51 protein-coding genes and 1 tRNA gene (1 of these 52 running past the window's edge) are annotated in these 57368 nt (G+C 64.8%); 15 read left to right on the forward strand and 37 right to left on the reverse strand.

The genetic code is table 11. The annotated features are described in order from the left end of the window. Window positions 1-47 precede the first annotated feature (47 nt). A complete protein-coding gene (locus SPR01S_RS03000) occupies window positions 48-260 on the reverse strand; it encodes a tautomerase family protein (protein WP_066584729.1) in 213 nt (70 codons plus the stop codon). A gap of 5 nt (window positions 261-265) precedes the next feature. Beyond that, window positions 266-1042, reverse strand: a complete 777-nt coding sequence (locus tag SPR01S_RS03005) for an SDR family oxidoreductase (protein ID WP_066584732.1) — start codon at window positions 1040-1042, stop codon at window positions 266-268. Window positions 1043-1146: 104 nt separating this feature from the next. Between SPR01S_RS03005 and SPR01S_RS03010 the strand changes: the two genes are divergently transcribed. The 3 genes from SPR01S_RS03010 to SPR01S_RS03020 all read left to right on the forward strand — a co-directional run bounded on the left by SPR01S_RS03010 (window position 1147) and on the right by SPR01S_RS03020 (window position 2229). Further along, window positions 1147-1545, forward strand: a complete 399-nt coding sequence (locus tag SPR01S_RS03010; RefSeq protein ID WP_066584736.1) for a winged helix-turn-helix transcriptional regulator — start codon at window positions 1147-1149, stop codon at window positions 1543-1545. An 80-nt stretch (window positions 1546-1625) separates the two neighbouring features. Next, window positions 1626-2057, forward strand: a complete 432-nt coding sequence (locus SPR01S_RS03015) for an MAPEG family protein (RefSeq protein ID WP_066584738.1) — start codon at window positions 1626-1628, stop codon at window positions 2055-2057. Continuing rightward, window positions 2050-2229, forward strand: a complete 180-nt coding sequence (locus SPR01S_RS03020; protein ID WP_066584739.1) for a hypothetical protein — start codon at window positions 2050-2052, stop codon at window positions 2227-2229. The genes SPR01S_RS03015 and SPR01S_RS03020 overlap by 8 nt, the downstream gene beginning before the upstream one ends. A 109-nt stretch (window positions 2230-2338) precedes the next feature. Here the strand turns inward: SPR01S_RS03020 and SPR01S_RS03025 are convergent, their stop codons facing one another. The 13 genes from SPR01S_RS03025 to SPR01S_RS03085 form a co-directional block, all read right to left on the reverse strand. After that, window positions 2339-4219 (reverse strand): XrtA/PEP-CTERM system amidotransferase, encoded by a 1881-nt coding sequence (locus SPR01S_RS03025; RefSeq protein WP_066584740.1) that lies wholly within the window; start codon window positions 4217-4219, stop codon window positions 2339-2341. 111 nt (window positions 4220-4330) lie between these two features. Continuing rightward, the gene (gene xrtA, locus SPR01S_RS03030) at window positions 4331-5866 is read right to left on the reverse strand and encodes an exosortase A (protein ID WP_066584744.1); all 1536 of its coding nucleotides are present in this window, start codon (window positions 5864-5866) and stop codon (window positions 4331-4333) included. Beyond that, the gene (locus SPR01S_RS03035) at window positions 5863-7086 is read right to left on the reverse strand and encodes a TIGR03087 family PEP-CTERM/XrtA system glycosyltransferase (RefSeq protein ID WP_066584746.1); all 1224 of its coding nucleotides are present in this window, start codon (window positions 7084-7086) and stop codon (window positions 5863-5865) included. The genes xrtA and SPR01S_RS03035 overlap by 4 nt, the downstream gene beginning before the upstream one ends. Next, window positions 7086-8153: a FemAB family XrtA/PEP-CTERM system-associated protein gene (locus tag SPR01S_RS03040; RefSeq protein WP_066584748.1), complete on the reverse strand. Its 1068-nt coding sequence runs from the start codon at window positions 8151-8153 to the stop codon at window positions 7086-7088. The genes SPR01S_RS03035 and SPR01S_RS03040 overlap by 1 nt, the downstream gene beginning before the upstream one ends. Window positions 8154-8155: 2 nt before the next feature. Further along, on the reverse strand, window positions 8156-8998 hold the full coding sequence (locus tag SPR01S_RS03045) for an XrtA system polysaccharide deacetylase (RefSeq protein WP_066584750.1): 843 nt from the start codon (window positions 8996-8998) through the stop codon (window positions 8156-8158). A 20-nt stretch (window positions 8999-9018) separates the two neighbouring features. Continuing rightward, the gene (locus SPR01S_RS03050; protein WP_066584996.1) at window positions 9019-10149 is read right to left on the reverse strand and encodes an AAA family ATPase; all 1131 of its coding nucleotides are present in this window, start codon (window positions 10147-10149) and stop codon (window positions 9019-9021) included. 37 nt (window positions 10150-10186) lie between these two features. Further along, the gene (locus SPR01S_RS03055; RefSeq protein ID WP_066584752.1) at window positions 10187-11809 is read right to left on the reverse strand and encodes a hypothetical protein; all 1623 of its coding nucleotides are present in this window, start codon (window positions 11807-11809) and stop codon (window positions 10187-10189) included. Continuing rightward, complete coding sequence (locus SPR01S_RS03060; RefSeq protein ID WP_066584755.1) at window positions 11806-12810, reverse strand: AAA family ATPase; 1005 nt, start codon at window positions 12808-12810, stop codon at window positions 11806-11808. Before SPR01S_RS03060 ends, SPR01S_RS03055 begins: the two co-directional genes overlap by 4 nt. Beyond that, window positions 12807-14327 carry an XrtA system polysaccharide chain length determinant gene (locus tag SPR01S_RS03065; RefSeq protein WP_066584758.1) on the reverse strand — a complete coding sequence of 507 codons (1521 nt, stop codon included), beginning with the start codon at window positions 14325-14327 and terminating at the stop codon, window positions 12807-12809. Before SPR01S_RS03065 ends, SPR01S_RS03060 begins: the two co-directional genes overlap by 4 nt. A gap of 15 nt (window positions 14328-14342) precedes the next feature. Next, window positions 14343-14984: an XrtA/PEP-CTERM system exopolysaccharide export protein gene (locus SPR01S_RS03070; protein WP_066584760.1), complete on the reverse strand. Its 642-nt coding sequence runs from the start codon at window positions 14982-14984 to the stop codon at window positions 14343-14345. Window positions 14985-15095: 111 nt separating this feature from the next. Beyond that, window positions 15096-16283 (reverse strand): pyridoxal-dependent decarboxylase, exosortase A system-associated, encoded by a 1188-nt coding sequence (locus SPR01S_RS03075; RefSeq protein WP_066584762.1) that lies wholly within the window; start codon window positions 16281-16283, stop codon window positions 15096-15098. Then, on the reverse strand, window positions 16280-17764 hold the full coding sequence (locus SPR01S_RS03080; RefSeq protein ID WP_066584764.1) for an AMP-binding protein: 1485 nt from the start codon (window positions 17762-17764) through the stop codon (window positions 16280-16282). Before SPR01S_RS03080 ends, SPR01S_RS03075 begins: the two co-directional genes overlap by 4 nt. A 150-nt stretch (window positions 17765-17914) precedes the next feature. Further along, window positions 17915-18538: an imm11 family protein gene (locus SPR01S_RS03085; RefSeq protein ID WP_066584766.1), complete on the reverse strand. Its 624-nt coding sequence runs from the start codon at window positions 18536-18538 to the stop codon at window positions 17915-17917. Window positions 18539-18702: 164 nt separating this feature from the next. On the opposite strand from SPR01S_RS03085, the gene SPR01S_RS03090 reads away from it, so the two are divergent. From SPR01S_RS03090 to SPR01S_RS03105, 4 genes are read left to right on the forward strand one after another with little or no spacing between them, the layout of a single operon-like run. Then, entirely contained in the window at window positions 18703-18990 is a 288-nt protein-coding gene (locus SPR01S_RS03090) for an acyl carrier protein (RefSeq protein ID WP_066584768.1), read from the forward strand. Beyond that, window positions 18987-19685: a hypothetical protein gene (locus tag SPR01S_RS03095; RefSeq protein ID WP_066584771.1), complete on the forward strand. Its 699-nt coding sequence runs from the start codon at window positions 18987-18989 to the stop codon at window positions 19683-19685. Before SPR01S_RS03090 ends, SPR01S_RS03095 begins: the two co-directional genes overlap by 4 nt. Then, window positions 19673-20443 carry a hydrolase 1, exosortase A system-associated gene (locus SPR01S_RS03100; RefSeq protein ID WP_066584778.1) on the forward strand — a complete coding sequence of 257 codons (771 nt, stop codon included), beginning with the start codon at window positions 19673-19675 and terminating at the stop codon, window positions 20441-20443. The genes SPR01S_RS03095 and SPR01S_RS03100 overlap by 13 nt, the downstream gene beginning before the upstream one ends. 56 nt (window positions 20444-20499) lie before the next feature. Then, window positions 20500-20886, forward strand: a complete 387-nt coding sequence (locus tag SPR01S_RS03105; RefSeq protein ID WP_066584780.1) for a nuclear transport factor 2 family protein — start codon at window positions 20500-20502, stop codon at window positions 20884-20886. A gap of 2 nt (window positions 20887-20888) precedes the next feature. On the opposite strand, the gene trxB is transcribed toward SPR01S_RS03105, so the two are convergent. Continuing rightward, entirely contained in the window at window positions 20889-21857 is a 969-nt protein-coding gene (gene trxB / locus SPR01S_RS03110) for a thioredoxin-disulfide reductase (protein ID WP_066584783.1), read from the reverse strand. Between the two features lie 267 nt (window positions 21858-22124). Between trxB and SPR01S_RS03115 the strand changes: the two genes are divergently transcribed. Beyond that, window positions 22125-23009 carry an alpha/beta hydrolase gene (locus SPR01S_RS03115; protein ID WP_218016693.1) on the forward strand — a complete coding sequence of 295 codons (885 nt, stop codon included), beginning with the start codon at window positions 22125-22127 and terminating at the stop codon, window positions 23007-23009. 150 nt (window positions 23010-23159) lie between these two features. On the opposite strand, the gene SPR01S_RS03120 is transcribed toward SPR01S_RS03115, so the two are convergent. Beyond that, window positions 23160-24359, reverse strand: a complete 1200-nt coding sequence (locus SPR01S_RS03120; protein WP_066584792.1) for an acetyl-CoA C-acyltransferase — start codon at window positions 24357-24359, stop codon at window positions 23160-23162. Window positions 24360-24464: 105 nt separating this feature from the next. Here SPR01S_RS03120 and SPR01S_RS03125 point away from each other — a divergent pair, with 105 nt between their 5' ends. Next, complete coding sequence (locus SPR01S_RS03125) at window positions 24465-25337, forward strand: HpcH/HpaI aldolase/citrate lyase family protein (RefSeq protein ID WP_066584795.1); 873 nt, start codon at window positions 24465-24467, stop codon at window positions 25335-25337. Between the two features lie 43 nt (window positions 25338-25380). Here the strand turns inward: SPR01S_RS03125 and SPR01S_RS03130 are convergent, their stop codons facing one another. The 4 genes from SPR01S_RS03130 to SPR01S_RS03145 form a co-directional block, all read right to left on the reverse strand. Further along, the gene (locus SPR01S_RS03130) at window positions 25381-27429 is read right to left on the reverse strand and encodes an alpha/beta hydrolase family protein (protein WP_066584797.1); all 2049 of its coding nucleotides are present in this window, start codon (window positions 27427-27429) and stop codon (window positions 25381-25383) included. 70 nt (window positions 27430-27499) lie between these two features. After that, complete coding sequence (locus SPR01S_RS03135) at window positions 27500-27964, reverse strand: DUF2497 domain-containing protein (RefSeq protein WP_174531862.1); 465 nt, start codon at window positions 27962-27964, stop codon at window positions 27500-27502. A 46-nt stretch (window positions 27965-28010) separates the two neighbouring features. Then, window positions 28011-29516: a TolC family outer membrane protein gene (locus tag SPR01S_RS03140; RefSeq protein WP_066584798.1), complete on the reverse strand. Its 1506-nt coding sequence runs from the start codon at window positions 29514-29516 to the stop codon at window positions 28011-28013. A gap of 33 nt (window positions 29517-29549) precedes the next feature. Next, entirely contained in the window at window positions 29550-30230 is a 681-nt protein-coding gene (locus SPR01S_RS03145) for a protein-L-isoaspartate O-methyltransferase family protein (RefSeq protein ID WP_066584807.1), read from the reverse strand. A 183-nt stretch (window positions 30231-30413) separates the two neighbouring features. Between SPR01S_RS03145 and SPR01S_RS03150 the strand changes: the two genes are divergently transcribed. Continuing rightward, window positions 30414-30487: transfer RNA gene (locus SPR01S_RS03150), tRNA-Cys, on the forward strand. A gap of 25 nt (window positions 30488-30512) precedes the next feature. Here SPR01S_RS03150 and SPR01S_RS03155 read toward each other — a convergent pair. The 12 genes from SPR01S_RS03155 to SPR01S_RS03210 form a co-directional block, all read right to left on the reverse strand. Further along, entirely contained in the window at window positions 30513-31403 is an 891-nt protein-coding gene (locus tag SPR01S_RS03155; RefSeq protein ID WP_066584809.1) for an aldo/keto reductase, read from the reverse strand. Window positions 31404-31442: 39 nt separating this feature from the next. Next, window positions 31443-31829 (reverse strand): response regulator, encoded by a 387-nt coding sequence (locus tag SPR01S_RS03160; protein WP_066584812.1) that lies wholly within the window; start codon window positions 31827-31829, stop codon window positions 31443-31445. Between the two features lie 65 nt (window positions 31830-31894). Continuing rightward, the gene (locus SPR01S_RS03165) at window positions 31895-34309 is read right to left on the reverse strand and encodes a sensor histidine kinase (protein WP_066584816.1); all 2415 of its coding nucleotides are present in this window, start codon (window positions 34307-34309) and stop codon (window positions 31895-31897) included. 56 nt (window positions 34310-34365) lie between these two features. Beyond that, window positions 34366-35643, reverse strand: coding sequence for a putative bifunctional diguanylate cyclase/phosphodiesterase (locus SPR01S_RS03170; RefSeq protein WP_245661847.1), 1278 nt, complete (start codon window positions 35641-35643; stop codon window positions 34366-34368). 523 nt (window positions 35644-36166) lie between these two features. After that, window positions 36167-37642 carry an efflux transporter outer membrane subunit gene (locus tag SPR01S_RS03175; protein WP_157081896.1) on the reverse strand — a complete coding sequence of 492 codons (1476 nt, stop codon included), beginning with the start codon at window positions 37640-37642 and terminating at the stop codon, window positions 36167-36169. Beyond that, on the reverse strand, window positions 37642-39267 hold the full coding sequence (locus tag SPR01S_RS03180; RefSeq protein WP_066584822.1) for a DHA2 family efflux MFS transporter permease subunit: 1626 nt from the start codon (window positions 39265-39267) through the stop codon (window positions 37642-37644). Before SPR01S_RS03180 ends, SPR01S_RS03175 begins: the two co-directional genes overlap by 1 nt. A gap of 1 nt (window position 39268) precedes the next feature. Then, window positions 39269-40396 carry an HlyD family secretion protein gene (locus SPR01S_RS03185; RefSeq protein ID WP_066584832.1) on the reverse strand — a complete coding sequence of 376 codons (1128 nt, stop codon included), beginning with the start codon at window positions 40394-40396 and terminating at the stop codon, window positions 39269-39271. Beyond that, window positions 40393-41025: a CerR family C-terminal domain-containing protein gene (locus tag SPR01S_RS03190; protein ID WP_066584835.1), complete on the reverse strand. Its 633-nt coding sequence runs from the start codon at window positions 41023-41025 to the stop codon at window positions 40393-40395. Before SPR01S_RS03190 ends, SPR01S_RS03185 begins: the two co-directional genes overlap by 4 nt. A 94-nt stretch (window positions 41026-41119) precedes the next feature. Next, window positions 41120-42775, reverse strand: a complete 1656-nt coding sequence (locus SPR01S_RS03195) for an inorganic phosphate transporter (protein WP_066584838.1) — start codon at window positions 42773-42775, stop codon at window positions 41120-41122. Between the two features lie 98 nt (window positions 42776-42873). Then, the gene (locus SPR01S_RS03200) at window positions 42874-44121 is read right to left on the reverse strand and encodes an MFS transporter (RefSeq protein ID WP_066584841.1); all 1248 of its coding nucleotides are present in this window, start codon (window positions 44119-44121) and stop codon (window positions 42874-42876) included. Between the two features lie 237 nt (window positions 44122-44358). Continuing rightward, the gene (locus SPR01S_RS03205; protein WP_169803364.1) at window positions 44359-45516 is read right to left on the reverse strand and encodes an aspartyl protease family protein; all 1158 of its coding nucleotides are present in this window, start codon (window positions 45514-45516) and stop codon (window positions 44359-44361) included. A gap of 242 nt (window positions 45517-45758) precedes the next feature. Continuing rightward, a complete protein-coding gene (locus SPR01S_RS03210; RefSeq protein WP_245661848.1) occupies window positions 45759-47249 on the reverse strand; it encodes an amidohydrolase family protein in 1491 nt (496 codons plus the stop codon). A gap of 6 nt (window positions 47250-47255) precedes the next feature. Between SPR01S_RS03210 and SPR01S_RS03215 the strand changes: the two genes are divergently transcribed. Genes SPR01S_RS03215 through SPR01S_RS21430 form a run of 3 tightly spaced genes read left to right on the forward strand, consistent with a single transcriptional unit; the run spans window position 47256 to window position 51970 of the window. Further along, a complete protein-coding gene (locus tag SPR01S_RS03215) occupies window positions 47256-48764 on the forward strand; it encodes a class I SAM-dependent methyltransferase (RefSeq protein WP_084250896.1) in 1509 nt (502 codons plus the stop codon). A gap of 39 nt (window positions 48765-48803) precedes the next feature. Then, window positions 48804-51185 (forward strand): ATP-dependent helicase, encoded by a 2382-nt coding sequence (locus tag SPR01S_RS03220; protein WP_066584846.1) that lies wholly within the window; start codon window positions 48804-48806, stop codon window positions 51183-51185. 2 nt (window positions 51186-51187) lie between these two features. Further along, window positions 51188-51970, forward strand: a complete 783-nt coding sequence (locus tag SPR01S_RS21430) for a hypothetical protein (RefSeq protein ID WP_169803365.1) — start codon at window positions 51188-51190, stop codon at window positions 51968-51970. A 7-nt stretch (window positions 51971-51977) separates the two neighbouring features. Here the strand turns inward: SPR01S_RS21430 and SPR01S_RS03230 are convergent, their stop codons facing one another. Next, the gene (locus SPR01S_RS03230) at window positions 51978-52694 is read right to left on the reverse strand and encodes a phosphatase PAP2 family protein (RefSeq protein ID WP_066584849.1); all 717 of its coding nucleotides are present in this window, start codon (window positions 52692-52694) and stop codon (window positions 51978-51980) included. Between the two features lie 253 nt (window positions 52695-52947). On the opposite strand from SPR01S_RS03230, the gene SPR01S_RS03235 reads away from it, so the two are divergent. Beyond that, window positions 52948-53304 (forward strand): hypothetical protein, encoded by a 357-nt coding sequence (locus SPR01S_RS03235; RefSeq protein WP_066584851.1) that lies wholly within the window; start codon window positions 52948-52950, stop codon window positions 53302-53304. Window positions 53305-53424: 120 nt separating this feature from the next. On the opposite strand, the gene SPR01S_RS03240 is transcribed toward SPR01S_RS03235, so the two are convergent. Further along, window positions 53425-53778: a WYL domain-containing protein gene (locus SPR01S_RS03240; protein WP_245661849.1), complete on the reverse strand. Its 354-nt coding sequence runs from the start codon at window positions 53776-53778 to the stop codon at window positions 53425-53427. Between the two features lie 201 nt (window positions 53779-53979). Between SPR01S_RS03240 and SPR01S_RS03245 the strand changes: the two genes are divergently transcribed. Then, a complete protein-coding gene (locus SPR01S_RS03245; RefSeq protein ID WP_066584853.1) occupies window positions 53980-55224 on the forward strand; it encodes a hypothetical protein in 1245 nt (414 codons plus the stop codon). Between the two features lie 20 nt (window positions 55225-55244). On the opposite strand, the gene SPR01S_RS03250 is transcribed toward SPR01S_RS03245, so the two are convergent. Then, window positions 55245-55631: a DUF427 domain-containing protein gene (locus SPR01S_RS03250; RefSeq protein WP_066584855.1), complete on the reverse strand. Its 387-nt coding sequence runs from the start codon at window positions 55629-55631 to the stop codon at window positions 55245-55247. A 50-nt stretch (window positions 55632-55681) separates the two neighbouring features. After that, on the reverse strand, window positions 55682-57368 hold the 3' portion of the coding sequence (locus SPR01S_RS03255; protein ID WP_066585020.1) for a GH92 family glycosyl hydrolase. 605 nt of this gene lie beyond the right edge of the window; the window shows 1687 of its 2292 coding nt (coding positions 606-2292); its start codon lies beyond the right edge, outside the window; the stop codon is at window positions 55682-55684.

The raw sequence follows: 57368 nt of genomic DNA on the forward strand, positions 1-57368 counted from the left end.
ACTTACGTCGGCTCCCTCCCTCTCCCAAAGGGAGAGGGAATCTGGGCCTAATCCTTCGCGCGGTACGCATCGGGCACGACGAACACCTCATCGGCGCGAGTGTAGCTGCCATCGCGTACCTCCTCGATCAAGACCATCGTGTGCGCCCGGGCATGTTCACCGAAATGTCCGACCAAGAGCTCGGTCGTGCGATGCGCGAGGTCAGCCTTTTGCGCGGTGGAGAGCGCGGCTTCGGGTAGTTTGAAATTCGCAAACGGCATGGAATCTATCCTTGTTGCTGGCCGGCGCGTGCCTGACGGACGAGGTGGTTCATTTGCTGGAACGCCGCGTCGAACCGCCCTTCGCGCTCGGCGTTGCGCAGGAAATTGACGCGCTGGACCAGAATTTCCGCGGGCGTCGGCTGCTGCCCGAACAGCGTCATCACTTCGTCGGCGAATTCGTCGAGGGGCTGATAGCCTTCGCGCGTTTCCTGGCCCGGTGTTAGGCCCGTCTGCACCGCCGGCGGCGCCAGTTCGATCACTTCCACCTTGCCCGCCAGCGCGTCGCGCATCGCGATGGTGTAAGAATGGATCGCCGCCTTGGTCGCATTGTAGGTCGGCGTTTCGACCAACGGTACGAACGCCAAACCGGAGGTGACGTTGACGATCGCGGCATCCGGCTGAGCCGTAAGGTGATCGATCAACGCATTGGTCAATCGGATCGGCCCGAGCAGGTTGGTGGTGACCGTCGCTTCGGCATCGGCGAGGTCGCGCGACCGATCGAGCGGTTCGAGCCGCATGATTCCTGCATTGTTGATCAGCACGTTGAGCGCCGGGAAAGCTGCGAGCAGCCGTGCCGCGAAATCGGTGACGCCCTGCCCGCTTTCGATGTCGAGCGTCATCGTATGGATATCGGGCCGGCCCGCCGCCGCGGCGTCGAGCGCGTCCTGGCGTCGCCCAGCAATGATCACGATATTGCCGGCGTCATGGAACCGGTGGGCAAGCGCCTCGCCGATGCCGGAACCGCCGCCGGTGATGAGTATGGTGTTGCCGCTGCTTTTCATCGGATCGCTCCTTCCTTGGGGTTGATGGGAGCGATGTACGCCGATACTCTCCCGGTGAAAGAAGGCACCAGAAAGATTTATACTTACCCGAAAGAGAGTGATCGATGAGCGCACCGCCCGTTCGAGACCTGCCCTGGCCTGCGCATATCGACCCGCGCGTCGAGGCGTTGGTGACCGAAGTGATCGGCCGCGTCGCGGACAAGTGGACGATGCTGATCCTCGATGTGCTCGCCGAGCAGGGCGAATTGCGCTTCACCCGGATCGGTCGCGAAGTTCCGGGTATCAGCCAGAAGATGCTGACCCAGACGCTGCGCCAGATGGAGCGCGACGGGCTAGTCGTGCGCACCGTCCACCCGGTGATCCCGCCACGCGTCGAGTATCGCCTGACCGATCTCGGCCTGACGCTGGGCGAGGCGTTTTGCGGCGTGTGGATCTGGGCGAAGGATAATCTCGATCGGATCGAAGCGGCTCGCGCCGAATTCGACTCACGGTCCGCGGCCTGACTATCGCCAGCCGCGATCCGTTGCATTTGCGAACCGATTGATGCAGCCTGCCCGGACATAAAAATCCGGGGAGCCTGTTCATGCACTACGAAATCCTGAAGCCGGTCGTCGTCCTGATCGCATGGACGCTCGTCATGTGCGTCTGGATGATGGCAGTGCGGATGCCCGCGCTCAAGAAAGCCGGGATCGACATGTCCAAGGCGCGCGGCGGCCGCCCCGGCATCCTCGACGGTATGGTGCCCGAACAGGCGCAATGGCCCGCGCATAATTACAATCACCTGATGGAACAGCCGACCCTGTTCTACGCAGTCGCGCTGACGATCGCGCTCGCCGGAACCGGCAATGGCTTCAACGCCTATCTCGCCTGGGCCTATGTCGGCCTCAGGATCGTCCACTCGATCGTCCAGGCGACCGCCAACAAGATCGCGATCCGATTTTCGATCTTCGTGCTGTCGACTTTGGTCCTGGCCGCCCTGACGCTGCATGCCGCGATGGCGGTGTTCCATGGCTGAGAAGTTCGAGCGCCATCGTCAGCCCTGGCGGCAGGACGAAGTGCAGAAGCTCCATACGCTGGCCAAGAAAGGCATGGCGCTGAAGGCGATCGCCAAAGCGCTGACGCGGAGCGAGGAATCGGTCAAACAGCGGGCGAAAGAGGACGGGCTGTCGATCGCGAAATTGCGGTGAGATTCTCCCCTCCCGTTTACGGGAGGGGTCGGGGGAGGGCCTGTTGAGCAACGCGCGCCGTCCAGACATGCCCTCCCCTAGCCCCTCCCGTAAACGGGAGGGGGACTGCTCAGCCGAACAACCGCGCCAGACTTCGATCCAGGGTGACCAGCTGCCACAAGGTCCGCCCATGCTCGGCGCGGCCGGCCTTGTGCTCCGCCGCGATCCGTTCGATCGCCGGCCCGTCGAACCATTGCAGCAGCCGCGGCGAGCGCGCTAAACCAGCGGCCTCGTTGGCCAGCGCGCCGCGGAACCAGGTGCTGATCGGCGTCACGAAGCCCATCTTCGGCCGATAGAGGATGTCATCGGGCAGATAACGCTCCATCGCCTTCTTCATCAGCCATTTGCCCTGCCCCCGCCGCAACCGCATCGACACCGGCAAGGTGGCGGCGAATTCCATCAACCGATAGTCGAGCAATGGCTCGCGCGCTTCCAGGCTGACCGCCATGCTGGTGCGGTCGACCTTGGTCAGGATGTCGCCGGTCAGCCAATGCTGGATGTCGGCATATTGCGCGCGGTCGAGCGCGTCGCGCGCCGGCGCGTCGCGCATCGTGGCGATATAGCGGTTCTCGGCGCGATGGCCGCCGAGCTGGCGCCAAGCCTCGGCGGTGAACAATTTCTCGCGCAGCGCCGGCGTCGTCACCCCGACCGAACGGGCATAAGCGGTCGCGCCGTCCTCGGCCAGGGCGAGCAAGGTCGTCTTGGCGCGCAGCGGACGCGGCGCCCAGTCGGCCTTGGGATAGAATCGCCCGAGCGTGCCGAACACGTTGGCCGACATCTCTCGCGGCAAGAGCGACCGGATGCGCTCCTCGGCCGCCTGGAACTTGTATCGGCGATAGCCGGCGAACGCCTCGTCGGCGCCGTCGCCCGACAGCGCCACCGTCACCTGCTCGCGGGCCAGCTCGCAGACGCGGAAGGTGGCGAGCGCCGAGGCATCGGCGAACGGCTCGTCGAACGCGCTGGTCAGCCGGTCGATCAGTCCGAAATCGTCGGCGGCGACGACACGCTCGCGGTGATCGGTATGATAGCGCGCCGCGATCGCCTCGGCATAGTCGCGCTCGTCATGCCCGGCCGCGTGGAAGCCGATCGTGCAGGTCTTGACCGCGCCTTTCGACAATTCGGCCATCAGTGCGACCACCGCCGAGCTGTCGACGCCGCCGGACAGGAAGGCTCCCACCGGCACGTCGGACACCATGCGCAGCTTCACCGCCGCGCGCATCCGGTCGACCAATTCGGTCTCGAGGTCCTTGAGCGACCCGCTCGCGCGACCGGTAAAGTCGAGATCCCACCAGCGGCGCGGCGCCGGCACGGGCCGACCGCGTTCGAGCAACAGATAATGCGCGGCGGGCAGTTTCTTCACGCCAGCGACCACGCTGGCATCGTCGGGCACGTAGCCCAGCCCCATGAAATCCTCGATCGCGGAGAGATCGGGCGCGCGGCGAAGCAGCGGATGCGCGAGCAGTCCCTTCAATTCCGACGCGAAGGCGACCGATCCGTCCGACAGCACGACATAATGGAGCGGCTTCACCCCCACCCGATCGCGTGCCAGGAACAGGCATTGCCGCCCGGCATCGTGCAACGCGAAGGCGAACATGCCGTTGAGCCGGTCGAGCATCGCCGGGCCCCATTGCCGCCAGCCATGGAGCAAAACCTCGGTATCGCCATTGGTGACGAATTTCGCGCCCATCGCCTGCAATTCGGCGCGGACCTCGGCGAAATTGTAGATCTCGCCATTATAGGTGACGGTCAGGTCGCCGTCGCGCATCGGCTGCGGACTGCCAGCGACATCGATGATCGCCAGGCGGCGGTGCGACAGGCCGACGCCCGACCCGGTCCACACGCCGGCGCCGTCGGGACCGCGATGCGCCTGGGCATCGGCCATCGCCAATACGCGCGCACGGTCGACAGGCTTGGGGGTTCCGGGGTGATAGATCCCGGCGATGCCGCACATTTTGTTAGCTGCTCCCGAATTCCACTGCCGTCACCGCAGCGAAAGCTGGGATCTCGCGCCTATTCGCTATACGGCTTGAGATCCCAGCTTTCGCTGGGATGACGGAAGATGTCACTGCACCATTCCCGCCGAACGATCCGCCAACCGGTCGAGCGGCCCCAAAGCTGCGAGGAATTTCGCCATTGCCGCGCGCGGGTCGTGTCCCGGCAGCGTTTCGGCCGAAACATGAATCGCGACCGCGCGCTGCGGCCCGCCCAGCAGCTTGGCCTTGAGCGTTTGGAGTTTCACGATTTTGGGGTCGGACGTGAGGACATCGCCGATCCGGTACCACGTCGCGACCTGTCGCTCCACCGGTCCCGGCGCGGTGATGCGCATGACCGTGCCGCCGTCGAGATCGTCGAGATCCTCGACCCGCACCCAGCGGTCATCCTGCTGCATGACGCCGATGCCGAAGCCGACCATCTCCTTACCCTGATGCTGGCTGCCATAGACGGCGATGGCGAGGTCCACAGCATTGCCTTCACCGTCGACATAGCGGCCGAACAGTTGATGATCGGCGCCCGGATAGGTCGGCGCCCAGGGCGCGCGCGTGCTGACCGGGGCGCGGGTCCAGCCGGCGACTTGCGGCAGATCGATATGCTGCGGCAGCGTCTGCGCGCGGCCGGCGATCGCCGCCGACCAGCCGGGAAACACTGCCGCGACCGCGAGCACCAGCAAGGCGGCGATAATCGTGTCGAGCGGCCAGCGGACCGGCCCTTGCAGGCGCGCGGGATCGAACGCCGGCGCGTCGGGCGCGCGGTCGAACCATTTCCAGCCAATCGCCAGCACCGCCGCCATGACCAACCCGAAGAACACCCAGCCGAACACGATATGATCGTATCCGGTCGCCTGTTCGACACTGGTCAGCACCGCGGCATAGATCGTCCCGAACGCGCGAACGCCATTGGCCAGCACCGGCACGATGATCGCCATCGTCATGAAGGCGATCCGCCGCGGCCAGGTGCGGTAACAGAGGTTGGCGACCAGCACGCCATAAGCGATCATCGCGATCACGAACTTGGAGCCCGAGCACGCCTCCGCCACTTCGAAATATTTGTCGCCCGCGGTGATCAGCACGCCGTCGACCGTCGCCGCGACGCCGACCAGGTGCAGCAGGTGCATCGTAATCCATACAGTGATCGTCTGGAGCGGCGGTTCGAGGAATTCGCCGAACGGCACCAGGAACAGCGCATAGCCGATCGGGAAGAGCAGCCCGCGCGCGACATTGGGGCCGAGGATCGTCACCACCGCGCCCTGCAGCATCATCACGACGCCGAGGTGCCGCGCAAACGACACGCCCCCGGCGTCGCCGAGCAGCCAGCCAAATCCTCCGGCCGCGACCAGTGCGAGTCCGGGCGCCCAAGCCTGGGGCGTCAGTTGCGCGAGCTCGCCGCGCCGGATCCACACCAGCCAGCCGACGACCGGTGCGATGAACAGGCAATGCCCGAACGTCGTGTTGGTCCAATAGAGCTCGGCCAGCGCCGCTACATCGTGCCGGAACATCAACAGGATGATCGCCATCGCCGCGGCAAGCGCGGCCAACGGCCGGCGCCATGCGGGTAAGATCATGACGCCGGCATGCGGCGGCGCACTGGCGACATTGGTCATGCAGCCACTCGCCCCTTTGCTACCGGACTGGCGTCCTTAGCGTCTGACCGGATCAGCGCGTCGAGCGGGGCGAGCCGCGCGCTCCAGCCATAACGCGCCTTGACCCGCTCACGCGCGTTGCGCCCCATCGCAGCCGCGCCCGTTGCGTCCGACAGCAGGCCGTTCACAGCATCCGTTACCTCGGCGACCGTGTCGCCGCTCAGGATCGTCCCGTCATGATCGATCCCCTCAGCGGCGGGGCCACTCGCCACCACCGGACGCGCCATCGCCATGGCTTCGAGCACCTTGTTCTGGATACCGCGCGCGATCTTGAGTGGCGCGACCACGCACGCCGCGGCGTCGAGCCACGGGCGGACGTCGGCCACTTCGCCGGTCACCTGTACGCCGTCCCGCCTCGCCAGCGCGGTGACCGCGTCGGTCGGGTTGCGGCCGACGATGACGAAATCGGCGTCGGGATGCGTGGCACGGATGTGCGGCAGCACGGCGTCGGCAAACCAGCTCACCGCCTCGACATTGGGACGATAATCCATCTGGCCGGTGAAGACGATCAACTTGCCGGGCGTGTCGATCCGTTCGAACGCAGCGGCCGGATCGAAAAAGTCGGTGTCGATGCCGTTCTCGACCGCCTCGACGTTGGCGGCGCCGGTGCGCGTCCGGAACTGATCGGCCTCGGCCTCACTCACGAACAGGCTGGCATCGACGCGCTGCGCAACCCGGCGTTCGAACTCGAACAGCAGTCTCGCCTCGCGCCGCATCAGCCACCGCATGGGTCCGCGCGAGCCTTTCGCGTAGTCGGCGAACTTGAGCGAATCCATGTCGCAAAAGTCCATGATCACGCGCGCCGGCGTCTTGGCCGGCAGATATTGCGCCATCTGGCCGGAGAAGACGTAGATCGTATCGATGGCCTCACGCTCGAGTACGTCGGCCACGGCGTCGTGCATCGCACGATCGTCAAATGCGGTCAGCGACGCCGGTTTGCGCTGCACCAGTGCCTCGGCCAGCGCCCTAAGTCGCGACTTCGACCGCCAGATGATTGAGCGGCTTGCGGTCAGCGACACCAACTCTTTGCTGTTCTCGAGGTCGCGCGGGTCGTCGGCGAAGGCGATCAGATGCACGCGCTTCCGCGCGGCGAGATATTTGAGCACGTTATAGGCGCGGATCTTGTCGCCGCGATCCGGTGGAAACGGCGATCGGTGCGCAAGAAACAGAGTGTCGCCCATTAGCCCAAGCCTTTGGCGATCACCGGTCCCATCGCATTGGCGAGCCACAAAGGCAGCTTCTTCCACACCGCGACTTGCAGCCGATATTTCGGGCTCATCGGATTCATCTCGCGCGGCGTCTGGCCGGCGGCCACGCGCTTTGCATAGCGCAGCGGCACCCCTTCGAATCCCCAATTCTTCTTGAAAGCGGCAACGCCAGTCCCCGCCTTCGACCGGCCGAAATCGTAACGCGTGCAGCCGCGTCCACGGGAATGGCGCATGAGTTCGTAATAGAGCCGGTCATTGGCCTTGAGCGCGCGCGCCTCGCGCGTGCCGCCGCCCCAGAACGGATAGACCGTGCCGTTGAGATACAGGCTGAACACGCTGGCGTGCGGCTTGCCCTCCTTGAGCACGGTGACGATGTCTGCATGCTCGCTGAGCTCGGCAGCAACCTCGCGAAACAGCTTGGCCGGGAAGACCGGAGTGCCGAGATTACGGACCGACTCCGAGAACACCGCATAATGCATCGCGAGGTCGCGCGCGGTGCTGCCAATCGCGATGTCCAAATCCGCGTCGAGCGACTTGCGGACATCGGCGCGCTGCTTGCGCGGAATAGCGAGCAATTCGGCCTCGTCGTCCTTGGCCAGATCGCGCGAGAAACCGAGATACGTTGTCTCGTCGACGATCCAGCCCTCACCCGGTGCGGGTCCGCCGCGCAGCTCGAGGCTGGGACAACCGAGCCGCTCAGCCATCGCCCAGGCCGAGGCGGCAAGAGCGTCAGCCACAGGGCCGCGATCGGTCAGAATGCCGCCATCGACGGCGAACCCGGTCGAGACCAAAGCCTTGCCGAACAGCGGTGAGCGGATTTCGGTCAGCGGCAGCACACCCGCCAGGCTGCCATCGGCATGTTCAGCGATCAGGCAATGCGCGGTCTGGCCGCATGCGCGGGCGACTGCGACGTTCCAGCCAGTCAGGTGGAACGGCGTCGCATCGGGATGCGCGCGGACATAGGCATCGATCTGCGCGCGCTCGCCCCGATCGGCCAGGTCGGCGGCATTGATCGCCACCGGGGTCGAGACCAGGGGCATCGTCACTGCAGGCGCTCCGCTTCGGCCGCGACGACGGTATCGACGCGCCCCCAATCGTGGCGCCGCACCAGCCCGCGCAATTTGCCCGCCATCGCTCCCAACCGGCTATAATGGCGCAGGCGCGATTTGAGCGGCGCGCGGGTGACGCGCGGCTGTTCAGGATCGATTTCCCAAGGGTGGAAATAGAAAACCGCCGGCCGACCGTCATCGCGATTGGAGCGCACCACCGCGCGATCGGTTATCGCCGCCGGAAACAGTCGGAAGAATCCGCCGCCGGTGGTGATCTTGCGCCCCGCGACATCGGCGAGCGTGATCGGCAGTTCGATCAGATCCGATCCGGCCACCGGGCGATAAGCATATTTCGGCGCCTCGGCCCAGCCATAATGGTCGTGGACGAGCGGCGCGACGCTCGACGAATAGCTATAGCCTTCCTCGGCCAGCACCTGGTGCGCCCAGGGCGTGCGCTGATCGATCGAAAAGCTCGGCGCGCGATAACCGATCACGCGCTGGCCGGATGCATCCTCCAGCGCGATGCGCGCGCGCCTGAGATCGGCGCGGAACGCCTCGGCAGTCATCGTGAACACGCGATCATGATCCCAGCCATGGCTGGCGACCTCATGGCCCTCCTCGGCGATGCGGCGGATCAGCGCAGGATTTCGCTCGGCCACCCAACCCAGGGTGAAGAAGGTCGCCTTGACGCCCGTTTCACCGAACAGATCGAGCACCTTGCCGGTATTGTAAGCGACGCGGCTGTCCAGGCCGTCCCAATCGGCCTTGTCGATCACGCGTTCGAAAGCGCCGACCTGGAACCACTCCTCGACGTCGACCGACAGGCCGTTGCGCATCTCGCCGCTCCTGCCGCGCGTCAGGCCGCGCGGCCACCGCGCGCTGCCGCGGCCTCGTTACCCTCGACCCAGTCGACCAGCAATGCCAGCACCCGGCGCAACGCCGCATCCTGTTCCTCTAGCCGCGCCTCGATCGCGGCGAAGCGGTCCTGCGCGATCTCGATCGGCGCGGGCTTGGCATCGTTGGCCGGCGCGGCGGGCTCGACCGCCGCGATCGGCTCGCGCATCGCGACCGGTTCGGGCGCCTTGATCGGCTCAGGGGCCGCGACGATTGCGGGCTCGGGCATGGGCTCAGGCGCGGCTACGACCGGCCGCGGCGCGGGCGCGCTGGGCGCGGGCATGTCGCCGGTGATGTCGGCGATCACCGCGTCGACCACCCTGGCGTCGATCACGTCGATCTGCTCGATCGCGCCGAACAACAAGACGCGGCCGGCAAGTTGGTTGAGCCGGCGCGGCACGCCGTCCGACCCGCGATAAAGCGCGGCGAACGCATCGGGTGTAAATTTGGGGCGGCCGTTCCAGCCGACCAGCGACATGCGGTGGAGCACGTACGGCTCGACTTCTTCGGCGCCCATCGGATCGAGGTGATGCATGGCAATCACGCGCTGGCGAAGCTGTTCGAGCCGGTCGCTGCCATGCAGTGCGGCACGAAATTCGGGCTGGCCGAGCAGGAAGATCTGCAGCAGCGCGTGGCCGCCGGCCTGAAAATTGGACAGCATGCGCAATTCTTCGAGCGCGCCGGTGTGCAGCGCTTGCGCCTCATCGACGATCAGCAAGGTACGGCGGCCCGACCGCGCGACCGAATGCAGGCCGCGTTCGATCGCGACGAGCAATTGCGCCTTCATCAGGCCGGCGGTCTCAACCCCCAGCCCGGTCGCGACGATGCGTAGCAGATCGTCGCCGTCGACCTGGCTCGACACGACTTTGATCACGTGCAGCCGCTCGCGATCGATCGTCGCCATCAGATGGCCGACCAACGTGGTCTTGCCCGCACCGACATCGCCGGTGATGACGATGAAGCCCTCGCCCTGGCTCAGGCCATAGCCGAGATACGCCATCGCCTTGCGGTGGGTGGCGGTATCGAACCAGAATTTGGGATCGGGCGTCAGCGCGAACGGGCGTCCGCTCAATCCGTAATGGTCGTCATACATCGTCTTCATCTCCGGGCGGATTGCTCCGCCTCTGCAGTCAGAACTGGTAACGGGCCCCAAGAAGCGCCTGCGCGGTGGTCTGGTCCTCCTGCCCCTTCTGGCTGAAGGTATAAGCGCCAAGCGAGACGGTCGTGCCAAGGCGGCCAAAGCTGCGCGAGACCGACCCGGTTGCCCCCAGACTGTAGATCCCCGGCGCAAGGCCGCTGTCGAAATAATTGGCGAACAGATCGGCATTGAACGACGTGTGCTCGCCGATCGAGGTCGAGTAGAAGAGCTGCGCGTAATAGCTCTCGTCGCTGGTGCCGATGATCACTACGCCCGGGCTGTTGGGCGCATAGAATTTGCGGTTCGAATAGCCCACGCCGAAGCCGAGCGTCGACGTGCCGCGAGTCAGGGTAGCGACCGCGTCCACCCCGCGCGAGCGATAGGTCGCGGTCGATACCGACTGGAACACCGAGTTCATGCATGCGCCCGCGGCGCCGCCGCCGGTCGTACCGAAAGTGCATCCGGAGAATTGCTGGGCCAGCAAATCGCGCGTCGCGGTGAACTGGGCCGGAAGCCCGCGCAAGCTGCGCTGCAACTGGCTGCCGAAAGTCTCGACCGTGTCATAGACGCCGACCTGGACGCCGACGCTCCTGCTCGGGGCATAGCTGAGCGAGCCGGTATAGCTCCACGAACCATAACGCCGACCGACATGGGCTTCGAGCGCGGTGCGCGGGCTCGGGCGCCACACGACACCGGCATCCCAATAAATGCCGTCGGTCTGGTAGGCGATGCGGCGCGGGGAGTTGGGATCGGTGACGAACCGGCCACGGCTGTCGGTAACCGGCACGCCGCCGGCATCGAGCAACGGATCGCGGCCGCTGGAGGTCAGCTTTTCATAGCCGACGCCGCCGACGACCGCGACGTAGCCCGACAAAGGCAGCACCGCATCGACGCGGCCGTAGAGATCGTCGAAACGTCCGCCGAGCTGGCTCTGATCGTCGCGCGTCCAGCCGCCGCTGGCGGTCAGCCCGACCGGCAGGACAGTGCCCGACTTGAAGCCGACCGAGGCGGTCGCGATCTGGGTCTTCGAATCGTCGAAATAGTCGAGCCGCGGGCTGCCCGGAGCGACCCCGGTCGGACCCGGCTCGGTCACCTTGGTATAGGCGAAGCGATAGGCCGCGTTGATCGCGACCGGACCGCTGCCGGTGGTGAGTGTCGGGCCGACATAGCCCGAATAGACGTTGCTGACATTGGCGCGGTCGTTGCCGAAAAACACCGGCGCGGCGCCGCGAATGTCGTTGCGCGAGCGCGTGGCGATGCCACCCGCGTCGAGCGACAGCCCGCGTGTCACGCGCACTTGGGCGTTGGCCAGACCGGTGACGACGTCGGCGTCGCCGCTATTCTTGTCCCAAGCGAATTGATGCTCGTACCGCGCCGACAGATTGACCGACACGCGCCGCGTCTCGACCGCGGCATCGACGCCGGCGGCGGCCGAGCTGTAGGTCAACACGTCACCCGACTGGACATCGGCGGTGAGAACCTGGCTGAGTTCGATATAGGGCGCGACGGAGACCCTGCGGTCCCTGCCCCCGACCAGGCGGTCGTCCTGCGCCGCCGCCGGCATTGCCGCCAGCAACGTCGCAAGCGCGACTCCCGCGGAAATACACCGCATCATTGCCCCTCGTCCTCCTGGCCGTAATAACTGCCGAAACGAGCCCCCCCCGGGGCGAACGCAACGCTGTTCAACAAAAGCTGGATATGCTCGCAGCCTTCCAGCCGCTGCACGGTGTCGCGGATCTCGCCTTCCGACGTCTTGTCGGCGCGGACGACGAGCATGACCTGGCCGACATGCAGCGCCAGTACCGAGGCGGGCGATGCCGACAAGGCAGGCGGCGAATCGAAGATCACCACACGGCCCGGATCCGCGGCGAGCAGCCGCGCGATGAGCGCGGGCGTGCGGCCGCTGGCGATCAGTTCGACATCGGCATTGGTCTGTGCGCCGGCGGGCAACAGGCTGAGATTGGGGATGTCGGTGCCGACCACGCACTTCTCGATATCGATCGCGGGATCGGCAAGGGCGTCGAGCAGGCCCGGGCCGTCGGCGACTCCGAGCCGTGCCATGATCCCCGGCTTGGCGAAATCGGCGTCGACCAGCAGCACGCGGGTGTCACGCTCGGCCGCCATCGAGATTGCCAGGTTGATCGCGCAATAGGTTTTGCCGTCGCCGGGCTTGGCCGAGCAGACCAGGATCGTCCGCGCCTTGTCGGGCTCGTGCTGGTTGAGCTGGCGCGCGGTGAGCAGCAGCTGGCGCTTGGCGAGGCGGAATTCCTCGGCCAGCACGCCGATCGGCGCGCTCGGGATGAGCAACTGGTTTTCCGCCAGCAGATCGCGATCGATATTGGCTTGCCGGCCCGGCACCGGCAAAGCCGCCGGCGGCACGAGCACCGGCCGAGCGATGGGCGCGGCGGGCATTTCGACCGGTACCGCGACAGCCCTCGGCATTTCCACCGGCTGCGGCGTCTCGACGACCGGAACGGACGCGACCGGCGTGCGGACCGGTGGCGCCTGCAAGTCGCTTTCCGGAATCGCGCGTGCGTTGAGCCGCGCCGAGAAGTCATAGACTTCCGCAGCACGCTCGAGCAGCGACCCCTTCTTGGTTATGATCGGCTTGTTCATGCCGCGAGCCCCCGCATCAGCATCTCCACGCCGAGCAGGCCGACGAACGCGACCGGCAATGCGGCCGCGGCGCCCGCGAACATGCGCAGCTTGCGTTTCCTGAATTCGGCTTCCGCCCGCGATACGCGCTCGCTGATCGACCCGATCACCGGCAAACCGGTCGCCTTTTCGAGCCGTCCGGCGGTGGCATAGGTCGCCTTGAGCTGCGACAGCGCGAAGGCCCCGCCGATCCCGGCGAAGATCGCCGCGAGCAGCACGCCGGTCAGCAACAACGGGCGATTGGGCGCGGTCGGCGCGCGCGGCGCGCGCGGCGGATCGATGACCTTGAACTTGATCGAATCGGTTTGCGCCTGCGCCTGGGCGCGGACGCGGACATCCTCGCGGTCGCTCAGCAATTTGTCATATTGCGCCTTGAGCACCTGGTAATCGCGGTCGATCTGGCTTTGCTCGTTGGCTGCCGCCGGATCGCCGTTCAGCTTGCCGGTGATCGCATCCATATCGTGCTGAAGTTGCTGCTTGCGCGCCATCAAGGCAGCGACCTGCGACTGTTTGTCCACCTGCATCGACTTGAGCGACAGATATTGCGGGTTGGGCTGCCCGTTGCCGGCATAGCTGCCCACCGCCGGCTCGCGTGCAGCGGCGGCACGCGCGGCGCCGAGCTGGCTCTTGAGCGCGACGACGTCCGGATGGTTCTCGGTATAGCCCTTGGCCCGCGCGTCGGCGAGTTGGCCCTCGATCGCCGCAAGACGCGCGCGCGCCGGCCCTGCGCTGCCGGCCCCGCCGACGCCCGGAATGGTTGGCGTGGTGCCCGCCATCTGGCCGTTGATCGACGCCAGGCTGGTCTGCGCGGCGGCAAGATCGCTGTCGATCTGCGCCATCTGGGTGCGCGCAGCCGACATGCGGTCCGACAGCGACCCGGTGCCCGGCAGCGATCCGAGATATTGCGTCTGGAATTGCGCACGCTTGGCATCGGCATCGCTCAGGCGACGTTGCAGATCCTCGACCTGGCTGTCGAGGAAGCGCAACGTGGTCTGGGTGTCGTTGCGATCGTCGGCCAGGTTCTGGTCGACGAAGATCGAAATCAATTTCTGGTTGATCTGTGCGGCGAGCTTGGGGCTCGACGCGGTCACGCTGATCTCGAACAGATTGTTCTGCTGGGCGACGATCTTGACGTTCTGCTGCAGCCCCGCGACGCGGTCGGCGATTTCCTGCGGAGTCGAGACCGTGTTGGCGAGGTCGGTGCCGCGCACGACCTTTTCCAGGTTGACCGCGCTGGTCAGCGTCTGGCGGATCGTATCGACGTCGTTCTGCTGCTCCGCGGCACTGATGCCGATCTTGGACGGCAACACCTGGCCCATCTGGACGAAGACGCGTGCTTTCGATTCGTAGCGGTTGGGCATCTGGCTGACCGCCAGCCAGCCCAGGATCGCGACGACCCAGGCCGCCGCCAGCGCGATCCAGCGGCGGTTCCAGATCGCGTGGAGCGCGATGCGAACTTCGTCATAGAGGCCGTTCACGGTTTCAGGCCTCCGTCAGAACATCGATTCGGGGATGATGATGACGTCGCCTGGCTCGAGCTTGACGTTCGCCGACGGGTCGCCGTCCTTGAGCAGTTTGCCGAGCTTGACGTTATACTGGCGCTGCTGACCGGTAGCGCGATCCTGGCGCACCAACCGCGCGCGATTGCCGGCGGCATATTGGTTGAGCCCGCCGACCGCGATCATCGCATCGAGCAGGGTCATGTTGGCACGATACGGGATCGACGCCGGCTTTTCGGTCGCGCCGACGATGCGGATCGACTGGCTATAGGTGCTCTGCGGACTCTCGACGATGACCGAGACGATCGGATCCTTGATATAGGTCGACAGCGCGATCTTCATGTCGTCGGCGAGCATCGCCGGGGTCTTGCCGACCGCGGGCATGTCGTTGACCAAAGGCGTGGTGATACGGCCGTCGGGGCGCACCTGGACCTTCGCCGACAGTTCGGGATTGCGCCACACGAAGATGTTGAGCTGGTCCATCGGACCGATCACATATTCCTCGCTCGGCTGTTCGCGCGTTCCGACGAACGACGCGGGCGGCAATTGCGCACCGCCGCCGCCGGCGCATCCCGTCAGCACGCTGGCGCTCGCGCCAACGAGCATCAAGGCCTTGGAAAACTTCACGAAACTCATAATCAGCCTCCCGTCGGCGCATGGCTGGACCGGTGACGTCACTCCGGCACGCGCAGACTTCGGGCTTGGCTATGGGGTCGAGGGGGTAAATATTGCGTTAGGAGTAAAAGATCAGACCAGGATTTCCGCGGGTCTGGGGTGGCCGAGGAACTCCCAGGGACTGGCGGTAAGTCCATAAGCTCCCGCCATGAAGACGGCGATGACGTCACCCGGACCGGCCACGGGCAACTCGACCTGATCGGCGAGACGGTCTAGCGGCGTGCAGAGCGGACCGACGACGCTCACCGTCTCGCGCGGCGCGTCCGGGGATGCCGTGGCGACGGCGACGGGATAGTTGCGGCGCACGACGGTGCCGAGATTGCCCGTGGCGGCAAGCTGATGGTTGAGGCCGCCATCGCACACCAGGAACGTCTCGCCCCGGCTTTCCTTGCGATCGACGATGCGGGTCAGATAGACGCCGGCCTCTCCCACCAGCCAGCGGCCCAGCTCGATCGCGAACCTGGTTTTTAGCAAGGCATCGAGCCGTGGCGTCAGCGCGGCACCGATCGCTTCGATATCAAGCGCTTGCTCGCCTGGAAAATAGGGAATGCCGAACCCGCCGCCGAGATTGACGAGCGGCGGCGACGACCCGGCAGCCTCGGCCAGCCGCGCGGCGAGGTCGAGCGTATGTGCCTGACTGTCGATGATTGCCGCCGGATCGAGCGCTTGCGACCCGGCGAAGATGTGGAAACCACGCCACTCAGCGCCTGCAGCCACGATCCGCGTCACCAGCGCCGGCGCGCATTCGGCGTCGACCCCGAACGGCGAGGCGCGCCCGCCCATGCGCATGCCCGATCCGCGCAGCTCGAATTCGGGATTCACCCTGACGGCGAGCCGCGGCGTTCGCCCCAACCGATCGGCTACCGCTAACGAGCGGTCGGCCTCTCCTTCGCTCTCCAGGTTGATCGTCACCCCCGTTGCGATCGCGGTTTCGAGTTCGGCATCGGTCTTGCCCGGCCCGGCGAAGCTGATCGCTTTGCCTAGCATGGCCACGCGCACCAGTTCGCCCGCCGACGCGACGTCGAAACCGTCGACCAGTGGCGCCATCGCGGCGAGCAACGGCGCGAACGGATTGGCCTTTACCGCGTAATGCAGGTCGACGCCGGGAAACGCCGCGCGGAACCGCGTGATCCGGCTCCGCACCACGGCGGCGTCATAGACGAAGACCGGCGACGAGCTGAGCAATTGCTCCACAGATCGGCCGCCAATCGCCAGCGGAAGCGATCGGAACTCCGGCGGGATCGCGCCCATCGGCTTCATGACGTCATCCCCCTCAATGCTGCGCGATCGAGCTTGCCGTTGGCATTGCGCGGCAGCTCCGCCAGCCAGACATAGCGTGCCGGCTGCATGAAGTTGGGCAAATCGCGGCGGAGGCGCTCCCGCAAGCCTGGCTCCGCAGAACCGTCGCCCTTCGCCACCACCACGATCGCCTGGCCTTGCCGCTCATCGGGCACGCCGATCGCGACCGCCTCGCTGGTTTCGCCGCCCGCGGTGACCGCTTCCTCGACTTCGTTGGGACTGATGCGGTTACCGGACGATTTGATCATCTCGTCGTCGCGACCGACGAAGCGCAGCAGGCCGTCGGCGTCCGCGACTGCCGTGTCTCCCGACCAGACCGCCGTGCCGCCCGATTGCGACCATTCCGGCGCGGGCCGGAAGCGCGCGGCGGTTCGTTGGGGGTCCTGCCAATAGCCTTGCGCGACCAAGGGACCGGCATGGACCAGCTCACCCGCTTCTCCGGCCGCCGCCGGCGCCCCGTCGGGTCGCACGATCATGATCTCGGCGAACGGAATCGCCCGGCCGATCGACTCCGGATGGGTCTGGACCAACGAAGGGTCGAGATAGGTTGAGCGGAAGGCCTCGGTCAGCCCGTACATCGGATAGATGTCGGCCCGCGGAAAACGGTCGCGGAGCCCGTCGATCAATCGCCGGGTCAGCGCTCCGCCAGAATTCGTAATTCTTTTCAGCGAACTTATGTCTATATCTTGAGGATCGATATCAAGTAACTGCGCCCAGAGCGGCGGCACGCCGGCCAGCGTCGTGATCCGCTCGCGCTCGATCGCGCGATAGACGTCGCGCGGCAGCAGATAGTCGAACGGCACCACACAGGCACCCGCTGCCCAAGTCGAGAAGAGCTGGTTCTGCCCGTAATCGAAGCTGAGCGGCAGCACGCCGAGCACGCGATCGGCAGGACCGAGCCCGAGATAATGCGCCACGCTGATCGCGCCGAGCCAGAGATTGGCATGGCTGAGCATCACGCCCTTGGGTCGCCCGGTCGAACCGGACGTATAGAGAAGCGCCGCCAGGCTGTCCGGATCGGCGCTGGATGGTGGCAGCGAGGCACCGTCGAGCGGCGGATCCTCGGTCACGATCCGCACGTCAGCCGCTTCCAGTGACCCGGCGCGCGCCGCTTGGGTGATCAGCAGCCGCGCCCCGCTGTCGGAAAGAATATGCTGTACTTGCAAATGTTTGAACAGCGGATTTACGGGGACGTGTACGAAGCCCGCGCGCGCTGCCGCGAGCGGCATGAGGCAGGCCAACCGCGTCTTGGGCAGCCAGGTCGCGACGCGATCACCGCGATCGAGCCCCTGCTCCGCCAGCCAGCCGGCCAACGCGCCGACCGCCGCCTCCAATGCGGCGACGTCGAGCACGCCCTCGCGCGTCGCAAGCGCCGGATCGCCGGGTCGCCCGCGTAGGGTCAGGTGATCGAGCGGCCGCGGCACGGGATCGAGCGGGATCATGGCGCCCTGATAGCGAGCGAAGGGGCTTATCCCAAGGCTTCCCTATCGCGTTGCGGAGACGGCTCGGTTGGCCCGCTCCTGTCCTTGCGGAATGGCCTATCGGCAAGCGAAGCAATTGCGACCTTCTGTGAGCTTAGCGCCAAATCGGAATTACAGCTCGACGCAGTTGATGAAGTTATAACCAAACACCTTTGCTGCTTGCATGCGCGTGCAAAGAGCGTCGGAGACGGTGATGGCGAACGAGATTTCGGGACTTCGCCAAAGATGACGGCGCCCGATCGCCTTTTTGTCAACGTAGATCGGGCGTTTCTCGAAGGCTGAAACCGGCAACAGCTTGCGCCCCATCCCCGGATAATCCTTGCTCGCTAGCTCTGTCCTGTCGAAGTCGACGTAATTATCGACGATATTGAGGATATTCAGCGCGCTGTAGCGATGCGGCGCCGGCTCGCCAGATTTCAGCGTCACTGGTATTTCAACGAATTGATGCACGTCAGGCTCGAACTCTTCGATCAGATCACGCACGATCTCGGACACGCCGGGAAACATGTGCATGCTGATGATATGCGGCGGGTTTTTTGCGCGGCCCGGGATCCGGCCGCTATCGGGAAATAACTCGCGTGGCAGTCTGATTCCGCGGTGCGACAGCTGCACCGGCCAGTAAGCCGTCTTGTGGTTGTAAGCCTGCGCTCGGCGGAAAAGCTCGGCTTTATCGGGATCGGGCACAACCCACTGCGTGTATTGCGGGGCGAAATTTGCTGCCAGAATGAACGCCATGCAAGACCTCCTCTCAACGGCATATCAAGGCAAGCGTTAGCGTCCGCTTTCCACCCATTCGAGCTCGGCGCGAAAAGTCTTGGAGGCATGCGCTGATCGATGCGGTGCTATCGTCGGTCGTCACCCTTCCCAAGCCGCCCCGCTCCCGGTAACGCGCCGAAACGATGACCACGCACCCTGCTCCGTCGACGGTCGACCAGACCGTGCGCGCCGTCCTCAAGGATGTCCTGGCGCTCGACGCCGACCGCGTCGCCGCGTTCGACGACGATACCGCCTTGTTCGGCGCGCTGCCCGAGCTCGATTCGATGGCGGTCGCCGGCGTGCTGACCGAAATCGAGGACCGTCTCCACATCCTGATCGAGGACGATGAGGTGGACGGAGAGATGCTTGAGAGCTTCGGTGCGCTCCGCCGTTTCGCCGAAGCCAAGGTTGGCGCTAAGAAAGGCACATGATCGATCATTACGACTGGGCTGGAGGGCGCGAGGCGATGATCCGCTTCGGGCCTGCCACGGGCCCGGTCGTGGTTGCGGTGCTGCCTTTGCTCGAGGAAGCCAATCGCACGCGCACCTTCGTCAGCGGCATGCTGCGCCGTCTGGCCGCGCGCGATATCGCTAGCGCGCTGCCCGACCTTCCCGGGCAAGGCGAAAGCCTGGTACCGACCGAAAATGCCATGCTCGCCGGCTGGCGAACGGCGCTCGCGTCCGCCGCGATGGAAGCCGCAGGCGAGCGCCCGGTCCATATTTTATCCTTTCGCGGCGGCGCGTTGCTCGATCATGACGTCAAGGCGGCATCGCGCTGGCAACTCGCCCCCGCCAAAGGCGAGGCGCTGGTGCGTGAACTCCTCCGCACGAGCGCAGCGGCCGGCGCGCGGATCGACATCGACCTGGGCAATTACAATGACGAGGGCGGCCCGGTCACGATCGCGGGCAACGCTTTGTCGCGAACATTGCTCCGCGATCTCAACGCCGCCGATTGCGTCCGAGAGGGCGCGGTCCGCGTCGTCCGGCTCGACACCGATCCCGCGGTGGCCGACCGCAAGGTCGCCGGCGCGCCGTTATGGCGCCAGAGCGAGCCCGGCGACGATTCCGCGCTCGCCGACCTGCTCGCGGACGATATCGCCGACTGGATTGCGCGATGCGCGAACTGACCGCGTTCCCCTGCGACGGCCACACACTGATCGGCACGTTCGACGGCGCGCCGGGCACGACCGGGCTGCTGATCGTGTCGGGAGGTAACGAACTGCGCTGCGGCGCGCATCGCGGCATGGCGCTGTTGGCGGCTGATCTCGCCGCCGCGGGCATTCCGGTGTTCCGGTTCGATCGGCGCGGAATCGGCGACTCGGACGGCGCCAATCGCGGCTATCAGGATAGTGGTCCCGACATCGCAGCCGCCACGCGCAAATTCCGCATGCTCGCGCCGCACATGACGCGTGTCGTCGCTTTGGGCAATTGCGACGCCGCGACTGCCCTCGCCTTGTTCCACCGCGATGCCGGGATCGATGCCCTTGTGCTCGCCAACCCCTGGGTCGGGGACGAGGAGGATGCACTGCCCCCGGCTTCGGCGATCCGATCGCATTATGCCGATCGCCTGCGCGATCCCCGCCAATGGCTCCGCGCTCTGTCCGGAGGAACAAACATCGCAAAAGCAATCAAAGGGTTACGCAAGGCTTCTTCCAAATCTAAGGAACCAACCAACCCTGTCGCCGGACAGATGGCGGTGGCGATGGTCGATACGCCGCGCACGATCCTGCTTGCCCAGCGCGACAATACCGCCATCCGCTTCGAGCATGCGTGGCACGGCGCCGATCCGATCCATCGTCGCGATAGCGATAGCCACAGCTTCGCGCGGCCCGGCGACGGCGACTGGCTGCGCGAACAGATCGTGGCGGCGATCCGGAGCGCCTAACGCGGGAACGCCCCGCTAGCCCTCGCGTTTTGCCCGTGACGCGATGGGAGCTATCCATGATCTCCGACCAAGATGTCGTCCGCGGCATCCTGCAAGCCTATGTCGACAAGGATCGCGAGGCGATCGAGCAGTTGATCGCTGAGGATTTCCATTTCTCCAGCCCTATCGACAACCGGATCGACCGCGACGCCTATTTCCGCCTCTGCTGGCCGAGCAGCGAAAACATGGACGATTTCGAGATCGTCCGCATGGCATCCGACCGGGATGCGGTGTTCGTCACCTATATCGGTACGATGGGCGGCCGGCGCTTCCGCAACACGGAGGTTCACACGTTGCGCGACGGCGAGGTCGTCGAGGTAGAAGTCTATTTCGGCTGGAACGTCCCTCATGACGTCCCCGCGGGAGAGCATGCCGACCCCCAAACGAAGCCGGCAAGCAGCTGACGTCACTCGGCCGCTTCGGCCACTTTCTCGAAATCGGCTTCGGCGAGGAACCGTTCGGCGTCGAGCGCGGCCATGCATCCGGTGCCGGCCGCGGTGACCGCCTGGCGATAGACCTTGTCCATGACGTCGCCGCACGCGAACACGCCGGGCACGCTGGTCCGGGTCGAGCCGGTCTCGACCTTGATGTAATGATCGGCGTCGAGCTCCAGATGGCCGCGGAACAACTCGGTCGCCGGATGGTGCCCGATCGCGACGAAACCGCCCTCGACATCGAGCCGCGAGAGCTCGCCGGTCACCGTGTCACGCAATTCGAGCGCGACGAGACCCGCAGTACCACCACCGTCGACGAAGGTCTCGACCTCCTTGTTCCACAGCACCTTGATGCGTTCGTTGGCGAACAGCCGCTGCTGCAGGATTTTTTCCGCCCGAAACGAATCGCGGCGGTGGATCAGGGTCACGTCGGGCGAATGGTTGGTCAGGTACAGCGCTTCCTCGACCGCGGTGTTGCCGCCGCCGATCACCGCGACCTTCTTGCCGCGATAGAAGAAGCCGTCGCAGGTCGCGCAGGCGCTGACGCCCTTGCCCTTCAGCGCTTCCTCGCTGTCGAGCCCGAGCCATTTGGCCTGGGCCCCCGTCGCAATCACTAACACATCGCCGACATAGACGTCGCCGCCGTCACCGATGAGCCGGAACGGGCGCTTGGTCAGGTCGACCTCGACAATCGTGTCCCACATCATCCGCGTGCCGACATGCTCGGCCTGCGCCTGCATCTCCTGCATCAGCCACGGGCCCTGAATCACCTCGCGAAAGCCGGGATAATTCTCGACATCGGTCGTCGTAGTCAGCTGGCCGCCAGGCTGGATGCCTTGGACGACGATCGGCTCCATCCCGGCGCGCGCGCCATAGATGGCGGCCGACAGGCCGGCCGGGCCCGAACCGAGGATGAGCATACGGGTCGTGTGCGTTGTCATGAGATGCGTCCTAGGGAAAAAGGTCCCTCGAGCGCAAATCTGGGATGGCGCTTATCCACAACAAGCTGTGGCAGCGCGCAGAAATGCTTGCACCGGGCCAAGCGTGACCAGAAGCTGCGTCGGTCGCCCACCGGGAGAATCACCGTGCGTCGCCTCGCTTTGCCGCTCCTTTGTTGTTTGGGGTTGCCCGGCATTGCCGGAAGCGCCTCGAGCGAGCCGCAATCGAGCACCCATCGCGCGATGCCTGCTGTCACGAAAGAGGCACCGGTGCGCACGGTCGGTGTCTGGCAGCCCGCGCCCGGGCTCGTACAATTGCCGATCTGGCCCGCCAGCCCGCCCGACGGTACGCTTCGCCCGCAGCCACCGGAAAGCGTCGACACCTACAAGGAGCCGCCCGAATATGGCGGCAAGTCGCAAGCGGTAAACGACATTGCCATTCCGACGATGACCGTGGTTCCGGCCAAGGGCCATAATACCGGCACCGCTGTGATCGTCTTTCCCGGCGGCAGCTTCCAAAAGGTGTTCATCGACCTGGAAGGCTTCGAAATCTGCAATTGGCTGACCACCAAGGGCGTAACCTGCATCGTCTCGAAATATCGCGCGCCCGGCGGCAACGAATATTGGGACGATGCGCTCAAACGCCACATCACGCCCAAGATCATGCGGGCGTTACAGGACGCTCAACGAACGATCCGGCTGGTGCGATTCAAAGCCGAGGAGCTCCACGTTGATGCCGACAAGATCGGCGTGATGGGCTTCTCGGCCGGCGGCTATCTGGTGGCGCAGACCAGCAACATCCTGGCACCGGCCTACAAGCCGGTCGATGCGATCGATGGGATCAGTAGCCGCCCCGACTTCGCAGTCGCGCTCTATCCCGGCCATATCTGCCGGGATGGCGGCAAGTTCGACCCCACGCTGCCGATCAACAAGGCGGCCCCACCGACCTTTATCGCCCAGGCCTGGGACGATCCGGTCGACCCGGTCTGCAACAGCCTGATGTACGCCAGCGCGCTCGACAAGGTCGGCGTGTCGACCGAATTGCACCTCTTCGCCAAGGGCGGCCACGCCTTCGGTCTGCGCAAGAAGGATCGACCGGTCGGCGTCTGGCCGCAACTGGTCGAGCGATGGATGGCGCAAATGAGGCTGCTTTAGACGAAGGTGACGGAGCGACGTCACTTGCCTCACTGCCGATCGTCATGCCGGACCTGTTCCGGCATCCAACGTGCGACGATGGACGGCTTCTACTGTGCAGGGTTGGACCCCGGAACAAGTCCGGGGTGGCAGACGTGGGTGACGCCCAGCCTAGCCCGGAATCTCGAACAGCCCCGCCGCGCCCATGCCGCCGGCGGTGCACATCGACACCACGACGTATTTCACCCCCCGCTTGCGCCCCTCGATCAGGGCGTGACCCGCGAGCCGCGATCCGGTCATGCCGAACGGATGCCCGACCGCGATCGCGCCACCATTGACGTTGAGCTTCTCCGGATCGATCCCCAGCGTGTCGCGGCAATAGAGGCATTGCGACGCGAACGCCTCGTTGATCTCCCACAGGCCGATATCCTCGACCCTGAGGCCCGCCCGCTTCAAAAGCTTGGGGATCGCGAAGACCGGGCCGATGCCCATTTCGTCGGGCTCGCATCCCGCGACTTGGAAGCCGCGATAGATGCCCAGAATGTCCTTGCCCTCGGCCTCTGCCGCCTTGCGCTCCATCAGGATCTGCGCCGCGGCGCCGTCGGAGAGCTGCGAGGCATTGCCCGCAGTGATGTACTTGCCTTCCTTGATCACCATGCCGTCCTTGAACACGGTACGCAGCCCCGACAGGATTTCCGCCGTGGTGCCGCCACGAATGCCCTCGTCCTGCGTCACGGTGACCTGTTCGGTCCCGGTCTGGTTGCCTTCCTTGTCGAAGGTCGCCTTCTCGACGGTGATCGGCACGATCTCCTCGGCGAAGGCACCCTTTTGCAGGCCGTCATAGGCGCGCTGCTGGCTCATCGCGCCGAACTCGTCCTGCGCCTCGCGACTGATGCCGTAGCGCTCGGCTACCACCTCGGCGGTCTCGATCATCGGCATATACGCATAGGGCTTCTTCGCGATCACCGACTGGTTCTGATACGGCTTGCCCGCCTGTTTCGCGGTCAGCGTTATCGATTCCATCCCGCCCGCCAACGCCACGTCGAGTTCGTCGCACATGATCCCGCGCGCCGCTAGCGCGATCGCGGTCAGGCCCGAACCGCATTTGCGATCGAGCGTGAACGCCGGCACTTCGGTCGGCAGACCGGCGGCGAAGATCGTGTTGCGCGCGACGTTATAGCCCTGCGTCCCCCATTCGTTTCCCGCGCCGTAGAACACGTCGTCGATCCGCGAGGGATCGATCCCGGCGCGCTCGACCGCGGCATTCATTACATGAGCGCCGATCACCGGCGCCTCCGTGATGTTGAAATAGCCGCGATTGGCCTTGCCGATGCCGGTGCGGGCGGTGGAGACGATGACGGCTTCGCGCATGGGCTACCCTCTCATTAATCGAATATCCGGTATGGCGCTTAACCTTACGGAGAGCGAAAAGCGAGAGGGCTGGCGCACGCCCCTCACCTGCGCCAGAACGCCGCCATGACGATCACTCCGCTCGCTGCCCGCTCGCTCCTGTTCGCCCCAGGCGATTCGCCCCGCAAGCTCGAGAAAGCCGGGCTGAGCGCCGCCGATCTGGTGATCATCGACCTGGAAGACGCGGTGGCCGAAAGCGCCAAGCCCGATGCGCGCAAGGCGGTCGCTGGCCACCTCAAGACGACGCACCGCCGCCAGCCGCACTGGGTACGGATCAATCCCCTCGATACGCCGCATGCGTTGCCTGATCTCGCGGCGGTGGTGCCCGCTCGCCCCGACGGAATCGTCCTGCCCAAGGCAACGCGCGCGGATGCCGAGCGGCTGAACGATTACCTCTCGGCGTTGGAAGCCGCTGCCGGCCTTCCGCTCGGCGGCATTCCGGTGTTCGTCCTCGCGACCGAGACCCCCGCGGGCGTGTTCGACGTCGGCAATTACGCCGGATGCCCGCGCCTCGCCGCCTTGAGCTGGGGCGCGGAGGATAGCGCCACGGCGCTCGGCGCGACCAGCAACCGCGACGATAATGGCGAGTACGACTTCCCTTATCAGTTATTCCGCGCGCTCTGCCTGACCGGCGCGGCCGCGGCATCGGTCAGCGCCATCGAGACGATCCATGGCGATTTCCGCGATTCGGCAGGCCTGCAGAAAATGGCCCGCCGCGCGCGCCGTGCAGGCTTTCGCGGGATGCTGGCGATCCATCCCGATCAGGTGCCGGTGATCAACGCCGCCTTCACCCCCTCGCCCGATGAAATCGCCCATGCCGAGAAGGTGCTCGCCGCGTTCGACGCCATTCCCGGCGCCGGGACCGTGGGTCTCGACGGCGCCATGCTCGACATGCCGCATCTGAAGCGCGCCCAGGCACTGCTGGCGATGAAGCGATAACGCTACTCGGTCTTGATCCGCCGCTATCGAGGATAGGAAAGGGCTAGTTGGCGCCCTTCCCCGTCCATTTGCCCATCCAACCGAGCACCTCACGGTACCATTGGCGGCTTTCCTTGGGGTTGAGCACCCAATGGCTGCCGCCGGGGAAGACGATCAGGCGCGACGGAATGTCGCGGCGCTGGAGCGCGGTGAAGGCGGCGACGCCCTGAGTATAGGGAATGCGGTAATCGCCCTCGCTGGTGATGACGAGTTGCGGCGTCTTCCACTTGTCGACGAAATTCACCGGGTTCCATTTCTCGAACGCGGCCGGATCCTCGTAATAAGGATGGCCGCCATGCTCCCATTCGTCGAACCAGAGCTCTTCGGTTTCGTACGCCATGGCACGAGCGTCGAACACGCCGTCATGCTGGACGATGCACTTGAAGCGGTCGGGCCAATTGCCCTCGATCCAGTTCATCATATAGCCGCCATAGGAGGCGCCGAGCGCGCAGGCATTGTTGCCGTCGAGCCAGGCGAACTTGGTCGTCGCGGCGTCGAGCCCCTTCTTCAGGTCCTCGAGCGGCCAGCCACCCCAATTGTTGCGGATCGCGTCGGTGAAGCCCTGACCGTAGCCGGTCGAGCCGTGGAAATCGACCGCGACCAGCCCGTAGCCGGCGCCGGCAAACAAAGCCGGGTTCCAGCGGTACGACCAGCTGTTGTTGCTCGATCCCTGCGGCCCGCCATGGACCATGAAGGCCACCGGCGCCTTGGCGCCCTCGGCGAGGCCGGCCGGCTTGACCGCATAGCCCCACACCTTGTCGTTATTGGCGCCGGTAAAGCTGAACCGCGTCACCGTCGGCATGTCGATCCCGGCGAGCTTGTCGGCATTGACGCTAGTCAGCCGCGCGCTCTTCTTGCCCGAAAGCCAGTAAAAGTCGTCGGGCGCGGTCAGCGAGTTCATCGCATAGACAAGGCCCTTGGCAGTCGGCACCACCGCCGTGACATTGCCCTCCTGCGTCAGCCGGGTCGGCTTGCCCGACTTGAGATCGACCGCGAAAATCGGCGTTTCCTGCGTGTCCTCGGCAGTCACGTAGATCGTCTTGCCGTCCTCGCTCCAGGCGATCGACCCGACCGAGCGATCCCAGCCTTCGGTCAGCGCACGCACCTGACCTGTGGCGAGGTCGCGAACCATCAACACCTGTCGGTCGGCTTCGTAGCCCGGGCGCTTCATCGCGAACCAGGCGAGATATTTGCCGTCAGGCGACGCGGTTGGGAGGTTGTCCATGCCGTCATTGGCATCGGTCAGGTTGGTCGGCGCGGCCGATCCGTCCGCGGGCGCCGCGAAGATGTCGAGATTGGTCGATAGCGGCTCGATCCGGCCCGCCTCCCGCAAGGCGAAGAACACTGTCTTGCCGTCGGCCGACCAGGACACTTCCTCGCCGCCGCCAAAGGGCTTGGAGGGAGAATCGCCGACCAACCCACCTTCGATCGCCTTGCCGTAGCCGTTCGCCTTGCCGTTCGCCATCGGCAGCACGAACAGCTGCGAGCGCGTGCCGTCGGACCAGCTCGCCCAATGGCGGATGAACATCTGGTCGAAGGTGCGGCCATTGCCGGAATCGTCGCGCTTCTTGACCATGGCCGGCTCGCTCGACGGCGCGCCGGGCAGGCGATCCGCCCAGATCAGCAATCTGTCCTCGGTCGGCGCGACCTTGAACCCACCGATCCCGCCCTTGAGATCGGTGACTTGGCTCGGGGCGCCGCCGGTGACGGCGACCGCCCAGACATTGTCCTCGCCGCCCTTGTCCGACTGGAACCAGACAGTCTTGCCGTCATGAGAGAATTGCGGGCTGGTTTCATTAACTGCCCATTCGCCGATCAGCTTTTCCGGCTTGGCGCCCTTGGCGGTCAGGTCGAGCCGCCACAGATCATAGCGCCCCTTGTCGCCCGCCAAGTCGGTCTCGCGCTGCTGCCAGACCAGCCAATGACCGTCGGGCGACATCGCCGGCGACGAGACGCGGCTGAGCATCGTCACATCCTCAATGGTCAGCTGGCGCGCGGTTGCGGGAAAAGCGAACGAAGCGAGCGCGACGCTCGCGAGGAGAAGCTTCTTCATGACCGAGATAGAGCAGAAGGTCGTTGCGCGAGCAACTACCCGTCGTACGCAAAACTCGCTTCGTCTCGGCTCAGCGCTGACCGGTGATCCGCGCGATTTCCTTGGCGACCATGGCTTCGACCAGGCCGGGCAGGTTCGTATCGAGCCAGTCGCGCAGCATCGGCTTCAGCATCTCGCGGACCAGCCCCTCAAGCGTGTCGCTGCCCGCGACTTCGGGCTTGATGACGAGCCGCGACAGGCTGGCGAGCCGCGCACGGCTGACTTCGGCGGCCTCATCGGAGATGATCTTTTCGGCGGGCGGGGCAGACGCGGGCGCCGCGGCAACGGACTCCGCCATCGGCGCCGCGTCCGAATCGGGCGCGGGCTCGTTCAATTCGAGCACGTCATCGTCTTCGGTAGCCTCGACCGGAGTCGGCTGCGGCGCCGGACGACGGCGCACCCGCGACGCCCCGCCGGTCTCGACATCCTCGGCGATGATCCGTTTGATCGAGGACAGGATGTCCTCCATCGACGGTTCGGCGCTTACATCCCCCATAGGCGGCCTGCTTCCTGACGACGCACGAACCCGCGAAAATCGCGAGCTATTTGGTCTCGTTTGCGGGACGATCGGGGGCCGTGTCAACCGGGGCATTCAACTGAGGGTCGAGCGGACGCTTTTGCGACGAGTCCTGCGGCGGGGTATCGCGCGTACTGGTGCCGGTCGGTTTATAGGCCGGATCGATATCCCAGTCGCTCCATTTGCCCTTGACGCGCTTGTAGTTGGTCAGCGGATCGTAGAGCGCGCCGCCCTCGAGACCGAGATCGCGCGCCTCCGCCTGCCCCATCGCCGCGAGCAAGGCAAAGCCGGCGACATAGGCGTCGCGCTGCGCGGTCACCAACGTCACCTGGCTGTTGAGCAATTCCTGCTCGGCGTTGAGGATATCGAGGATGGTGCGGTTGCCGACGCTATTCTCGGCCCTCACGCCTTCGAGGCTCAGTTTGTTGGCCTCGACCGCGCGCTGCGACGAGGCGATCACCTCGAGCGACGACTTCCAGATCGCGTAGGCGGAGCGCGCCTGCGCGATCACGCCGCGCTCGGTATCGGTTGCCTGCTCGAGCGCCTGAGCGCGGCGCGCCTGAGCCTGACGCACCTGGGCCGACGGACCGCCGCCCTGATAGAGCGGGACGGAGAATTGCAGCCCGACGGTACCCGCCGACCCCGACTGACCCGGCTTCGGGCTGGTGCCGGAGCCATACGAACCCAGATAGTTGAAGTAATTGCCGCCGACGACGCCGCTCAACGTCGGCAACCGCGCGCCCTTGGCCGCATCGATGTCGAACCGCGTCGCGTCGCTGTTGCGTTGTGCCGCGAGCAGCACCGGATTGTTTTTGAGCGCAACGTCGACCGCGTCGTCGGGCGCATTGGGCAGGTTCGGCAAAGCGGGCGGATCTTCCAGCTGCCCGGGAGGCGAACCGACCACCCGAATGTAGCTTTCCTTGCTCGAGATGAGCTGCGCCTGAGCCTGTTCGAGCTGGCCGCGCGCGACCGACAGGCGCGCATCGGACTGCGCAACGTCGGTACGCGTCAGGTCGCCGACCTGGAAACGATCCTTGGCAGCTTGGAGGTTGACCTCCAGTACCTTCACGTTTTCCTTGTTCAGTCCGACGATCGCCTCGTCGCGGATGACGTCCATATAGGCGCCGACCACGCCGACGAAGGTATCCGATTCGGTGCCGCGCAGCTGCATCCTGCTCGCTTCGACGCGAGTCTCGGCGCCCTTGATCGAATTGCGGACGCGGCCGCCGCTATAGACCGGAACCGCGAGCTGCGCGCTCGCCTGGAGCTGGCGATCGGGTGACAGCAAGCTGTTCTGGCTGCTGTTCAGCGCATTCTCGGTATAATTGCCGGTGACGCCGACGTTCGGACGTCCCTGCGCCTTGGCGATCGGGACGTTCTCGTCGGATGCGCGGACATTGGCGCGCTCGGCGGCCAAGCCGGGATTGGTGTTATACGCTTTGACGAGCGCTTCACGCAGTGTGTCGGCGGTAGCCGGCACGGCAGCGATAGCGACCATGGCTACACCAGCGAGCAGGACGGAAACGCGCATCAATTCCCCATTTCTTTCAAAACGCCATTTCTTTCAAAACGCGAAGCTCCGCGGCGCCGAAAAACCGGGCAGCGCAACGCAATCCACGTCGGCGAAAGCGCGCAGCCCGAACGCCCCCTTGATCGTACGCCCGGACGCGAGGCGCGATACGCCACGTTCCCGCAGCCCGGTTACCACCCGCCCTCCGGGTGTCACCTGACCGATGAGCGATTCGGGAATTACCTCCACGCAGCCATCGACGATCAACACATCATAAGGTCCGCCCGCCTGATGGCCCTGATCAAGTGGTCCTTCCACCAACTCGACATTGCCGTAGCCCGCCAGCGCGGCGCGGGCATGCGCGGCAAGATCGGCCTCGCTTTCGACCGCGACGACCGAGCGCACCAGGCCGGACAGCACAGCGGCGGTATAACCGCCGGCTGCGCCGATCAGCAGCACCTTATCGGTCGGCTCCAGATACGCCTCGGTCAGCAATTTGCCGGTGGCGATCGGCAGATTGAGATAACGACCGTTGCCGATCGCTACGGCGGTGTCGCGATAGGCCAACCGGCGCGCGCTTTCGGGCACGAATTCCTCGCGCGGAACCCTGGCCATCGCGGTCACCACGCGCGGATCGTTGACCGCGTTGGTACGCAACTGGCTCTGCACCATGGCATGGCGCATCGCCTCGAAGCTGATATCGTCGCCGACCGTCTCTGGCGCCAAATTGTTCATAGCCCGCCCAATCGCATAACTGTTTTACGTATGCAACACACTTCGATGCCGCTCGGCTGCTATATGGTGCGCCGCGCCGCACGCCAACCCGCAATAGCGCATTAAATTATATGCGTCATATAACGCCACTGTTGACTTGAGGCGGTCCGATGCGCAAAGCCCCCCGCCTTACCACGCCTTCGAGGCCCGTTGGCGGAGTGGTTACGCACCGGACTGCAAATCCGTTTACGCCGGTTCGATTCCGGCACGGGCCTCCAGCATCCTGCCTTTACGGCCGAGCGATCAGGGCAGTTTCTTCCCCATCGAGGCCTGCAAAACCTCATACCATTCGACGCGCGACCATTCGACCTTGAAGGCATCGCGCGCCTCACGGATTCGCTCGACGCGCTGACTTCCGACGATCGGAATGACCCGCGCCGGGTGCGCCATCAGCCACGCATAGGTTGCCGCCGCCGCGGACACGCCATATTGCGCGCCCTTCCCCTCCAGCAACGCGGCAACCGGTCCGTCCTGGCCCAGCCGCCCTCCGCCCAACGGCGACCAGGCCAGGACGGCGTGACCGCGCGTCATCGCCAGATCGAGCGTGCCATCCCAAAGCGGATCGGTGTGGAGCGGCGAGAGTTCAGGCTGCGTGCTCGCCAGCGGCACGGTGAGGAAGCTTTCGAGCGCCGCGACCTGCGCCGGCGTGAAATTGGACACTCCGACCGCCAGTGTCTTCCCGCTCGCGATCATCTTCTCCAGCGTCGCCGCCAGTTCCTGCGGATGCGCGAGCAAATCGGGTCGGTGGACTTGCCAGAGATCGACCTGGTCGACGCCCAGGCGCCGCAGCGACGCGTCGAGCGCGCGCTCGAGATAGCCCGGACTCGAATCATACGGCACGCCAGGGATGATCCCGCCCTTGGTCGCCACCACCATATGTGCGCGCAATTCGGGCGCTTCTGCGAGCACGCGGCCGAGCGCCGCCTCGGCATCGCCGAACCCGCTGGTCCCGTTGAACCCGTAGATATCGGCCGTGTCGAAGAGCGTTATACCGCTGTCGAGCGCTGCCTCGATCAGCGTTCGGGCGCCGGCGACGTCGTCACCGCGCAGCCGCCACATGCCCCAGGCGATCGGCGAGACCAGGATGCCGCTTCTACCAAGCAGGCGTGATTCAGCGGAAAGACGTTCGATCATGGCGGCGCTCTTGCCACGAGCGGGGGCGAGCCGAAATGGCTAAAGAATAACGTCGCCCTCGCCGCTGGCGAGAATGCGTCCCATCGCCTCGAACAGAGCGTCCATCGCCACCGGTTTGAACAACACCTCGTTGGCGCCCGCCGCGATGCAGCGTTCGCGCAGGTCGATGGCGGTGTCGGCGGTGACGACGATGATCGGCAGCTTGGCTTTGGCATCGGGACGCCCACGAATGCGTCGGATCGCGGTGATACCATCCATCCCGGGCATGCGCAGGTCGACCAGCGCCATGTCGAAATCGCGCTTGTCGATCAGTTCCAGACCGATCTCGGCGCTTTCCGCCTCGGTCATTGCCGCGCCCGCGACGTCGAGCATGTCGGCCACGACGCGACGGTTCATCGGATCGTCCTCGATGAAAAGCACATTCATCGTAGCGGACCAATCCGAACCGCGGCGTGGAGGGCATCAGAGATCATGGTCGATCCCCTATCTGCCTAAGCGGCCCGACTATCAACATCTTCATCTTTCGTTACCGAAACGATTGTTTGAACCAATGCGGCGCCGGCGATCGGCTTGGCGATCAGTTGATCTACGCCCGCCGCGGTTAACCGGTCGCGGTCGGCGGCATCCGGGTTAGTCCATAGCAACGACATCGGCGCACCGCCCAGGCGCGTGATCGCCGCCTCCACGTCGCCATCCATCGCCATCGTCGCTTCGTCGGTGAGGATCCGCTGGATTCGACCTTCTTCCAGCATCGCCGCGGCGTCGTCGATCGACCCAGCGACCTTCACCGACGGGAAGCGCGGGACGAACAACGTCTTGAGCATCGCCCGGCTAATCGGATTCTTGTCGAGGATGAGCAGAACCTTGCCATGATCGTCGGCAACCGCCGTAACCTGCTCCTCATCGACGCGAACCAGCGGGACCGCCACGGTAAAGGTCGATCCCTCGCCCACGACACTGGCCACGGTGACGTCGCCGCCCATCGCCCGCGCGATGTTGCGGCAGATCGCCAGGCCCAGGCCGGTACCACCGAACTGTCGTGTGGTGCCGGCGTCAGCCTGACGGAACGACTCGAAGATAAGTTCGAGCTTGTCGGGCGGGATACCGATCCCCGTATCGCGGATTTCGATGGTCACGTATTCGCCGTCGGCCCCATGAATCACCCCCGACCGGACGTGAATATATCCATTTTGGGTGAATTTCAGCGCATTGGAAAGCAGATTGAACGCGATTTGTCGCAAACGCGCCGGATCGCTTTCGATCCGGGGCGGCGCTTCGCTGACGTCGAGCTCGAAGCCAACCCCCTTCGCGGCAGCCTGATCCTGCCACATCCGTGATACGTCGCGCAGCATCGCCGCCAAGTCGACCGGCGCGCGCTCGATCGTCAGATTACCCGTCTCCATCTTGGCCACGTCGAGAATGTCGTCGACCAGCGCGCGCATCGATACGCCGGCGCCGTGCACCACCCCGATCCGGTCGCGCATCGCGGGGTCCAGCCGTCGATCGGCCAACATGACTTGGGTCATACCGAGAATACCGTTGAGCGGCGTGCGAATTTCGTGACTGGTAGTGGCCAGGAATTCGGTCTTGGCGGCCAGCGCCTTGCCCAGAGCAGCGTTGCTCGCTTCGAGATCGATATTGGCCGCGCGCACCTGGTTCCGGCTCTTGCGGATCGTGATCAAGCCGAAGCTCAACATGCCGAACACGACGACCGACACCATGGCGGTCGCGACGAATATCCAGAACTGCGCATCGGCGCGCCTCTTCGCCTCATCAGCCTGAAGCTTGGCGATCTGGAGTTCCTGATTGGCGAAGTCGAACTTCGCGCTCATCAGCGCAGTGTTGTTCGATCGCGCGGTCGTCGTCGTTTTTTCGTCGATCGCGCGAATCACCTCGAGCTCGTGCAGCGCCTGCGGCGTGTCGCCCAGCGCCTTGTAAATGTCATAGGCGGTGGTGTGCGCCTGCCAGAAAGCCACGGTATCGACCGCGCCGCCGGCCAAAGCAAAGGCGCGTTCGATCTTCGCACGCGCATCGGTCAGCTTACCCCGCTCGAACGCGGCCTTGGCGTCGAGCGCCCAGAGCTGGGCAGCATCATCGCGTGAGGAGCTGTCGGTCAGGCGGAAGCCCTGCGCGATCGTCGTTTCGGCATCATCGAGTCTGCCGCCCCACAATTCGTTTCGCGCCAGATTGCGCAACACCATCGCTTCGAGTGCCGGGTTCCGGCTCTGCCGCGCGAACTTGAGCGCTTTCTGAAATTCGACCTCAGCCTCGTCATAGCGTCTCAGCTCGCGCAGAGCGTCGCCGCGGTTACCGTGGATCGTGCTCAGCAATTGAGGATCGCTGCTGCCGACCGCGAGTGCCTTGTCGCTATTCTTGATCGCGCCGTCGAAATCGTTGGCATCGAGATAGATCCCGGCAATGCCGATCAATGCCTTGGCCTGGCCGGTCGTATCGCCGATCGCGCGATAGAGGTCATGCGCCGCTTGATAGTCGCGCAACGCGTTGGCGATATCGGCCTTGTCGGCATTCCAACTGCCCCGGGCGAGCAAGATATCGGCGTTGAGCTTGCTGCCCTTGGCCGCGCGCTCGGTAATGATCAGCGCTTGCGCCAACAATTGACCGGCGGCGGCAGGCTTGCCGCTGAAATTGGAGGCCACACCTTGAAGCCACAGAGCGGTGGCGATCTCGACGTCGCGATCCGGCTCGGCCATGCGCTGGGCGAGCTGACGTGCGGCGATCGCCTTCTCCACGGTCAGTTGTGGATTGACGCCCATCGTCGCCTTGACGTCTTCCAGCGCCTTGTCGACCTGTGCCTTGTCAACCGGCGCCGCGTCGCCTTGCGCCACGCATGGCACCGCGACGAGAATCGCAAACAACGTGCAAGCGCGTAGGATCCACCGATTCATGACGTAGCCAGAATGAACGTGCGACGTTAAAACCGCGCTAAGGTCGCCGCGGCCGATTAGGCGAGGCGGCGAAAAGCGGCGGCGCGGAAGCTGGCCCGCGCCGAATCTACCAGCGCGGCGTCCTTGTGGTCGCGCAAGAACTGACGAAACGCCTCGATCTCGACCGGCCGGCTGATAAGATAGCCCTGGATCATGTCGCATCCCATGACGCTGAGCAGCGCCAGCGCCGCGGGAGTCTCGACACCTTCGGCGGTGACTTCCATTTCCAGCGCATGGGCGAGGTCGATGGTCGATCGCACGATCAGCGGGTCGCGGTTGCTGCTGGTCAGCTGCAGGACGAACATCTTGTCGATCTTGAGTTCTCGCGCCGGCAATTCCTTGAGATAGGCAAGGCTCGAAAGACCGGCGCCGTAATCGTCGATCGCAATCGCGATACCGTGATCGGCGAAGATATTGAGGTTGGCGATCGCGCTGACCGGATCGCGAATTACCGAGGTCTCGGTGATCTCGAATCCGAGCGGGACGCCCGCTCTACTGACCATTTCGCACGCACGCTTCACGAACGAAGCGTTGCTCAGCAATTGGCCGGAGATATTGACGAAGATCGTGATCTCCTGGCCGTCGGCCCGGAGATAATGCTGGTCGGTGATGACCTGCTCGATCGTCCACAGCGTCAGCCGGTCGATATCTCGTGAGGTTTCGGCCAGCGGGATGAAGTCGCTCGGCAGGATCAGCCCGCGCGTCGGGTGACGCCAGCGCACCAGTGCCTCGGCGCTTGCGATCTCCTGGCGGCGGACATGCACTTTGGGTTGATATTGCAGGAACAGCTCGCCGCGATCGATCGCGCCCTTGAGCTCACGCTTCAATGCCAATTTGTCGACCATCGGGTCGATCTGCGACAGGTCACGCAACACCAATTGGTTCTCGTTGCGCGATTGAACCAACGCGTCTTCAGCTTCCTCGGCGAGGCGAATGTCGTCCAACGTGCCCGGGGGGCCGGCAGCGATGCCGATGGCAAGATCGATGTGATGCCGTTCGCCGTCGAGGTCGAAAGGCGCGGCCAGCGCTTCGGTCAGGCTGTCGGAGAAGTCTTGAAGTTCCGCAGTGTCGGCGACGCACGTGTCCACTTCAACCGTCCAGCGGCCGATCACAGTAGCCACCACACCAGGCATAGCGTTGGCGATTCGGTCGGCGATATCGAATGCGATGTCGTTCGACCGCGCGACACCGAGATGCCGGCGCAGAAATGACTGGTTGGTCATCTGCGCAAGTGCCTGAACGGCCCAGGGTTTCGTAGCGGACACCTGCGCGAACGGGGTCGCGGCACCGCGCATACGACTCCGCGATGTCGACGAAAGGCCGGCTTGGCCCACCGGCTCATCGACCGGGCTGTTCGGGGTGGGAACGCGCGCCATCACCGCCCTGATACCGCCAAGGGGCTGAAAGAACTCTTAAGCCCGGCAGCCCAAACCTCAGGGAAAACACGTAACTATCCGGAATCGCGATTGCTTTTAAGTTAAAAAACTATTAAGAAACTCGGGTGCCCGGGGTGGGCGCATTAGGAGTAAAGCAATGCTCGCGTTTCTTATCGCGCTCATCCACGGCGAAACCATTCGTCCCTGGTAAAGCGAATTTAGACGGCCCGCTTCTCACCGGTTAATTTGTTGATTCAACAAGTTGGCGGTGAAAGCGGGTCGCTCTGTATCTGGATGGTTGGGCCTCTAGCCGCACCAAAATGGCGACGGAAAGTCGCGCTAAATTAACCTTTTATTAACTTTTCCGAATCGGGCGCTAACCATTACCGCGCCGTTAAACGTCGCGCGAAAAAAATAGCCTCGATATCGCGTGACGCGCTGGTCAGCCGGCGCTGGATGCGCCTTCCGACCAACCGCCACCGATCGCCTTGAACAGGGCAACCGACAGCTGCCGCAGCTCCGCATCGCTATTCGCCAGGTTTTCCCTGGCGCGCAGGACATCCACCTGCGTATTGATGACGGTATCCTGCGCAACCAGCCCTGCCTGGTATCGCGCCTGATCCGCGGCGGCCGTTCGGTCGGCATCTGCCAGCGCCTGGCGTAACAGCGCGTTACGGCGGCGTTCGGCGTCGATCTTGCTCAACGGGTCCTCGACGTCGCGCAGCGCCTGCAGCACGGTCAGACGATAATCCTGATACGCTTGCTCACGCTGCTCCTTGCGGATCTTAACATTTGCCTTGCGCTTTCCCCAATCCAGCAGGGGAAAAGTCGCCTGTCCGGTGCCGGTCAGCTGCAGGCTATCGCCCGCGAAGAGACTGCCGAGCGAAGTCGAAATCAGTTGGGCCATGCCGGTCAGGCTGAACTTCGGGTAAAGATCGGCGACCGCGACGCCGATATCGGCGGTCGAGGCGGCCAGATTGCGTTCCGCGGCGCGAATGTCGGGGCGGCGGCGCAGCAGGTCGCTGGGCAATCCCGCCGGAATTTCCGGCGTAGGCACCAATGCTGGTAACGGCCCGGACAATTCCGCCATCAAGGCTTCCGGTGTTTGCCCAACCAGGACGCCGAGCGCGTGCTTGCGCACGTCGAGATCGGCCTTGAGCGGTTCCAGCCGCGCGCGTGTGGCGGTGATGTTGCCGTTCTGCCGGGTAACGTCGATCGACGGCGTCAACCCGACCTTGGAGATATTCGCGGCGATCTGCAGCGCCCTGCCCTGTCGTTCGATTTCGCTGTCGAGCACGGCGATCTGTTCCTGGTCGAGGCGAAGCGCGAAATAGGCGTCGGCGACTTCAGCCGCGAGCGTCACCGCGGCGTCGCGCTGGTTCCACTCTGCCGCCTCGGTCCGCGCCAGCGCAGCTTCGACGCCGCGGCGACCACCGCCGAACACGTCGAGTTCCCAACTCGCGTCGAAGCCGACCGCAAAGGTCTTGATGCTATCCCCGGGCAAGGCGACGCCCGAAGGCGGTCCGCTGTTGCCGCCGCCGGAAAAGGCCCGCGCCAAGGTCGCAAAGCCAGCATTCTTGCTGAATTTGACGTCGGTTGCGTTGGCGTCCGCGTTGACCACCGGCTTGTATTGCGCGCGCGCCTGGATCTCGCCCAGCCGCGCCTGGCGCACTCGGCTCGCGGCCGTCGCCATATCGGGATTGTCCTTGAGCGCGCGGTTGATCAAGTCGGTCAGCTTGGGGTCGTTGAACGCTTCCCACCAATGCGCCGGATCGATGGCCTGGCCGGGCGGAGGAGCGCCCTGCGGGCCGGCATAGGTCGCCGGCACCGCCAGATCCGGCTTGGTATAATTTGGACCGACGGTGCAGGCGGCAAGCGCCAGCATCGAGACGAGCGAGATCGATTTCTTCAACATCATCAATGTCCCATTCCCCCGCTCGCGCCCTTGCCCGAGTTCATGAAGATGACCACCGGCAGCAGGATCAGGATCAGCACCATCAGCGACCGGAACACGTCGAGGAAGCCGAGCATCGCCGCCTGCCGCTGAACTTGTTGATACAGGATCGCCTGGGGCAGCATGGTCGGATCCCCCAGCCCGGCGAACGCTCCCTTCGCCTTGGCCAGCCAGTCGGTATAATTGGGGTCGAGTGGGTTCAGTTTCTGGACCAATTCGGTCTGGTGACGCTGCATCGCGCCGGCGAGCATCGACTGTGCGGCGGAAATGCCGATCGACCCGCCCAGGTTACGCGCGACGTTGAGCAGGCTCGAGGCTTGCGCGGTCTTGTTGCGGGGCAGGCCCTGATAGGCGACCGCATTGATCGGCACGAACAGGAATGGCAGCGCCATCGCCTGATAGAGCCGCCCCATCGCGGCATCGGCAAAGGTGATGTCGGCGCTGAAATGCGACATGTTCCACAGCGCCGCGGCTTGCACCAACAAAGCCCCGCCGAGCAGAATCCTGGCATCGACCTTGCCGACCAGCCGGCCAGCGAAGGGCACGGCGACCAGGGTCGCGAGACCGCCGAGCGTCAGCGCCAACCCGGCATCGAACGAGCTGTAGCCCATCACTTGCTGCAACATTTGCGGGATCAGCTGGGTCGTGCCGAAGAGGATCAGTCCGGTGATGCCCATGATCAGCGTGGTGATCGCGAAGCTGCGGTTCTTGAACAATTTGAGGTCGACCACCGGGTCCTTATGGTTGAGCTCCCAAAAGATCAGCGCGATCAGCGACACCGCCGAGATCGTCGCCGTCGCGACGATCAGGCCGCTAGCGAACCAATCCTCGCGCTCGCCGCGGTCGAGCGTCAGTTCGAAAAAGCCGAGGCCCAGCGCGACCAGGATCACGCCGATATAGTCGATGCGAAGCCCGCCCTCGAGCCGCTTGGCGCGATCGTCCTTCACCTGTTTGGGCTCGTCGACGAACAAGTCGGCCAGGATCCATGCGCCGATGCCGATCGGCACGTTGATGAGGAATACCCAATGCCAGCTCGACGTCTCGGTGATCCACCCGCCGAGCGTCGGGCCGAGCACCGGTCCGACCACGACGACGATCGCGAAGGCCGCCATCGCCATGCCGCGCTGACGAGGCGGAAACGTGTCGACCAACATCGATTGCTCGACCGGCGCCAGTCCACCGCCGCCGATGCCCTGGAACACGCGTGCGATGACCAGAGTGGTTAGGTTGGGAGCGATCCCGCAGACGAACGAGGAGATCGTGAACAACGCGATCGAAATCAGGAAATAGCGTTTGCGCCCGATCGCGTCGGACAGCCAGCCCGAGATCGGGATGACGATCGCATTGGCGACCAGATAGCTGGTCAGCACCCAGGTCGCCTGATCGATGGTGATCGACAGGCCGCCGGCGATATGGTCGAGGCTGACATTGGCGATCGAGGTGTCGAGCACCTCCATGAAGGTCGGCAGCGAAATGATCGCGACGATCAACCAGGGGTTGAACCGCCCCGCCGCCGATCTTCCGTCATCCCAGCCGTCCTGGCTCGGCGCGGGCTTCGCCGCGCCGGTCGGTGCCGCGGCACTCGCCACCTCAGCGAACCTTGACCGACGGTGTCACCGACATACCGGGGCCGATCGGGTAATTGCGCGGATCGGGATTGCCGTTACCGACGAGGAAATTGATCCGCACCGGTACGCGCTGGACCACTTTCACATAATTGCCGGTCGCGTTCTGCGGCGGCAGGATGGCGAAGGCCTGGCCGGCGCCGCGCTGAATCGAATCGACCCTGCCCTTGAACTCGACATCGGGATAGGCGTCGACCTTGATCGACACCGGCTGGCCGATGCGCATATCCTTGAGCTGGGTTTCCTTGAAATTCGCGGTGATCCACATCGTGTCGGGCACGATTGCAAGCAGCTGGCTGCCCGGCGCGACGTACGATCCCTTGTTGACCTGGCGATTGACCACTTGGCCGGAGACGGGAGCGACGAGGCGTAAATTGCCGAGGGTGACATTGGCTTGAGCGACCTGAGCCCGCTTTGCGGCGATCACCGCGCCCGCCGCATCGACCGCCTTGCGGGCGACGGCGATCTGGGCGTCCGCGCTCGCGATCTGGCGCCGTGCGGCGTCGGCCTGCGCCCGCGTCGAGGCGGCGTTGGCGCGTGCCTGGTCGAGTTGGGTCGCGGCCACCGCCGAGCGATCGATCTTCGCCAGATTCTGATAGCGGGCGAGGTCCTGCGCCGCCTTGATCGCGGCAGCTAGAGGCGCCTGCGCTTCGGCCGCCGCCTGATTGCGCGTGGCGGTGGCGCTACTGACTTGCGCCAGGGCCTGTTGCTGCTGGGCAAGCGCCTGGTCCACCCCTGCCCGCGCCTCGGCAAGCTGCGCCTCGGGGCCCGTCGGCTTGATCACCGCGAGCAACTGGCCGGCATTGACGTGGCGGTTGTCGAGATCGGCGACATCGATCAATGTGCCCGCCACTTCAGGAGCGATCCGGACGATATGCGCGTCGACGAACGCGTCGTCGGTCGATTCGAACTGACGCGAGTGCAGGTAATAAAGCGTGCCGCCAATTGCCGCGACCGCCACGACCAGGATCAACACCCAGAAGAACGGCCGGCGATAGATTGGCGTGCCGTCCTTGGCTTTGGCGTCGCCCTTGGTCTCTCCATCGGCTTCGTGCTGGTCGGAGGCCGCCTGTGACTGGGTGTCGTCGCTCATCGCGTTTCCTTTGCTTCCGCCGTCAGGGCATCGAGAATGGCGTTGGTGTTGGCGTGGATACGGGCGCGGATGCGCTGTGCCAGCGCGTCGCCGATCGTTTCGATTTCGAACAGCCGAAGCGCCGAGGCGCGGGCCGAGCGCAGGACCAAAACCTGCCCGAACAGCATCAGGCCGGTGATCCGCGCGTCCTCGTCGTCCTCTATTCCGGTGGCGAGGCAGATGAACCGGATCAATTTCCGCATCATCTGTCCCATCGGCCCGTCGAACAACCGCGCGAACGCGGCCGTGGGCCGCATCTGTTCGCGGACGATGAACAAGCTCCAGCTCTCGGTCTGCTGCGCCATCATCTTGTCGAACAGCGCGTCCAGCATGCCGTGCACGGCCCGACGCGCGCCGACCGCGTCGCCATCGGCGACCTCAACGAGTAGAGCCGGAGACATGCCCTCCGCCATCTTGCTGGAGATATGGTCGGCGGCGGCAAGATAGAGTCCCTCCTTGCCGCCATAATGATAGGTGATCGAGGACATTGCGGTGCCGGCCGCAGCCGCGATCTCTCGGGTACTGGCACCTTCCAGGCCATGCTTTCCGAAAGCGTCTACCGCGATATCGAGGAGTCGCTGCTGGACCATGGACCGCGCAATTAGTTCGTTCGAACGAACAAGCAACCCTTAAATGAAAGGGAGAGCAAAAATCCGCTCTCCCCTCCCCGCGATCAGCCGATCGTCAGCTGACGAATTGCAACAGGATCCAATAGAGTCCGCCCGACAGGATCATTGCCGCCGGGAGCGTCAACACCCAGGCGAGCACCATGTTCCTTATGGTGCGAAATTGCAGCCCGGCGCGATTGGCGAGGCTGGCGCCGGCCACGCCCGACGTCAGGATGTGCGTGGTCGAGACCGGCACCGCCATCCTGTCGGCGAAAGCGATCGTCAAGCCGGCGACCAGTTCGGCGGCGGCACCCATGCCATAGGTCAGGTGGGTCTTGCCGATCCGTTCGCCTACCGTCTTCACGATGCGGCGCCAGCCCACCATCGTGCCGAGGCCGAGCGCGATCGCGACCGCCAGCTTCACCCAGATCGGGATGTAGCGCGTACCCTGCTCCAAATTCTTCTGATAGCCGTCGATTGCCTTGAGTTCGGCAGGTCGGAACCGCGTGCCCGCGTCCTTGGCCTTGGTAATCAGTTTCGACGTGTCGAGGACCAGGTACATGTCGTTGCGCAGGTTTCCGGTCGCCGCCGCGGGAATGTTGGAGATGGCGCCATATCCCCGGATCCGCTGGCTGATATCGGCCGACAGAGTCGTGATCGCGCCATAGACTCGCGCGTCGTTGGCCTTGCGCTGCTGAAGCGCGGCGACGAGCGTAGTGCGGGCATGATCGGTGTTTGGATCGATGGTGCCGGCACGCGTCGCGAACGGCGCGACCCCGGTTTTCGCGGTCTCGATGAACGCCGCCGTCGCGCTGGCCGGCATCGTTCGGTTGAGCGCATAAGCGGTCGGCGCGCAGCCGATCAGGATGAGCATGATCAGGCCCATCCCCTTTTGCCCATCGTTCGAGCCGTGGAAGAAGCTGACCAAGGTACAGGTGAAGACCAGCAGCGCGCGGATCGGCTTAGGCGGCGGCGCGTCTCCTACCGGTTCCTCGTAGAGGCTGGGTGTGCGGATCACCGCCTTCATCGCGAACAGCAGGAGGAACGCGCAAACGAAGCCGATCAGCGGGCTCCAGAACAGGCCCGAAAGCACGCCATAGGCCTGGCTCCAGTCGACGCCGGCGGTGCCGCCCTTGGAACCCGACGAAATGACCTGATTGGCGAGACCGACGCCCAGTACCGAACCGATCAGCGTATGGCTCGACGAATTGGGCAACCCGACATACCAGGTCGCCAGGTTCCACAACACCGCCGCCAACAGCAGCGCGAAGATCATCGCATAGCCGGCGCTGGACCCGACATGCAGGATCAGATCGACCGGCAACAGCGTGACGATCGTATAGGCGACCGCCCCCGACGAAAACAGCACGCCGAGAAAATTGAACGTGCCCGACCAGATCACGGCAAGCGGCGCGGGCATGGAATTGGTGTAGATGACGGTGGCGACCGCATTGGCGGTGTCGTGAAAGCCGTTCACGAACTCGAATCCCAGCGCGATCACCAACGCCACGATCAGGAAGGCGAAGACGTGCGTCGCCATCTGTTCGCCGACATGGTGGGTGTCGACCAGGATCGAATAGCCGGCATAGCCAAGCGCGCCGACAATCAACGCCACGAAAACGAATTTCGCAATCGGGTGGTTGGGCTGATCGAGTCGCGGGCCCCGTGAGATCGGGCCGGGCTCGGCCGCAAGAGGCACTTGGCTGGAATCAGCCGTCAAATCGGTAGCCATGCCGTCGCCCTGCACGGATCGTGTGACAAGCTTGTTACAACGCTGTCCCGCTACGGGGCGCGTATTGCCGATTTCTTGAGCCGCCCGGCGCTACTTCCTCAGCGGCGGCGCGACGCCGCGAGGCCGATCCAGCTCAACACGCCCGCCGCGGCGAGATACAGGCCGACCCAGCCGAGCCCCTTCGCCGACAATGCCTGTGCCGCGAACGGGGTCAGCGCGCCGCCGATCACGCCGCCGACATTGAAGGCGATCGATGCTCCGGTGTAGCGCACGCGCGCCGGAAACTGATCGGGCAGCCATGCGCCGACCGGCCCGTAAACGAACCCCATCACAAACAATGCCAAGGCCAGGAACAGGCCGGCCAACGCCAGCGGCCCGGCCATCAGCGGCGCGAGCGCTATTCCGGCGGCGACCGTCCCGGCGCATCCCCACATCAACACCTTGCGCGGGCTCGACCGATCGCTCCACCAACCGGCGATCGCGATGCCGGCGGCCATGAACAATATGGCGATGAGCTGGACGCCGAGAAATGCCTGTTTGGGATGCCCGAGCTTGGTCGTGCCGTATCCCAATGCGAAGGCGGTCGCGATGTAGAAGATCGCGAAGCATGCCACTACCGCGAGCGTCCCGCGCACGACCGCGCCGAAATGCTCGCGCGCCATTTCGCCCAAAGGAACGCTCGGCGGCGGCCCTTCCGCGAGCACGCGCTTGAACGCCGGCGTCTCACTTACCTTGAGCCGCACCCAAAGCCCCAGCCCGACCAGGATCGCGCTGGCCAGGAACGGCAGCCGCCATCCCCAGTCGCGAAACTGATCGGGCGTCAACGTCACGCCGAGAATGAGGAACAGGCCGTTCGCGGCAATGAACCCGATCGGCGCGCCCATTTGCGGCGCGGTGCCGAACCTGCCGCGCCATCCTTCCGGTGCATTCTCGACCGCCAGCAAAGCTGCTCCGCCCCACTCGCCGCCAAGTCCGAATCCCTGGCCGAAGCGCAGCACGCACAGCAATAACGGCGCCCACCAGCCTATCTGCTGATAGGTCGGCAGGAACGCGATCAGCAATGTCGACGCGCCCATCAGCATCAGGCTGGCGACCAGGGTCGATTTCCGCCCGATCCTGTCGCCGAAATGACCGAACACCGCGGCCCCGACCGGGCGCGCCACGAACGCCAATCCGAAACTGGCATAAGCCGACAGCAATTGCGCGGTGTCGGAGCTCGACGGGAAAAACAGCGGCCCGAGCACCAGAGCGGCGGCGGTCGCGTAGATATAGAAGTCGTAAAACTCGACCGAGGTGCCGACCAGGGCGGCGAGCAGGATGCGGCGATTGGCGATGATCGGGTGCATGCGCCCACTGCACGCAGCCTGCGACAATTTGCAACAATTGCGACATTGTACTGCGACAAAGAGCGCCTACCTAGGTGTTGCCGCGGAGAGTTCTTCCCCTTGCTTGCCGCGGCTTGTTCCGGCCGTCTCCCCTGTCGGCCGGTCCTCCCTGAACTACGGGGCGGTTCCACCTGCGGACCGCCCCCTTTTTTTGCCCTGGCGAACCGGCAATTGGAGTCGCGAGCGACTGATCGCGGCTTACAGAAAGTCGGCGAGCGTGAACGCGACCTCGCGCGATTGGCCGCTCCGCTCGATCGTCAATATGACCTTGCTGCCGACGGACTGGCTGATTTTCCTCAATACGTCTCCCCACTCGCCCGCGACGCGGTCGCCCGGCTGGATACCTGCTTTGGCCGCGGGGCTGCCATTGCCTACGGAGGCGACGGTGATGCGTGAGCCGTCGCGATCGAGCCAAAGCCCCGACGGACCATAACGGTAAGGCGGCGAGACCTGGCGACTAGGCTTGATCCACAATTTGCGGCCGTGGGAATCGATCGACATGTTGAACAGGCGAATGAACGAAAGGCCGACGATCCCGTCCAGGTTGCTACCCACATCGTTGCCAAGTAACGAGATCAGCGGGCTGCCCAGCCGTACGTCGCCCATCGTCATCTCGTTCACCCGCACAATCCGCGCGATCGGCCCGGCACCCCCGATCCCCTTGGGACGGTTCGGCGCGAAAGGCCGACCGTCCCACAATCCCAGCCGCCGCGCGGCCGACTGGTTGAGGGACAGCGTGTTGGGCGAGCCGGTATCCAGCGCGCACCGCACCGGGTGGCCGTTGACGAGGATCGTCGCGACGATCTTGCGCGATCCGCGGTCGGGCTGATCCGCGCGGGGGATTTCGGCATCGGCCGCGACATAGCCCGCGCGGTCGCCGCGGCCGTTGGGGTAAAGGCGCAGTTCGCCCGCGTCGAAATCGAGATCGGTATCGTGCGCGGTCAGAATTCCCGCGGCCAGCGCTCCATAAATGTCCTGCTCGTAGCCGAAACGGAACGAATCCTCGAGCACGACCGACGACTGCCGGATCCCGCCGCCGATGATGAAATCACGCGCAAGATAGATCGCGTACCGGTCGCCCTTGCCACCGATCCCGCGCGAGCCCTCATAGCCCTGCACTGGCAAGTTGAGCTTCTTGGCGAGATCGGGGCGGACGATGCTCACATAGGTACCGGTGTCGATCATGAAGATGAACGGCCCCTGCCCGTTCATACCCACCGCGATCAACACGCGATTGCCTTCGAGCGAGATACTCGCTTTCAGGACGCGCCGCTCCGCCGCCAGAGCGGGCAGCGATCCGACCATCATCCCGCCAGCCATTGCCGCGATCGCCGTGCGCCTGTCCAACTCGCTCATGCCCGATTCCCCCGCCTGCCAGCGCATCTTATCGGGCAAGCGAGCGCGGGAAAACCGTTCGCCGCAAATTCAATCGCTTGCGACACTTTGATACAAAGCTGACACGTCGCTGCGACAACTCGCGCTCACAGCGCCGCTCGCGGTAGGCCCCTTGCATACCGCGAGCGCCGGTTCATCCCCATGTGCCGGCTCTTCCCGAACTGCGGGGCGGTTCTCTCCTGGACCGCCCCGATTTTTCGCTCTCAATATTGGCCGTAGCGCCCGCGCACCGATGCCAGCAGCGCCGCCGGATCATAGCCGACGCCATCCTTGAACACCGTCTCGACATTCTCGATGTCGGCGATGTGCCGCGACGGATCGCCACGGACGAGCAGCAGATCGGCATGCTTGCCCGCTGCGATCGAGCCGATCCGATCGGCCAGCCCCAGATAGGCCGCACCGTTGAACGTACCGATGCGGATCGCCTCGATCGGCGAAAACCCTGCGTCGACCAGCAATTCGATTGCGCGCTGATCGCCGAATCCCGGCAAGACATGCCCGTCGCCGGTGGGATCGGGGCCGGCCAGCAACAGGCCGCCGGCGGCAACGAAGGCGCGTTCCATCGCAAGCTCGTTGGTCCACAAAGTCGCCAGTTCGGCCCGCGCAGCGACGCTGCGGCGACCGACCCGGGCGAACCCATAAAGATACGCCGCCCGCGCCTCCACGGTCAGCAGCTCCAATTGGCGCGGAGGCAGTATCTTGTAGGAAGGCGAAGCATCCTCGAATACCGGCAAGGTCGATGTCACCGCGACATGGTGGTCGACCAACAGCTTGATCAGCGCCGCTCCAGCCGCACTGCCGGGCGTCATCGCAGTCAAGGTCGGATCGCCGCCGCTATCCGGGCAGGTATCCGGCGTCTTGCCCGGATCGAGCTGCGTATTGACGAAGAAACCGTGCTCAAGATCGTCGATGCCGAGCGCGGCCGCCTCTGGATAGGTTACCGAACAGAGGTGTCCGGTGAGCTTCAGCCCGCGACGATGCGCCTCATCGATCGCCGCCTTGAGCTCGTCGCGGGTGACATTCATATACGCCTTGAACGAGGTCACGCCGTGATCCGCCCAAAACGCGACGACGCGGCGGGCATCGTCGGCATCCTTCAGCCGCTGCATCTGGATGAACGGGCTGCTCGCGCCTTCAAGATAGGGACCGGTCACGTCCATATGCGGACCGGGCAGGTCACCATGGTCGATCGCCCGCTTGATATTAGCGTCCGTTGCCGGCTCGACCGCGCCGGTCGTGCGCATCGTCGTCACGCCCGCCGCCAGATACATTCGGGGCGAGCTGAACGCCATTTCGGGGACCATGATCGGCGGTTCGGACTTGCCCTCGGACGTCAGATTGGGCCGCGCGGCATAATACATGTGGTCGTGCATCCCGACGATGCCCGGCATCACCGTCAGCCCGGTCGCATCGATCACGCGATACCCCGCCGGCACCGCGTCGCCGCCGGCGCCGACCCCTGCGACTTTGCCGCCATCGATCAGCACCAGGCGATCGTCGGCTGCGGGAGCGCCGGTGCCGTCTATTACTCGAACATGCGCGAGCGCGATCTGACCCGCGCCGTATTTGACGAACGGCGCGACCGCTTTACCAGGTGCTGCGGGCGGCGGCAGGATCGCTGCGGCCATATCGACCTTCGCCGGCGTCGCGGCAGCGCCCAGCAACAACGCCGTCAGCGGAATAAACCGTAGCATTATCCGATGCCTCCCCAGATCGTCGATGCGCCGAGGATGCGCCGTTCGGTCGCGGAGGGCAATCGCGGGACGCAGCCGGCCTTGCCGCCTCCAGACTGCGGCGCCATGCTTGCGGCGATGACCGATACGCCCTCCGTCAAGCGCCTCGCCGCCGCGGCCAGTGCCTGGCGCTCGGCGCCGGACGATGCCGCTGCGCGTACCCGGCTGGCGGTGCTGCTGTGGCGACGGCCCGATCTGGCCGACGCGTCCCACCTGCCGGCGATCGCGGCGATGATCCGCGACCCGCAGATCGACCCCGCGCAGTTCGAGCGCGCAGGCTGGGTCGCGCTCGGTCCGACGCCGCCCGATCCCGCCGATCCACAGACCGCCGCGCTCTGGCTCGAACGTCACGATCTTGCCATCGCGCTGATCGAGGAAACACAGGTCGCCGATGGCGTCGCCGAGCATTTGCTGAGCGCGGTGCGCCGCTGGCTGTTGCTCGAACGCAAGACTGGCGCTTTTCCTCGCCTTGCGGCGGCGCTGCTCCGGCAGGCGGCGATCAACGGCGGCGCCTGGCCGTTCGACGCGGAGGAGCGCGCTGCGCTTGCTGCCGCACCCGATTTTCTTGCCGCCTATTTGCCGGAACCGCCGGGCACGATGGAGGGGGAATTCGCCGCGCCGGTGACGCGCGCGGTGGCGGCGCAATATGGCCGCTGGCCCTATCCGGTCTGGCAGCGGGCGAATGCGGTCACCATGCGGTCGCTTGGCGACTCACTCCGCGCCTGCGGACCCGACGCGCCGATCCTGCCCGATCGGCCCAACATCCTGGTCGCCGGTTGCGGCACCGGGCGCGAGGCGTTGAGCATCGCCCGCATGGCGCCCGATGCGACGGTAACGGCGATCGAGCTCAGTGAGACCTCGCTCGCCGTCGCGCGGGAGCGCTGCGCCGGGCAAGCCAATTTGCGGTTGCTGCGGCACGATCTCCATGCTGTCGCCGAGCTCGGCCAGCGCTTCGACTATATCGCCTGCTCCGGCGTGCTGCATCATCTGCCCGATCCCGAGGCCGGCTGGGCGGCGCTGGTCGACGTGCTGGCGTCCGGCGGCGCGATGCAGGTCGCGATGTACAGCCGGATCGCGCGCTTGCAGGTCGCTGCGGCGCGGATGCGGCTGGGTATGCTGACGCAAGAACCGGTCAGCGACGATGTGATCCGCGAGGCGCGCCGGAAGCTGATCGCGGCACCGCTACCGAGCGTCACCGACTCGCGCGATTTCTTCAGCACCGCGGGCGTTCACGATCTGCTGTTCCACGTGCACGAGGATTGCTTCGATATACCCCGGATCGAGCGAGCGACCGATGCGCTGGGCCTCAAATTGCTCCGCTTCCAGCTGCCGACACCGGAGGACGCCAAGCAATATCGCGAGCTCGCGCCGCACGATCCGCTGCACCGCGACTTCGCGGCCTGGCACACTTATGAAATGCGCCACCCGTCGACCTTCGCGGGGATGTATCGGATGACGCTCGCCCGCGCGTCCTGACGGTTGCCCCGCCGGGCGCCGTTCCCTAAGTGTTCACGCGTGACCGACCCTGCCCCCGCCTCCCTTCCCGACGATCCGCCCTATCTGCGCGGCCTCAATCCGCCGCAGCGTGAAGCGGTGCTGACCACCGACGGCCCGGTGCTGGTGCTGGCCGGGGCGGGCACGGGCAAGACCGCGGCGCTGACCGCGCGGCTCGCGCATCTCCTCTGGACGCGCAAAGCCTATCCGTCCGAAATCCTCAGCGTGACCTTCACCAACCGCGCCGCCCGCGAGATGAAAGAGCGTGTCGGCCGGCTGGTCGGCGACGCGGTCGAGGGTATGCCGTGGCTCGGCACTTTCCACGCGATCGGCGCCAAGATGCTGCGCCGCCATGCCGAGCTGGTCGGGTTGCATCCCAATTTCACCATCCTCGACACCGACGACCAATTGCGCCTGCTCAAGCAGCTCATCCAGGCCGCCGACCTCGACGAGAAACGCTGGCCCGCGCGCCAACTCGCCGGGCTGATCGACGAGTGGAAAAACAAGGGGCTGACCCCGAAGGACGTCGATGCCGGCGAAGGCGAGCGCTACGCCAATGGCCGCGGCGCCCAGCTTTATGCCGAATATCAGGACCGGTTGCGCGCGCTCAACGCCTGCGACTTCGGCGACCTGCTGCTGCACATGCTGACCATCCTGAAGACCCATCGCGAGGTGCTGCAGCTTTACCAGCAGCGCTTCCGCTACATCATGGTCGACGAATATCAGGACACCAACAGCGTCCAATATCTCTGGCTCCGCCTGCTCGCTCAGGAGCGCAAGAACATCTGCTGCGTCGGCGACGACGATCAGTCGATCTATTCGTGGCGCGGCGCGCAGGTCGAAAATATCCTGAAGTTCGAGAAGGATTTTCCCGGCGCCAAGGTTATCCGGCTCGAACAGAATTACCGCTCCACGCCGCACATCCTGGCGGCCGCGTCGGGGGTGATCGCCAATAATTCGGGCCGGCTCGGCAAGACCCTGTGGACCGAGCATAACGAAGGCGAGAAGGTGAAAGTGCTCGGCGTCTGGGACGGGCCCGAGGAAGCCCGCCGCGTCGGCGACGAGATCGAAGCCGCGCAACAGATCCGCGGCGCCAGCCTGGACGACATCGCCATCCTGGTCCGCGCGCAGCACCAGACGCGCGAGTTCGAAGACCGCTTCATCTCGATCGGCATGCCGTACCGCATCGTCGGCGGCTTCCGCTTCTATGAGCGCCAGGAAATCCGCGACGCCCTCGCCTATCTCCGCGTCGTCGCCCAGCCCGCCGACGATCTGGCGTTCGAGCGTATCGTCAACACCCCCAAGCGCGGCCTGGGCGACAAGGCGCTGGCCAAGGTCCACCAGCTCGCCCGCGCCGAACAGGTCCCGCTGACGACCGCGGCGGCGCGCATCCTCGACACCGACGAACTCACCCCACAGGCGAGACGCGCGCTCGGCAATCTGGTGGGCGACGTCGCCCGCTGGCGTGGCATGCTCAACAATTCCTCCCCGAGCTCGCTCGGGGAGGGGGACCAGTTAGCGGAGCTAACTGGTGGAGGGGCCGTCCCCCATTCCGAACTCGCGAGAGTGATCCTCGACGAATCCGGCTACACCGCGATGTGGCAGAACGAGAAATCCGCCGAAGCCGCCGGCCGCCTCGAAAACCTCAGCGAACTCGTCCGCGCGATGGAGGAATATGAGACGCTCGGCGCATTCCTCGAACACGTCTCCCTCGTCATGGACAATGAGGCGCAGGCCGACGAGGCAAAGGTCACGATCATGACCATCCACGCCGCCAAGGGCCTGGAGTTCGACACCGTGTTCCTGGTCGGCTGGGAGGAAGGCCTGTTCCCCTCGCAACGCGCGCTCGACGAAGGCGGGCTGACGAGCCTCGAGGAGGAACGCCGCCTGGCCTACGTGGCGATCACCCGCGCCCGCCGCCGCGCGATCATCATCCACGCCGCCAACCGCCGCATCTACGGCCAATGGACGTCGAGCATCCCCAGCCGCTTCGTCGGCGAACTTCCGCAAGCGCATATCGACAGCGAAAGCAGCATGTCGGGCGGCGAAAGCCTGTGGCGCGCAAACTGGAGCGAACGGAGCGACCCGTTCGCCGATGTCGGGCGCGGGACCGGACGTGGGCCGGGCTGGCAGCGCGCGGCGGGCACGCTCAACGCGGCCAAACCGGGTGGGGAATGGCAGAGCCGGACGTTCACGCGCGAACCGGCGCGGGTGGTGGAGAGTCGCGCGAGTGCGGTAAGTTTGGGGAATAAAGGTCGCAGCGACCTGTCGGTCGGCATGCGCGTGTTCCACCAGAAGTTCGGTTACGGTGAGATCGCCGAGATTGAGGGGAATAAGCTGGAGATCGATTTCGAGCAGGCTGGGCGCAAGCGGGTGATGGATAGTTTTGTGACGGTGGGGTGAGAATGACAGCTCATTCGACCTCTTGGCCCGACAACATGACGGACGTGGGCGCCGTCACTCGCCTTGAAACTGTGTTACTTGAAGCTTGCGAGGGCAACCGCGAGGTGGATTTGGGCCGGCAATACAAGGCTCTTCGCTATCCGCTTATTCGTCGCGACGATCTACGAGATATCGTTCCAGAGTTCGTGCGCGCGCAACGTGACTTGTCGGCTTTCTGGACTTTCATTCGTGAACACGATCCAACTTGGAAAGCGCGGCGGCAATTCGTCCGCGAAAGCTTTAGACCACTCTTTGATAGGATCGAAGGGCGTTCAAAACCCCCTGCCGCTTCCACCGGCTGGACTGGCCGCCGATCAGCGACCCAGCAGGCTCGTATAGTCCAATCATTGGCGCCGGCGGCTTTGGAGGGTGTCGATGAGCTATTAGAAATACATGAGCGGGCTCTTCACAACGGAGGGCCGGTCGAGCCCGCCCAGCAAGAGGCAATCGATCGACTGAAAGAGCTACATTCCGCGATTGGGGAATTGATTCAAGCTGCAGAGAACAACCTAACGTTGGATGATCGTCTTAAAAAAGTTCGCGATCTCAAGAAGCGAACGTTTGTGTGGGCAAAAGAAGGATATCAGCTCACTGTGGCAAGCCTTCCGCTGACATCTAGCTCTACGTTTATCGCCGCGGGCGTAATGTTCCTCGTGAACGCGATGGTGAAGGATCTCGCAGCCGCAGCCACAATAGGTGCCGTGGCTTCATCTGCCCACGTCGTAGCAGCGAACAAGCGCCAGTAGGCCTTTCTCATCTTCTGGCTGCACCCAACCACCGATCCCCCATCCAAACCAGCAACGCCCAGGCCGTCCCGAAACACCAGCCCGCCAGGACGTCGCTCGGCCAATGCACGCCGAGATAGACCCGGCTCATCCCGATCAGCACCGCGAGCGCGCTGAAGAAGGCGACCACCGCCACGCTCCCTGCCCTGCCCCGCCAACTGCTGCGGTCGATCCCCTCCGCCAACATCAATGCGAGCGTCAGATAGACCGCCGACGAGATCATCGCGTGGCCGCTTGGGAAGCTGGCATTGGTCACCTGGACCAGATGCGGGACGAGCTCGGGGCGCGGGCGCGCGATCCAGTGTTTGAGCAGGCCGTCGATCACCGAACTGCCGATCAGCGACAGCGCGATGCCCGCCGCCTCCGGCCTTTTGCCCGCGCCGATCAGCCAGGCGATACCGGCCACGCCGAACAGCCACAGCAAGGTGTAACCGCCGAGCGCGCTGATATCGACCGCCGACTGCAACAGCCATGACGGGCCGATCGGGGTTTGCGGATGCCCCGGCACGCGGAGCGCGAGCAGCAGGCGAGTGTCGAACGAGAACCCCTCCCCTTCGATCAGCTCGTCGGCCAAGTGCACGCCGAACAGGAGCAGCGACACCGCGAACAGGACGAGCGCGGGCCAGGCCCAGCCGCCGCGTCGCGCGGGGGTGGTCACCTGTTCCATATCGTCCGCGTCGGCCATCTATCCTCCAACGCGCGAACCCTCGCATGGCTGCCAGGTCGGCGCCAGACATCTCCCTTCCCGTTTACGGGAGGGGTTGGGGGAGGGCATGTTGCGACGACCGCCGACCGACATGCCCTCCCAGCATCGCTGCGCGGTCGCGCCTCCAACTCCGATGGCGAATGTGAACCTGTCAGAGACGGGTCGTTCAGGAACCATAACGCCTGCGAACCGTAGCGTTAGGAACGGTCCATATCGGACCAGGAGAGGTTACATGAAAACGTTCCTGATAGCGGCTGGCCTGATGGCCACCATGCTGGGCGTTACGCCAGCGGTTGCAGCGCCCGCCGCGGGCAACGCGCCGGGGATCGAAGCACCGCAGTCGCACGGCGACTGGCGTGATAATCGGCGCGATGATCGCGGAATGGATCGGCGCGATGACCGCGGCGACCGCCGGATGGATCGTCGCGACGATCGCCGTGGCGATCATTGGAACAATGGCCGACGCGACGGTCGCCAGGATCGCTGGAACAACGGTCGCGGCAATCGCTGGGGCTGGAATGCGCGCCGTTGCCATAACGAGCGCCACCACGGCCGCTGGGTCCGCGTCTGCGGGCGCAACTGGCGCTGATCCGATAAACTGGAAAGGGGCGGCCGGTTGGTCGCCCCTTTTCATTTCACCACAAATTCTTGCCGTCGATCACCGTCACTGGCCAGCGATCTCGACCGCGTTGCGCGCGATCGTCTCGGATCAGCCCTCTACCGCCATCAGCGTCGAGCCGACGAAGCGCTCGTCCTCGGGCTCGTAGACCGAGCTGGTCACGAAATCGCGCTCGTCGAGCCGCAGGCCGACCAGGCCGTCGAGCTTGAACAGCCCGACCTTTTCCTCGCGCGGGCGCTGCCCGTCGCGCTCGATCGTCACCGCGGCGACATAGAGCGCGTCGTTCTTGGTGAACAAGGCATGCGGCGCCAGGATCACCGCCATGCGGTTATAGGTCGCCGCGACGCACTTCTTGCGAACGATCCCTTCCAGGATGACGGGGGCGCCGCCATTCGGGGCGGGATCGGTTTTCTCGGCGAGGTACATGACTCGGATATAGCGCATATGCTGCATTGCAGCAAGAATGTTGGGACGCGGCGGTTCGAAATGCAGCGTTTCCAGGCGATACGCCCGTAACGCCGGGTATTGCGCATAGGGATCGACAGAACGGCCACGGACAGCCGATGGCCAAGGTTTTTCCCACCGATCTTGCTGCAAAGCGCTCTATCGCAAAACTTTTTGTTACTGCGCGCCCTGGAGACCCTCATGAACCGCAACAGAGCGCTAGCGATTTCAACGGCCCTGATACTGGCCTGGGTCGGCGCACGATCGCTGGCGCAGGATACCTTTCTTCCTTCGACCGTCGAGGCAGCGCGAAAGGCCCTTGGCAAAGGCAACTACCTTAGGGCGATCGACAGCTTGAAAAGCGCGGCTGCCCCGGTTGAGGATAAGGCGGGGGACCCAATTGCGAAGCAGATCTGGGAGCAGTTCAGCCCGTTCATCACAAACGAGCTCGCGGCGGTCGACTACGATCCGACGGGCGCGGATGACATGCTGGGCGCCGGCTGGTCGGACAAGATTTCCCGCGCCTCGTCTCGCGATGCGATTGAAGAAATCGTGCGCCGGGCGAAGGCAACCAACATCGTCATTCTGAACGAGGCGCATACCAGCCCGCGCGACAGGGCGTTCGCCCTGGAGGTTGCCCGCGCGCTTCGGCCGCTCGGTTATTCGTTATTGGCCGTCGAAGCCCTCAGAAACTATCCGGTCGCTGGCGACCCTCTCTCTGGTGCCGATCGGCTCAAGCGGGATGGCTTCGCCCGTTTGAGCACGGGCGATTATACGCGCGACCCGGTTTTTGCCGGCTTCCTGCGAGGCGCGATGTCATTGGGTTACGACCCGGTCGCCTATGAGGAGACCAAGGAGCAGATGAGACCTGGCGAAGGCACCATCGAACGCGAAAAGGCACAGGCCCAGAATCTCTTCTCTAGTGTCTTCTCCAAAAGTCCCAAGGCGAAGACCTTGGTCTATGTCGGGTTGAGTCACGCCGCAGAAATGCCGGTAAATGGGACGGAGCGGATGGCCGGCATCCTAAAGCGCCTGACGAAGGTCGATCCGCTGACCATCGACCAGGCGACAGTCACCGACCTGACTCCCGGGGCGAGGCGGGCTTACGATCTGGCGTCCGCCAAGATCGGAAAGCGCTCGGGTATCCTCTTCGACGACCGCAAGCCGCTCGTGCTTGGGCTCTATGAAGGCGCTGTGGATCTGCAGGTGATCCATCCACGGCGGGCGTACCGGCGCGGTCGTCCGACCTGGTTGGCGGCGCTAGGCGGCCGACCGGTCCCAATCCCGAAGGGCCTATGGCCCACCGTCGGCCGCCGCCTCGTACAGGTCTTTTCCGCGAATGCCCCGCGCGATGCGGTACCGCTCGACCAAGTAGTTGTGACGGCAGGAAAGCCCGTCCCAGCCCTGTTCGCGCCTGCTGTGCCTCTTCGCTTTGAGACTCAATAATAAAAGGCCGCCCGGGCTGATCAGTCGTCGCGTTCCTCGATCGTCACGCGGTCGGGATAGAAAGCGAGATGACCGCGGATCTCGGCGACCGCGTCGTGCGGTTCTTCATAGGTCCAGATCGCATTCTCGCCACGATCGATACCCGGAATCGACAAATAGGACGCCTCGCCCTTGTACGGACACCAAGTGTGATGATCGCTCCGCTCGAGCGCCCCGAGATCGGCGTCCGCGCGCGGGACATATTGCACTGCGGGATAGCTCGCTTCCTTGAGCGTTAAGGCGCGGCGCGTGTCGGCGATCACCTTGCCACCGGCGCTGACGACGACGCGCTTCGGGTTGGGCGTCACGGTGATCGGATGGTCGGGGCCCGGGATCAATGTGCGGCGGGCAGTGGCGGTATCGGACATGACGATCCTCCTAGGGGGAGCCCGTCAAATGGGTCCGCCCCCTGCCCCACTCAATAGCCGCTCATCGAATAAGGCCGCGAGGCGATGCTGGTTCCCCAGGTCTTGTTGGGCGTCGCCGACATGGTGAAGCGGAGCGTGCCGCCGCGCATGATCTCGTCATGCCCGATCCACACGCGATCGAGGGGTTTGCCGTTGAGCGAGACTGCGCCGACATAGCGATTGGCCGGCGACATGCTGTCGGCAAGGACGGTGAAGCGTTTGCCATTGGGCAGGTTGAGCGTCGCGCGGTCGACGAACGGACGACCGATGACATATTGCCCACTGCCGGGTGCGACCGGGTAAAAGCCGAGCGAGGTGAACACCAGCCAGGCCGACATCTGGCCGAGATCGTCATTGCCCGCCAGGCCATCGGGGGTCGGCTTGTACTGGCTGTCGACGATCTGCTTGAGCCGCTCCTGCGTCCGCCACGGCGCGCCGGCATAGGCATAGAGATAGGCGACGTGGTGGCTCGGCTCGTTGCCATGGATATATTGGCCGATCAGCCCGGCAATGTCTTCGGCATGGCTGTAATCGACCTTCGAATTGTCGAAATCGAACATCGCGTCGAGCTTCTTGACCGTCGCCGCGTCGCCGCCGAGCAGCTTGATCAGCCCGCCCTGGTCGTGCGGCATGAACCACGAATATTGCCAGGCATTGCCCTCGGTATAATCCGATCCGTAGTTGATCGCGGTCGGATCGAACGGGGTGCGGTAGCTGCCGTCGCTCTTGCGCGCGCGCAGCCAGCCGGTCTGGATATCGAAGCTGTTGCGCCAATAAGCGGCGCGCTTCTCGAACGTCTCAGCGACGCCATTGCGCCCGAGCTTGCGCGCCATCCGTGCGATCGTCCAGTCGTCGAACGCATATTCGACCGTCTTCGATGCCGCCTCGGGCTCGCGGTCGATCGGCACGTAACCGAGCTTCATATAGTCGCCCAGGCCGCCATAAGGGGCATAGGTCGCGCTCGCGACCATCGCGTCGAGCGCCTTGTTGGCGTCGAATCCCTTGATGCCCTTCAAATAGGCGTCGGCGATGACCGGCACGGCGTGATAGCCGATCATGCACCACGTCTCCTGACCCTGGAACTGCCAGACGGGCAAGATGCCGTACGGGCTCTCGCTTTGGCTCGCGAGCAACGAGCGCACGACGTCGGTCGAGGTCTGTTGCGGCTGGATGATCGTCAGCAGCGGATGTTCGGCGCGGAACGTGTCCCACAGCGAAAAGGTCGATCGGAAGGTGAAGCCGTCCGCCTTGTGGACCTGATCGTCCGGTCCGCGATAACGGCCGTCGGCATCGCCGGCGATGCTCGGCGCCATCATCGCATGATAGAGCGCGGTATAGACCGATTTGCGGATGCCCGGCTCGGCCTGAATGTCGACCGCGCCGAGCGCCTTGGCCCAGGCCGTTTCCGTCCTGGCGCGGATCGCGTCGAACCCGCCCGGCTCGCTGTCGAGGTTGCGGATCGCGCCGTCCTCATCGACGCTGGAGATCGCCACCCTGACCTCGAGCGGCGCGTCGAGCCGGCCGAAATCGAGCCGCGCGACCAATGCCCTGCCCTTGATCTCGGCGATGTCGCTGCCGGTACGGCCGGGGCCCTTGAAGCCCTTATACGGGATATCGGTCTCGCGATTGACGAACTCATGCCCGGTGAGCGGCCGCGAGAAACGCATCGCGAAGAACAATTTGCGCCCGGGCGCCCAA

The organism is Sphingomonas pruni NBRC 15498, assembly GCF_001598455.1.
Taxonomy (GTDB): domain Bacteria; phylum Pseudomonadota; class Alphaproteobacteria; order Sphingomonadales; family Sphingomonadaceae; genus Sphingomonas; species Sphingomonas pruni.

Coding starts and splice junctions, on each gene's coding strand:
- SPR01S_RS03000 (WP_066584729.1), bottom strand. CDS start 260: ATGCCGTTTGCGAATTTCAAACTACCCGAAGCCGCGCTCTCCACCGCG.
- SPR01S_RS03005 (WP_066584732.1), bottom strand. CDS start 1,042: ATGAAAAGCAGCGGCAACACCATACTCATCACCGGCGGCGGTTCCGGC.
- SPR01S_RS03010 (WP_066584736.1), top strand. CDS start 1,147: ATGAGCGCACCGCCCGTTCGAGACCTGCCCTGGCCTGCGCATATCGAC.
- SPR01S_RS03015 (WP_066584738.1), top strand. CDS start 1,626: ATGCACTACGAAATCCTGAAGCCGGTCGTCGTCCTGATCGCATGGACG.
- SPR01S_RS03020 (WP_066584739.1), top strand. CDS start 2,050: ATGGCTGAGAAGTTCGAGCGCCATCGTCAGCCCTGGCGGCAGGACGAA.
- SPR01S_RS03025 (WP_066584740.1), bottom strand. CDS start 4,219: ATGTGCGGCATCGCCGGGATCTATCACCCCGGAACCCCCAAGCCTGTC.
- xrtA (WP_066584744.1), bottom strand. CDS start 5,866: ATGACCAATGTCGCCAGTGCGCCGCCGCATGCCGGCGTCATGATCTTA.
- SPR01S_RS03035 (WP_066584746.1), bottom strand. CDS start 7,086: ATGGGCGACACTCTGTTTCTTGCGCACCGATCGCCGTTTCCACCGGAT.
- SPR01S_RS03040 (WP_066584748.1), bottom strand. CDS start 8,153: ATGCCCCTGGTCTCGACCCCGGTGGCGATCAATGCCGCCGACCTGGCC.
- SPR01S_RS03045 (WP_066584750.1), bottom strand. CDS start 8,998: ATGCGCAACGGCCTGTCGGTCGACGTCGAGGAGTGGTTCCAGGTCGGC.
- SPR01S_RS03050 (WP_066584996.1), bottom strand. CDS start 10,149: ATGTATGACGACCATTACGGATTGAGCGGACGCCCGTTCGCGCTGACG.
- SPR01S_RS03055 (WP_066584752.1), bottom strand. CDS start 11,809: ATGATGCGGTGTATTTCCGCGGGAGTCGCGCTTGCGACGTTGCTGGCG.
- SPR01S_RS03060 (WP_066584755.1), bottom strand. CDS start 12,810: ATGAACAAGCCGATCATAACCAAGAAGGGGTCGCTGCTCGAGCGTGCT.
- SPR01S_RS03070 (WP_066584760.1), bottom strand. CDS start 14,984: ATGAGTTTCGTGAAGTTTTCCAAGGCCTTGATGCTCGTTGGCGCGAGC.
- SPR01S_RS03075 (WP_066584762.1), bottom strand. CDS start 16,283: ATGAAGCCGATGGGCGCGATCCCGCCGGAGTTCCGATCGCTTCCGCTG.
- SPR01S_RS03080 (WP_066584764.1), bottom strand. CDS start 17,764: ATGATCCCGCTCGATCCCGTGCCGCGGCCGCTCGATCACCTGACCCTA.
- SPR01S_RS03085 (WP_066584766.1), bottom strand. CDS start 18,538: ATGGCGTTCATTCTGGCAGCAAATTTCGCCCCGCAATACACGCAGTGG.
- SPR01S_RS03090 (WP_066584768.1), top strand. CDS start 18,703: ATGACCACGCACCCTGCTCCGTCGACGGTCGACCAGACCGTGCGCGCC.
- SPR01S_RS03095 (WP_066584771.1), top strand. CDS start 18,987: ATGATCGATCATTACGACTGGGCTGGAGGGCGCGAGGCGATGATCCGC.
- SPR01S_RS03100 (WP_066584778.1), top strand. CDS start 19,673: ATGCGCGAACTGACCGCGTTCCCCTGCGACGGCCACACACTGATCGGC.
- SPR01S_RS03105 (WP_066584780.1), top strand. CDS start 20,500: ATGATCTCCGACCAAGATGTCGTCCGCGGCATCCTGCAAGCCTATGTC.
- trxB (WP_066584783.1), bottom strand. CDS start 21,857: ATGACAACGCACACGACCCGTATGCTCATCCTCGGTTCGGGCCCGGCC.
- SPR01S_RS03120 (WP_066584792.1), bottom strand. CDS start 24,359: ATGCGCGAAGCCGTCATCGTCTCCACCGCCCGCACCGGCATCGGCAAG.
- SPR01S_RS03125 (WP_066584795.1), top strand. CDS start 24,465: ATGACGATCACTCCGCTCGCTGCCCGCTCGCTCCTGTTCGCCCCAGGC.
- SPR01S_RS03130 (WP_066584797.1), bottom strand. CDS start 27,429: ATGAAGAAGCTTCTCCTCGCGAGCGTCGCGCTCGCTTCGTTCGCTTTT.
- SPR01S_RS03135 (WP_174531862.1), bottom strand. CDS start 27,964: ATGGGGGATGTAAGCGCCGAACCGTCGATGGAGGACATCCTGTCCTCG.
- SPR01S_RS03140 (WP_066584798.1), bottom strand. CDS start 29,516: ATGCGCGTTTCCGTCCTGCTCGCTGGTGTAGCCATGGTCGCTATCGCT.
- SPR01S_RS03145 (WP_066584807.1), bottom strand. CDS start 30,230: ATGAACAATTTGGCGCCAGAGACGGTCGGCGACGATATCAGCTTCGAG.
- SPR01S_RS03155 (WP_066584809.1), bottom strand. CDS start 31,403: ATGATCGAACGTCTTTCCGCTGAATCACGCCTGCTTGGTAGAAGCGGC.
- SPR01S_RS03160 (WP_066584812.1), bottom strand. CDS start 31,829: ATGAATGTGCTTTTCATCGAGGACGATCCGATGAACCGTCGCGTCGTG.
- SPR01S_RS03165 (WP_066584816.1), bottom strand. CDS start 34,309: ATGAATCGGTGGATCCTACGCGCTTGCACGTTGTTTGCGATTCTCGTC.
- SPR01S_RS03170 (WP_245661847.1), bottom strand. CDS start 35,643: ATGCGCGGTGCCGCGACCCCGTTCGCGCAGGTGTCCGCTACGAAACCC.
- SPR01S_RS03175 (WP_157081896.1), bottom strand. CDS start 37,642: ATGATGTTGAAGAAATCGATCTCGCTCGTCTCGATGCTGGCGCTTGCC.
- SPR01S_RS03185 (WP_066584832.1), bottom strand. CDS start 40,396: ATGAGCGACGACACCCAGTCACAGGCGGCCTCCGACCAGCACGAAGCC.
- SPR01S_RS03190 (WP_066584835.1), bottom strand. CDS start 41,025: ATGGTCCAGCAGCGACTCCTCGATATCGCGGTAGACGCTTTCGGAAAG.
- SPR01S_RS03195 (WP_066584838.1), bottom strand. CDS start 42,775: ATGGCTACCGATTTGACGGCTGATTCCAGCCAAGTGCCTCTTGCGGCC.
- SPR01S_RS03200 (WP_066584841.1), bottom strand. CDS start 44,121: ATGCACCCGATCATCGCCAATCGCCGCATCCTGCTCGCCGCCCTGGTC.
- SPR01S_RS03205 (WP_169803364.1), bottom strand. CDS start 45,516: ATGAGCGAGTTGGACAGGCGCACGGCGATCGCGGCAATGGCTGGCGGG.
- SPR01S_RS03210 (WP_245661848.1), bottom strand. CDS start 47,249: ATGCTACGGTTTATTCCGCTGACGGCGTTGTTGCTGGGCGCTGCCGCG.
- SPR01S_RS03215 (WP_084250896.1), top strand. CDS start 47,256: ATGCCTCCCCAGATCGTCGATGCGCCGAGGATGCGCCGTTCGGTCGCG.
- SPR01S_RS21430 (WP_169803365.1), top strand. CDS start 51,188: ATGACAGCTCATTCGACCTCTTGGCCCGACAACATGACGGACGTGGGC.
- SPR01S_RS03230 (WP_066584849.1), bottom strand. CDS start 52,694: ATGGCCGACGCGGACGATATGGAACAGGTGACCACCCCCGCGCGACGC.
- SPR01S_RS03235 (WP_066584851.1), top strand. CDS start 52,948: ATGAAAACGTTCCTGATAGCGGCTGGCCTGATGGCCACCATGCTGGGC.
- SPR01S_RS03240 (WP_245661849.1), bottom strand. CDS start 53,778: ATGCGCTATATCCGAGTCATGTACCTCGCCGAGAAAACCGATCCCGCC.
- SPR01S_RS03245 (WP_066584853.1), top strand. CDS start 53,980: ATGAACCGCAACAGAGCGCTAGCGATTTCAACGGCCCTGATACTGGCC.
- SPR01S_RS03250 (WP_066584855.1), bottom strand. CDS start 55,631: ATGTCCGATACCGCCACTGCCCGCCGCACATTGATCCCGGGCCCCGAC.